The following is a 40,824-nucleotide window of genomic DNA, read 5'->3' as shown; positions in this document are numbered from 1 at the left end:
GGCGGCGGGGGGGGGGGCGGCCCCCCCCGGGGGGGGGGGGGGGCGGGGGGCGGCCCCCGGGGGGGGGGGGGGGGGGGGGGGGGGGGGGGCGGCCCCCCCCCCGGGCCCCCCCCCCCCCCCCCCCCCCCCCCCCCCCCCCCCCGGCCGGTAGGCGGTTGACACCGCCACACCTTCACCACGAAACTCTCCCGAAACACCGCAAGGTGCGTACTGTAAACGTTTACGGGAGCGGTTGATGCGCAAACCCCGCTGGCTCGCCGTGCTCGCCGTCCTGGCGTCACTGACCTTCCTGGCCGCTCCGGGCGAGACGGAGGTACGGGCGGGCGGCACGCTGGCCACCGGCTCCGCCCCGTCGCGGGCACTGGGCGAGAACATCGCCTTCAACGTCTACCTGCCCACCGGCTACGACCGCGGCACAGACCGCCACCCCGTGCTCTACCTGCTCCACGGCCGGGGCGACACCATGCAGGCGTGGACCCGGGTCAAGACCCTGCTCGATGACATGATCCGCACCAGGCGCATCCCGCCCGTCATCGCCGTCATGCCGGACGCCCCCTGGAGCGAGCGTGGCAGCTGGTACGCCGACTCGCGCTACACCGGCGCCGACCTGCCGGGAAAGCCGGTCGAGACGGCCCTGACCAGGGACCTGGTGGCGTACGTGGACGCGACGTACCGTACGGCGCCCATCAGGGAGGCCCGCCTGGTCGGCGGGTACTCGATGGGCGGCGCGGGAGCGCTGCGGTTCGCGCTCGCGCACCAGGACCTGTTCAGCGCCGCCGCCGTGCTCAGCCCGGCCGTCTACACGCCGCTGCCGCCGTCCGACTCCTCCGCCCGCGACTACGGGGCGTTCGGCAAGGACGGCGAGAAGTTCTCCGACGAGGTCTACCGGGAGCTCAACTACCCGGCCCTGCTGCCGAAGCTGGACCCCGACCTGCCGGTGCGGCTGTTCGTGGCGGTCGGCGACGACGAGTACGCCAACCCGGACCCCGCCGACGCCCGACACGACCTGGACTTCGAGTCCGCCGCCCTCTACAACGCCGCCCGGCGCTCGCCCGCGCTCTCCGCGCAGCTGCGCGTCCTGGACGGCGGCCACGACTGGACGGTGTGGGAGCCCGCCTTCGAGCAGGCCATGGCCGAGCTCGGCCATGGCCTCAGCGTCACGCCGCCGACCGGCCTGCCCGCCCCGCTGTACGGAACGGCCGGCCCCGACTGGGCCGGGGGAGTGGCGGCCCACGCGGACGGCTCCCTGACCATCGGGTACGCGGCCGGTGGGAACGCGGTCCTCACCCGCATCGGCGGCTGGACCAAGCAGCTCGGCACCGCGGCCGACGAGCGGTTGTACGGCGTGGCGGCCCTGCCGGACGGCGGCGTGCTGGCGGCCGGCTACACCAAGGGCGACCTGGACGGGCGGCACGCGGGCAACACCACGGACGACGCCTTCGTGGCCAGCCTCGACGCCGCCGGGGCCGTCCGCTGGCTCACGCAGTTCGGTGCGCCGGGCGTGGCCGACCGCCTCTACGGCCTGGCCGCCGCGCCCGACGGCGGCGCGTACGTCGTGGGCTACACCAAGGGCGCGCTGGACGGCGCCAACGCCGGCGACAAGGACGCCATCCTCGCCCGCCTCGCTCCTGGCGGCGAGGTGTCCTGGATCCGCCAGTACGGCGGCGCGGGCGAGGACAAGGCCTACGGCGTCGCCGCGGACGCCTCGAACGTCTACGTCACCGGCGGCGCCGGTGACGCTCTACCGGGCACGACCACGCCCGGCGGCTGGCTGGCCGCGTTCGCGACGGACGGCACCAGGAAGTGGGCCGCCACTGCGGGCGGCACCGCGAGCGACCGGCTGAACGCGGTGGCCGTCACCACGACGGGCCTGGCCGTGGCCACGGGGGGCGTCGGCGGGGACGCATACACCGCCGCCTACACCAGCCAGGGCAAGCAGCGCTGGCAGCACACCCTCGCCACCCCTCTTGCCGAGGCCGGCGCCGCCGTGGTCCCGCTCGCGGGCGGCGAGGTCGCGGTCGCCGGCTACACCCGGGGCCGGGTGAGCGTACAGGCGGGCGGCGCCGACGTCCTGACGCTGCGCCTGGACGGCAGGGGCCGGCAGCGCGGCGCGGCCCAGCTCGGCACCGCCAGGGACGACGGCGTGGACGCCTTCGCCGAGCCCAACCTGTACGCGACCGCCACCCCGTCGGGCGAGGCGGCGATCACGGGCCTGACCTACGGCGTCCCCAAGGGCGGCGACGCACCGGGCAACGGCGACGTCTTCCTCGTCAGAACGTCACCAGCGGATCCCCGATGAAGTCGGCGATGAAGTTGACGAAGAAGAAGCCGAAGAACAGGAAGTTGAGCACGAGGATGACGTAGTGCCACGGGCGCGGGCGGGCCGGGCGCGGCAGCTTGCTGTTCAGGTACATGAGCAGGAACGGGTAGATCAGCGCGCCCAGGTTCGACATGTTGGCCGACCACTCCACCAGGCCGACCGGCAGCGACTGGAAGATGATGATCGAGATGAGGACCAGCAGCAGGATCATGAACGGGTAGTAGAACCGGCGCGGGTCCCCCGCGATCAGGGCGCGCAGACGCGGGCTGGTGGCGTTCGCCGCGTCGGTCGTCACCCGTACCATCGCCTCGAAGATGCCGAGCTGGGTGGAGAAGAGGATCAGCACGCCGATCACGAGCGCGGCGTAGAAGCTCACCCGCCCGTACTGGTCGCCGAGCGCGCTGGCCACGAACGTCGGCACGTTCGCCCGGGTGGGCTTCTCCCCGGCCATCGTGACGGCCTGCGCCATGAGGATCGTGGGTAACAGCATGCCGAGGATGGCTCCGACGAAGAACACGCCCCACATGTCGGTCAGCAGCAGCCGGTACCACCTGCGCCACAGCCCCCGGTTGAGCTCGTCGTCGGGGAACGTCACGCCGCTGGCCAGGATCTCGCGCCGCTCGCCGCGCAGGCCGGAGATGTAGCCGACGCGGTAGCCCATGCCGTAACCCTTGTCGCGGTAGTGGCCCATGACATACCAGTTCAGGCCCGAGGCGAGCGCGGTGAACCCGGCCAGGGCGCCGAGCTGCGTCGCCGTGATCCCGGCGGGCGGGGCGGCCGGGGTGAGGAAGCCGCGGATGCCCTCCCACCACTGGCTGAACGGCACCACGAGCAGGTCGACGGCCAGGAGGGCGAGGAGGATGGTGCCGACCATCAGCCAGTTCGCCAGCTCGAGCGCGCGGCTGACGCGCTTGGCCCCCGCGGTGATCAGGAACACCAGCACCAGCAGGCCGATGGCCCACCAGCGCGGCTCGAGGTCGTCGGCCGCGGGTGGGACGCCGTGGACCAGCGCGTACACACCCTGACCCGCCGACGCGGCCCATCCGCCCGCGATGAACGCGAAGATCACGATGAGCACGGACAACGGCACCCAGAGCGGCCACCCCGGCGGCACCCGCCCCCAGCCGACCACCGGCGTCTCGCCGGTGGCGAGGACGTACCGTGAGCACTCGACGTTGTAGAACGTCTGCAGCAGCGCCGACACGACGATGACCCAGCCGACGCCGACGAATCCGTACTGGCCCACGTTCAGGGGGCCGAGCAGCCATTCACCGCTGCCGATGGAGATGCCGAGCGCGATCAGGCTCGGGCCTATGGCGTACTTGAACAGTTCCTTGGTGCCGATCTTGGAGACCTTGAAGACCTCTTCCGGCGTGGGTAGGTCGGTGACTTCGAGATCCGGTCGGCTTACTCCGAGTGGGTGCGACATCTCACTGCCTCCTGCCGCCAGAGTGATCCTCTACTTGGTCGTCTACAAGACCCAAATGCATACAGAATGCGGAATGCCGAACCACGGGAGCCATCGGGGTCGTGGGGTTACCGGTCGCCGACCTCTGACCCACAAGCCCTGGTTCCTGGCCCCTAAGCCCTGGATTCTGCTTTGAACCCCGGGCCTTGCGGTCAGGCGTACTGCAGATCGGCCCGGACGATACGTCCGTCGGAGACCGTGAAGTCGTAGTGCGCCCGCCACCCGCCGGATCCCGCGGGGGCCCAGTGGACCAGGAGCTTCTGCCCGTTCGACCGCCGCTCGGCGATGGACACCACCTTCAGGGTGCCGCCGATCACCTCGGCCCGCGCCCACTCGCGGATGGCGTCGTGCCCGCGGATGGGACGGGTGACGTCGATGACCACGCCGTCCGAGGCGAAGGCGGCGACCAGGGCGTCCAGATCACGAGCGTTCACGGCGTCCACGTAGGCCCGCACCTCCCGCGCCACCCCCGCATGCCCGCCGGCGGCAGCGCTCGGCAACGCGCCCCGACCGCTGGGGGGACTCCCGGCGCCGCCGTTGTCGGGGTCAGCCTCCGAGCCGCTCGCGGGGCAGGTGGCGGAGCCCGGCGATATGGACTCCTCGGCGGCGGGGCCCTGCGACGTGGATCGGCCGGTGGCGGGGCTGGTGGCGAGGTCGGCCGTGAGGCAGGTGCCGGGAGCGGCGGCGGGGGTGTTGGCGGGGGTGGTCCCGCAGGCGCTTGCCAGTAGTGCGCAGGCGGCGAGTGACGTCGCCACCGTCCACCGCCCGCGCCGAAGTCGCGTCGTCATGGTGGCGATGATGTGGTGCCCGAGCGCCGCAGGTCCAAGACCTGGGGCCATAACCAAAAGCTATCGCCTTTGGGAACGATCTTCCCAAGATCGACATCACCGCTCAACTGGCCGCATGTGTCGTCAGCTGAGGACATACCCGAGCGATCTTGGTTGAGGGCGTCGACAAAGTGACGAGAGGTTCCGGGCGTGCCGTTACGCCGCGTTACGGCGATAACTACTTAGAGTGACAAAGTCACCACGTGATAACGGGGGGAGATCATGAAAGGTAACTTCATAGCAGCCGGAGCCGGTGGTGCGTTGATCGTCGCTGCCGCGCTTGTCGGGCTGGCCGGCCCGGCCAGTGCCGCCCAGGGCGACCTTTGCGTATCCGATGCCTGGAGCACGCTGAAGATCGACAAGACCGGCGTGTACGCCGGTCGTCGCAATGCAGACGCCTGTGACAAGCACGACGGTTCGTTCCGTAAGCAAAAGGACGACGAGAAGCAGCACGACTTCGGCCGGGACGAGAAGGACTTCGACTCGCACGACCAGGAGAAGAAGGACTTCGACTCGTACGAGCAGGACGATTCCTACGAGCAGGATGACTCCTACGAGAGCGACGAGAAGAAGGACGACTTCGACCGGTACGAGAAGGACTACGACCGGGACGAGAAGAAGTTCGACGACGAGAAGTTCGACAAGAAGAAGCACGACGAGAAGTCCTACGACTCCGACGAGTCCGAGCAGTCGTACGACTACGACCGGGACGAGCAGTCGTACGACAACGACTGGTCCGAGAAGAAGGTCGACGACCAGAAGAAGCGCGACAAGAAGTTCGACTACGCCGATTACGACGAGAACGCGTACGACAGCGACCGGTACGAGAAGGACTACGACTCCTACGACCGGGACGAGAAGGCGTACGACAGCGACCGGTACGAGAAGGATTACGACTCCTACGACCGGGACGAGAAGAAGTTCGACGACGAGAAGAAGTTCGACAACGACCGGCAGGAGTGGGACTCCGACTCCTACGACCGGGACGAGCAGTCGTACGACAGCGACCGGTACGAGAAGGACTACGACCGGGACGAGAAGAAGTTCGACGACGAGAAGTTCGACAAGAAGAAGCACGACGAGAAGTCCTACGACTCCGACGAGTCCGAGCAGTCGTACGACTACGACCGCGACGAGCAGAACTACGACGAGTCCTACGAATCCTCTCGTGACGAGAAGCAGCGCAACGACGGGTTCGAGAAGAAGAAGAACGACTACGACGACGAGAAGTACGACTCCTACGACAACGAGAAGAAGTACGACTCTTACGACGACGAGAAGTACGAATCCGACGACGACGAGAAGTCTTACGACTCCTACGACGACGACCGGAACGAGAAGAAGCACGGCAAGAGGCACGACGACAACGACGACGACGACAAGCACCACCACCACTGGGGCTGGCCCTACAAGTGGGACAACGCCCACGGTTGGTGGCCTTGGAACGGTGACTGGGGCTACTACTGGCCTTGGGGCGCTCGCTACTGACGGACAGTTTGATTCGGGCTCTCGGGGACGCGTCGCGGCGCGCCCCGGGACCCCACCCCGCCGCACATTCCCACCCCTGTGAACCGATCTCCGCAGCCGGGTGCCAGATCTTCGCACTCGGCGCTTGATGGGAATGTGCGCCCCTCCTCACACTTGTCCGCGCCACTGCTCGCGCAGTCGGACACGGCAACCCTCCCCCCTGCACGGCCAGGCAAAGGGCGTTGCTCGCGCTGCCGGATGCGGCGCTTTCCAGCCCTTGTACGGTTTGAGCAAATGCATTCAGATGCCGTTTCCTCCGACGCCTGTGTGGCCGGGCGAAGAATGCTGCTCGCGCGGTCGGACGTGACGTCTTCCGCCCTCTGCGCGCTGAGTGAAGTGCAGCCAGGTGCTACGCCCTCCGAAGCCTGTGTTCGACCATGGGAAGGACCCTTCTTCCGCAATCGGGCGTGACTCCTTCTGGCCCTCGTGCGCTCGGGAAGGCGCGGTCGGGTGCCATGTCCTCCGCCCTTGCACGGCCCTGGGAAGGTGCTGCTTGAGTAGCCGCATGTGATTCCTTCCGCCCCCTCTGTGTGCTATGCCCTTCGACGTTTCTGTGGCCGTGGGAAGGTGCTGCTGCCCGTGTATTCGGATGTGACGTCTTCTGGCCCCGTGCGGCGGGCGAAGTGCATTCGGGTGCTAAATCTTCCGATCCCTGGCGCGTCTGGGCAGGGAGGGCTCTGTGCGGGCGGGGCGGAGGGTCGAGCGGAGGAGAGGGCGGGCGCGGGAGGACCTCCTGTGGGGCGGGGAGGGCTCTGTGCGGGCGGGCGGAGGCGTCGTGTGGGCGGGGTGGAGGGTGAGGTTACGTGGTTTGGTGGTGGGCTGTGGCGGCTTGTTCGCCGCGGCGGCCGTACCAGGCGCTCCATGCCGCCACCAGCGTCAGCGTGCCGATCAGCAGGGCTGACGACAGGCCCGCCGTGATGTCCACCGGGAGCAGGTAGATCAGCGGGATCCGCACCACCGACTCGGCCACCAGGGCCGCGGCCCAGGTGAGCGTCATGACCATGTACACGCGCCGGAACTTCGGGTCCGCCTCGTAGAGCACGTCCCAGCGGGCCGCGGTGGCCGCGTCGTCGGCGCCGAAGCGCTTGGCCATTCCGTACGCCGCCGGGTGGCCCGCCACGCAGGTGGCCACCAGGACGACTGCCATCACGCCGGTGGTGACGGACTTGACGGCGAGCATGAAGCGTTCGTCGCCGGTGAGGAAAGCGAGTGCGAGCCCGAGGCCGAAGATCAGGCACATGAAAGCGGCGAAGCCGTCCAGTCGGCGTTCCCGGATTCCGACGTGGGCGGCGCGCACGAAGCCGGTCAGGGAGGCGCCCAGCAGGGCGAGGTGCTCGTTCACGCCGAGGGCGCGTAAGGCGTAGTACGCGGCGACCGGCGGCAGGACGTCCCACAGGGCGACCTTGATCAGAGAACGGTTCACGTGCGGCTCCTTTCGTCGGAGCGCCGGCGGATGTGTCCGCTCGCCCCCTTAACGCGAAGAATTTCGCTTCAAGGTAAACACGGTGGAAGTCCTAATGCAAGAGGTCTCGCGTTAAGGTGGGTGCATGCAACCCGCACGACGGCCTGGTGGCCGCACCGCGAAGGTCCGCGCGGCCGTCCATGACGCGGTCATCGACCTGTTGCGTGAGGAGGACTGGGACACGCTGAGCATCGCCCGGGTGGCCGAGCGATCAGGGGTTCACCAGGCGACGATCTACCGCCGCTGGGGGACGCTGCCCGCGCTGGTCGACGACGCGGTGACCGAGCAGCTCGCGAAAGGTTCGCCGGTGCCCGACACGGGCTCGCTGCGCGGCGACCTGGAGGCGTACGCGATGCAGGCGGCGGCCGATGTGGCCGGTCCGCTGGGCCACCTGTACGTGCGAGCGGCCCAGGTCAGCACGCGCAGTGAGGACTACCAGACGTTCATGGCGGAGCGGGCTGTGCAGCTCGAGGTCATGCTGACGCGGGCGCGGGAGCGTGGCGAAGATCCGCCTGGGCTGCTGGAGCTCATGGAGGTGGTGCTCGCCCCGATCTACTACCACGCGATCTTCTTCAACCGGCCGATCGGACCCGAGCACGCCAGGACGTACGTGGACCGGTTGCTCAGACTGCGGGCCGGTTAGTTGGGCGACTGCCAAGGCTGTGGGCTGCTTGGGCGTGCGTGACCGGCCGGTCGGCGCAGGCCGCAGGTTGGCGCAGGGTGCCGGCCGGGTGGTGTGTGGGGCGGCTCAGGGTGTGGGCTGGGTGGTCAGCGGTCGACGATCTCGTTCTTGCCGATCACCACAACCCCTCCCCTGGTCAGGGCGAATCGGGTGCGGTCGTAGTCGAGGTCGAAGCCGATCCTGGCGCCGTCGGGGATCACGACGTTCTTGTCGATGATCGCCTTGCGGATGACGGCGCCCCGGCCGACCTTGACGTTCTCCATCAGTACGGAGTCCTCCACCAGCGAGTGCGAGTGGAGCACGACCTTGGGCGACAGGATGGACCGGATCGCCGTGCCGCCGGAGACGATCACGCCGGGCGACACCAGCGAGTCGATGGCCCGCCCCACCCGATCGCCGTCGTTGTGCACGAACTTGGCCGGGGGCAGCGGGTCATGGCCGGTGAAGATCGGCCACTTGTCGTTGTAGAGGTTGAAGACGGGGTGCGCCGAGATGAGGTCCATGTGGGCCTCGTAGTACGCGTCGAGCGTCCCCACGTCGCGCCAGTAGCCGCGGTCGCGCTCGCTGGAGCCCGGCACGATGTTGTTCTTGAAGTCGTAGACGTCGGCCCCGCCCGACTTGACGAGCATCGGGATGATGTTGCCGCCCAGGTCGTGCTTGCTGGTCGGGTCGAGCGCGTCCTCCCGCAGCGCGTCGATCATCGACTGGGTCTTGAACACGTAGTTGCCCATCGACGCGTACACCTCGTCGGGGGAGTCCGCCAGCCCCACCGCGTCCTTCGGCTTCTCCCTGAACGCCACGATCCTGCGCCCCTGCGGATCGGTCTCGATCACGCCGAACTGGTCGGCCAGCGACAGCGGCTGCCTGATCGCCGCCACCGTGACATCGGCACCCGAGTCCTCGTGCTGCTCGACCATCTGCCGCGGATCCATCCGGTAGATGTGGTCGGCCCCGAACACGATCACGTGCTCGGGCATCTCGTCATAGATCAGGTTCAGGTTCTGGAACAGCGCGTCCGCGGACCCCGAGAACCACCGCGGGCCGAGCCGCTGCTGCGCGGGCACGGGCGTCACGTAGTTGCCGAGCATCGCCGACAGCCGCCAGGTGCGCGAGACGTGCCGGTCAAGACTGTGGTTCTTGTACTGGGTCAGTACGACGATCTTCAAGAAGCCGCCGTTCGCCAGGTTGGACAGGACGAAATCGACGAGCCTGTATATCCCCCCGAACGGCACCGCCGGTTTCGCCCGATCCGCCGTGAGCGGCATGAGCCTCTTGCCCTCTCCACCTGCCAGCACAACCGCAAGCACCCTCCGGGACCTCATGCCCAGGACGCTACCCTCAAATGGCCGATCTATCGACGAATCCCGGCATGGAGACCTCCCTTCGTGTCCAGATTTGTTGCGCAATGGACCTCGGGAGATCGTCGAGCCGCTCAGGTTGACCTCTGGCGCGAAACTCGCTGCTTGTGGTGGCCTGCCGGCCGCGGCCCACCATAAGGTCGTCTCATGCGTGTTGATCTGCTCAGCCGGGAGTACCCGCCCGAGGTGTACGGCGGGGCCGGGGTGCACATGGAATACCTGGCCAGGGAGCTGCGGAAGCTGGCCGACGTACGCGTGCGCTGCTTCGGAGCCGACCGCACCGAGCCCGGCGTCTCGGCCTACCGGGTGCCCGAGGGACTGGCGGCCGCCAACGCGGCGCTGCAGGTGCTCGGCGTGGACCTGGAGATGGCCGCCGAGTGCGAGGGCGCGGACGTCGTCCACTCGCACACCTGGTACGCCAACTTCGCCGGGCATGTCGCGAAGATGCTGCACGGCATCCCGCACGTGATCACCACGCACAGCCTGGAGCCGCTGCGGCCGTGGAAGGCCGAGCAGCTCGGCGGCGGCTACACGATCTCGTCGTGGGCCGAGCGCACCGCCCTGGCGAGCGCGGACGCGGTCATCGCGGTGTCGGAGGGGATGCGCCGCGACGTGTTGTCGGCCTACCCCGAGATCCCGCCGGACAGGGTCAGCGTCATCCACAACGGCATCGACACCGCCGAGTACGCCCCCGACCGAGACCTCGACGTGCTGGAGAAGCACGGGGTGGACCCGCACCGCCCGTACGTCGTCTTCGTGGGCCGCATCACCCGGCAGAAGGGCCTGGTCCACCTCCTGCGCGCGGCGCGGTCCTTCGACCGGGACGCCCAGCTCGTGCTGTGCGCGGGCGCGCCGGACACGCCGGAGATCGCGGCGGAGGTCACCGAGCTGGTACGCGGCCTCGACCGCGACGGGGTGTTCTGGATCCAGGAGATGCTGCCCAAGCCCGAGGTCATCCAGCTGCTGACGCACGCGACGGTGTTCGTGTGCCCGTCGGTGTACGAGCCCATGGGGATCGTGAACCTGGAGGCGATGGCCTGCGAGACGGCCGTGGTGGCGACGGCCACCGGCGGCATCCCCGAGGTGGTGGCCGACGGGGAAACGGGCCTGCTCGTCCCGATCTCCCAGGGGCCTGACGGCACGCCGTACGATCCCGACCGGTTCGCCGCCGACCTGGCCGAGCGCGTCAACGCGCTGCTGCGGGACCCGGCGCGGGCCAAGGCGCTCGGGGTGGCGGGGCGGGCCAGGGCCGTCGAGCACTTCTCCTGGGAACGCATCGCCCACCGCACCATGGATCTTTACGCGACCCTGCGGCCCTGAGGCCCCACCGAGGGTTGCGGCCATGGGCTGCTGCGTCACGTCGGCCGGCCGGGGTGAGGGGAGCGGGACGCGCCGCCCCCCCGGACTCACACCAGGCCGCGGCGGCTGGCCTGGGCGCCGGCTTGGAAGCGGGTCTCCGCGTTGAGCTCGTCCAGGAGGTGACGCAGCCGGCGGCGGAGGGTGCGGGGGCTGGTGCCGAGCTGGCGGGCGATGGCGTCGTCCTTGAGCCCGGCCGCGAGCAGCGCCAGGAGCCTGCGGTCCTCCAGGCTGAGCGCACCGGCCGCAGGGCTGAGGGCACCGGCCGCAGGACTGAGCGTCCCCGCGGCAGGGCCGGGCGCACCCGCAGTACGGCCGAGCGCCCCCTGCGCAGGACCGGGCGTTCCCTCCGCAGGGCTGAGCGGTCCGGCCTCAGGGTCGAGGTCGGCGACCGGTGATCCGGGATCGGTCGTCTCCGGCCTCGAATCACCGAGCTCCTGCCACAGCTCCGGCCGTACCGGAAGCGCCTCCCGCCACATCCGCTCGAACAGCTCCACCAACGCCATCACCATGGTGGACCCCGTGATCAGCACGCCGCGCGTCAACGGCGGGTCCATCTGCAGAGGCATGACCGCCCGCCACCGGTCGACGATCGCCATCTTGAACGGCAGCTCCGGCAGGACCCGCGCCTCCTCACCCGCCTTGATGAGGCTGCCCACTTCGTCGAGCGCCCCCGTGTGGTCGAAGGCCTCCGGCACGTAGATGGTCCGGTAGCGGACGCCGCTGCGGAGCAGGCCGGTCTGGAGCGGGTTGTGGTAGTCCAGCACGTACGGCGGCCGGTCGAAGGTCAGCACCTCCTCCTTGGCCTCCTGCTGCAACCGTACGTACCACCGGGCCTGCTCCTCTGGCCCGGCCAGGACCTCCAGCTGACCGCCCTCGTCCGGGCCCTGGCCGACCGTGCGGAAGGCGGCCTCCAGCTCGTCGGCGGTGTCGGTGAGCCGGTCGAGCTCGCCCTGCATGCCGCGCACCAGCGAGCGGATCGCGGCGCCCGGGTTCGTCGCCGTCCAGCGGGGCGAGCGGCCCCACAGGCGGCTGACCATCCCCTTGGCGCGCAGCCGGCTCAGGGACGACTGGATGCGCCCCGCGCTCTCGCCGCTGCGCCTGACCAGCTCCTGCACGGTGATGCCGGGACTGGCCAGCACCCCGCGATAGACCCGCTCGTCGAAGGCGCTGATGCCCACGACCTCCAGCGCCCGCCCCTCCTCAAGCATGCCCACGATCTTGGCCAATTCCGGCAGTTGCCGCAATAGGCCACATCAACCACCTTGTCAGCAAATTTCACTGACAATTAGAAATCGGGATGTGCTTCAGAGAACCGCCCTTCTGGGCGTCGTGGTAACGGCCCTGATCGCCGCCGCCACGCCGGCCCAGGCGGCCCCCACCCCCGCCCCCTCCGCCAAGGCGACCGCCCAGCCGGACAAGCCGTCCGGACCGCCCAAGACGATCACCCTCCTCACCGGCGACAAGGTCACCCTCCGCGAGCTCCCTGACAAGCAGACCCAGCTCGACGTCAAGCCCGGCCCCGGCAGGGAGAAGGTCACGTTCGTGCACCGCCGGGGCAAGGACGGGCTCAGCATCGTCCCCACGGACGCGATGCCCCTTCTGGCCGCCGGCCGCCTCGACCCCCGGCTGTTCAACGTCACCCGGCTCGCCGCGCTCGGCTACGACGACGCCGCCAGCCCGGCGCTCCCGCTGATCACGACGTACCCGGACCAGGCCGGCGCCGCCACGCTGCGCGCCGCGGGCGGGCGCCCGCTGCCCGCGATCAACGGTGTCGCGCAGAGCGAGCCCCGCACCGGCGCGGGCACGCTGTGGAAGGCCCTGACCGGGCAGGCCAGGACGGCCACGGCCGCGCCCGAGAAGATCTGGCTGGACGGCAAGGCCATGCTCTCCCTCGACGTCAGCGTCCCGCACATCGGCGCGCCCCAGGCCTGGGCGGCCGGCCACACCGGCAAGGACGTGCCCGTGGCGGTCCTCGACTCCGGGTACGACCCCGGCCACCCCGACCTCCAGGGCCTGGTCACCAAGACCCAGAACTTCACCGACGAGCCCGACGTCCGCGACCTCAACGGCCACGGCACCCACGTCGCCGCCACCATCGCCGGCTCCGGCGCCGCCTCGGGCGGCAGGTACAAGGGCGTCGCCCCCGGCGCCAAGCTGCTGATCGGCAAGGTCTGCGTGCAGAGCGGCTTCTGCCCCGACTCGGCCATCATCGAGGCCATGACCTGGGCGGCCGAGAACGGCGCCCGCGTCGCCAACCTCAGCCTCGGCGAGGCCGACTCCATCGGCGTGGACCCCGTGGAGCAGGCCGTCAACAGCCTGTCGGAGAAGTACGGCACGCTGTTCGTCATCGCCTCAGGCAACGACGGCCCCCAGACGGTCGGCTCCCCGAGCACCGCGGACCGCGCGCTCTCCGTCGGCGCCTCCTACCGCGACGACGACACGGTCGCCCAGTTCAGCAGCACGGGCCCGCGCGTGGGCGACGGCGCGGTCAAGCCCGACCTGATCGCGCCGGGCGTCGGGATCGTCGCCGCGCGGGCCGCGGGCACGGGCCTGGGCTCGCCGGTCGACGACTCGTACACCGAGCTGAGCGGCACCTCCATGGCCACCCCGCACGTGGCCGGGGCCGCTGCGATCGTCGCCGGACAGCACCCCGACTGGAAGGCCGACCGGATCAAGTCGGCGCTCATGGCCTCCACCGCTCCCGGTGACGAGCTGGGCGCCTACGTCCAGGGCTCCGGCCGCGTGGACGTCGCCCGCGCCGTCACCCAGCAGGTCACGGCCGAGCCCGCCACCCTGAGCCTGGGCGAGATCGAGCTGCCCAGCCCCGCGCCCAAGGAGCAGACGCTCACCTACCGCAACGACGGCGACGCCGCCGTCCGGCTGGACCTCAGCGTGATCGCCAAGGACGGCGAGGGCGCGACGGTGACGCCGTTCAAGCTCGGCGCCCCGGCCGTGGAGGTGCCCGCGCACGGCACCGCCCAGGTCAAGGTGACCGCCCAGCCGGGCCCGATCGGCACGTTCAGCGGCACGGTCATCGCCAGGAACGCCGGCGTCACCGTCCGCACCGGCATCGGCATGCGGGTCGAGCCGGAGAAGCGCTCGCTCAAGCTGACCTTCACCGGCACCGACGGGCGGCCCGCGCAGGCCGCGTTCGCCGGCGTGATCGACCTCGAGGCCAAGGAACAGGTCAACTACGACATTGCCAGCGGCACGCTGGACCTCAGGCTCCAGAAGGGCCACCGCTACACCGTCGTCACCCTCATGATGGACAGCGACGGCACAATGGTGATGGCCGCCGACCCGGAGTTCACGCTCGACGCCGACCGCACCGTCGCCGCCGAGGCCCGCAAGGCGCGCCCGGTGACCGTCCGTACGGAGGAGCCCACCGCGCGGCTGGCCTTCGGCATGCTCGGCATGCTCCAGCTCGCCGAGGGCGTCCAGACCATGGGCGTGGACGTCGACCTGGCCGGCATGCGGGGCGCGGAGCGCGTCGAGGGCATCAAGGCCATCCCGACGGCCCGCACCGTGAGCAAGAACTTCGCCTTCTACCGGTGGACGCAGTGGGCCAGGCCGAAGGCCGACGGCGGCTACGACGACAGCCCGTACTTCTACCACCTGATGAAGGCCGAGCCGCGCATCCCCGCCGACCCCGGCTACCAGCCGCGCCGCCGCGACCTCGCCGAGGTCACCTCCACGTACGCCACGCAGCAGGACGCCAAGTTCGGCGAGCGCTTCGCCCTGCCGGTGCTGTACGGCAAGGAGCTGGCCTGGATGCCGTACGGCCAGGTCTCGCGCTTCTCGCTGCCGTTCCGCAGGACCGAGTACTACACGCCCGCCGACACCGGCTGGTACCCGTCCTTCATCCAGTACCAGACGCCACCGGACGGCTGGGACGACGTCGACCAGTTCTTCTTCGGCGACATCACCTCCTACCGGGCCGGCACGAAGACCACCGACCGCTGGAACACCGGCGTCTTCGCGGCCGCGCTCAACCCCGACGGCGACTACAACTGGCGTGACGAGAACCTGATGCAGTTCTCGGCCGGGCTGTTCGAGGACAGCACGCCGGACCGCGTCTCCTACGGCGACTACATCGCCCCGCAGGCCAAGGTCTACCGCGACGGGAAGGAGATCTACGCCGCCGACTACCTGCCGGGCTCGCTCGACGTGCCCGCCGAGACGAAGGCGAGCGAGTACCGGCTGACCATGACCGCCGACCGCGAGGCGAAGCAGACCAAGGTCTCCACCCGGGTCAGCGCCGAGTGGAAGTTCAGGTCGAAGTCGGCCGAGCCGGGCAAGCGCCAGGTGCTGCCGCTGCTGACCGTGAAGATCGCCCCCGAGCTGGACGATCGCAACCGGGCGGCGGTGGGTCTCATGAGCATCCCGCTGAGCGTCCAGCGCCAGGACGGATCGCCTGACCTGCCGCTGCGCAAGCTCACGGTGGACATCTCCTACGACGACGGCCGCACCTGGCTGCCCACGCTGGTGCACCCGGCGGGCAACGGCACGTGGGCCGCGCAGACGTGGCACCCGGTCAGCGCGCGCGGCGGGTTCGCCTCGCTGCGCGTCAACGCCGCCGACACCGGCGGCAACGGCTTCACCGAGACCGTCATCAGGGCCTACCAGCTCAGGTGACGTGATGGGAGCCCCGTCGCGCCCCGACCGGGCGCGGCGGGGCCCGCGTCACTTGACGCGTTCGAGCACGACGACCGGGATATCGCGGTCGGTCTTCTTCTGGTATTCGTCGTAGTCCGGCCAGGTGCGGGCCATCAGCCGCCAGAGCTCCGGCTTCTCCTCCTTGGAGGCCGTACGCGCGCGAGCCGTGAACTTGTCGGCCTTGACCTGCACCTCCACCTCGGGGTTGGCCAGGATGTTCTTGTACCACTGCGGGTGAACAGGGTCCCCGCCATGGGACGCCACGATCACGTGGTCGTCGCCGTGCTTCTGGTAGATGAGTGGCGTCGTGTAAGACCGGCCCGACTTGCGGCCCTTCGTGGTGAGGAGGAGGACGATCGTGTTGTTCCAGTCGTGTCCCTCCTCGCCGTTGGTCTCCTGATAACGCTGTACGTGTTCCTTGCCGTAGAGCATGATCCACAACTACCCATCGAGGGCGTGACCTCACCGTTACTCGCCGGGGTCTGTACGAGAAGTTAACAACCCTGGCAGGATGCATGTGTGTAAGCGCTTACAGTCCAAAGTGGAAGCGCTTACACAACAGGGAGACGCTCGATGGACGTGACCATCTACGAGGTGGCCCAGCGGGCCGGCGTGTCGATCGCGACCGTGTCCCGGGCGCTGCGCGGCACCGGCCCGGTCGCGGCCAGGACGCGCGAGAAGGTGCTCAAGGCGGTCGAGGAGCTCAACTTCACGCCCAGCCGCCTCGGGGTGAGCCTGGCCGAGGGCCGCCACGCCGCCAACGGCATCGTCTTCCCCGACCTCGCGGGCCCCTACTACACCGAGGTCCTGCTCGGCTACGAGGAGGTCGCCTCCGAGCTGGGGCGCTCCGTCGTCATCCTGTCCACCAAGGGGCGCACGCGGGTCAACGACCTGGTCAAGGACCTCGCCGGGCGGGTCGACGGCATGCTGATCTTCGGTCACACCGTCCCCGAGCCGCTGGTCGCCGAGCTGGTGCGGCTCGGCATGCGGCTGGTGTTCATCTCGCGCGACCCGCTGACCGGCGCCGACACGCTGCGTAGCGAGAACCGGGCCTCGGCGGGAGAGCTGGCCGCCCACCTGGCCGGACACGGCTACGAGCGCTTCGCCTTCCTCGGCGCGCCCATGGCCAGCCAGGACGACGTGGACGAGCGCTGGCAGGGCGTGCGGGCGGTGCTCGGCGGCGCGATCGAGGCCGTGGACACGCGCCACTACACCGTCGAGTGCGGCTTCGAGGCCGCCAGGGACCTGCTCAAAGGCAAGGGCAGGCCCGAGGCGATCATCTGCTCCGACGACGAGGTGGCGCTGGGCGCGCTGCTGGCCGCCGAGGAGCTGGGCCTGAGCGTGCCCGGCGACCTGGCCGTGACCGGCTGGGACGACATCATGGCCGCCCGCCACGCCCGCCCGGCGCTGACCACCGTACGCCAGCCCATGCGCGAGCTCGGCGCCCGCGCCGCCCGCGCGCTCGACGAGCTGATCACCCGCGCCCGCGACCTGCCCCGCCACCAGAGCCTGCCCACCGAGCTGGTGGTCCGCTCCAGCTGCGGCGACCACCCCGAGACGTCACCGAGCCCTGACCGCCGAGCCGGAGATCCGTTCCGGCCGCGGTGACCAACCCCCAGGAGGTAGTCCGTGAACACCACCACCCGGCGCGCCGCGGGAGGCGTGCTGGCCCTCGCGATCCTGGCGGCCGGCTGCGGCCGCAGCGCAGACAGAACTCCTGAGCAGGCACAGAACGTCACGACCGGCAAGATCACGGGGGAGGTCACGGTCTGGGCGATGGGCGAGGAGGGCAAGGCGCTCGGCGCGTTCGTCAAGGACTTCGAGGCCGCCAACCCGGGCGTGAAGGTCAACGTCACGGCCATCGGCTGGGACGTGGCGCACGACAAGATCACCGCGGCCATTGCGGGCAGCGCCACGCCGGACGTGAGCATGGTCGGCTCCACCTGGTCGGGCGAGCTGGCCAAGACCGGCGCGCTGGAGCCGACCCCCGGCAACCTGGTCGACAAGTCCGTGTTCTTCCCCGGCGCCTGGCAGACGGTCGACGTCAACGGCACGGCGTACGGGGTGCCGTGGTACGTCGAGACCCGCGTCCTCTACTACCGCACCGACCAGGCGAAGAAGGCCGGCGTCGAGCCGCCGAAGACGTGGGAGGAGTTCACCGCGTTCGCCAAGGCTCTCAAGGAGAAGGGCGGCGCCAAGAACGGCTTCAACCAGAGCTACACGCAGGGCGCCTCCTGGCAGGAGGTGCTGCCGCTCATCTGGCAGGCGGGCGGCGAGATCGTCAAGGACGGCACGTACACGTTCGACACCCCCGAGGCGCTCACGGCGCTCAAGCAGTACGCGTCGCTGTTCACCCAGAAGCTCGCCCCCAACAACACCCCGGAGGGCGCCTTCCCGCAGAGCTTCATCAAGGGCGAGGTCGGCGGCTTCTTCTCCGGCCCGTGGATGGTCGGCGTTGTGAACAACGACGGCGGCCCCGGCTTCAAGGACAAGTTCGACGTCGCGCCCTACCCCAAGGGGCCGGTCTCGGCGACCAGCTTCCTCGGCGGGTCCGACATGGTGGTCTTCAAGAAGGCCAAGAACCGCGACGCGGCCTGGAAGTTCATCCAGTGGCTGAGCGAGCCGAAGGTCCAGGCCAAGTGGTACACGACGGTGAAGTCGCTGCCCGCGGTCGCGGCGGCCTGGCAGGAGCCGGAGCTGACCGCCGACAAGCAGCTCGCGGTCTTCGGCGAGCAGCTCAAGGACGCCAAGACGCCGCCGCCGTTCCCGACGTGGGAGCAGGTGGCCAGGGTGCTGGAGACCGAGCTGGAGAAGCTGGCCAGGGGCGCGCAGACGCCCGAGCAGACGCTCAAGGCGATCCAGTCGCAGGCCGACACGATCGGCACCGGCCTGTGAACGCGTCGCCGACAGGGGAGAGCCCATGAGCGTGGCGGTCCCCGCCGGCCGGGTGGCGCCGATCAGGCTCAGGGGCACGTTACGCCAGGCCGGCATCGGCTGGATCTTCATCCTGCCGTTCGTGGTGCTGTTCGCGGTCTTCTACCTGGGCCCGCTGCTGGTCGGCATCGGCATGAGCTTCACCGACATGCGCAGCACCGACGTGAGCGACCCGCTCGCCGTCAACGTGGTCGGGGTCGACAACTACCTGCGGCTCATGAACGACGGCGCCATGCGCAAGGCGGCGCTCAACACCGTGGTCTTCGTGGTCACCGCGCTGCCGCTGACCATCGGGCTCGGGCTGGCCGCGGCCGTGCTGCTCAACTCGGGGATCGCCCGGCTGCCGGCCGCGTTCTTCCGGCTCGGCTACTACCTGCCGAACATCACCAGCATCATCGGCATCGCCGTGGCCTGGAAGTTCCTGCTGGAGCCGGAGGCCGGGCTGGTCAACCGGCTGCTGGAGCTGGTGGGCGTCCAGGGCCCCAACTGGCTGCAGAGCACGTCCACCGCCCTGCCGTCGATCATCGTGATGACGGCCTGGCGCAGCTTCGGCTTCAACATGGTCGTGCTGCTGGCCGCGCTACAGAGCATCCCGAGGGAGCTGTACGAGGCCGCCGAGGTGGACGGCGCCGGGCGCTGGGCCCGCTTCCGCGCGGTGACCGTGCCCTCGCTCCGGCCCGTGCTGCTGTTCTGCACCGTCTACAGCTCGGTCGGCTTCATGCAGTTCCTGGAGGAGCCGCTGGTCATGACCAGGGGAGGCCCGCTCGACTCCACGCTGTCGGCCTCGCTGGCCATCTTCGGCCAGTTCGGGGTCGGCAACTACGGCTACGCGGGGGCCGCCTCGTCCGTGCTGTTCGTGGTGATCGTGGCGCTGGCCGTACTGCAACTGAGGCTGGGGAGGCGCAGATGAGCCGGACCCGCCGCCAGCGCGCGGTCGTCTACCTGGGGCTGAGCCTGGGGCTGGCGCTGGTCGCAGGGCCGTTCCTGTGGACGGCGCTCAGCTCGGTCAAGCCGGAGCGGGAGATCAGGCGCGACCCGCCGACGTTCTGGCCCGAGACATTCACGCTGGACAACTTCGCGGAGCTGTTCCAGCGGGTGAACATCGGCAACGCCTTCGCCAACAGCATGCTCATCGCGCTCGCGCTGGTCGCCACCAACCTGCTGTTCTGCTCCATGGTCGGGTACGCCTTCGCCAAGCTGTCCTTCCGCGGCAAGAACCTCGCCTTCGGCCTGGTGCTGGTGCAGCTCGCGATCCCGGCGATCGTGCTCATGGTGCCGCAGTTCGTGCTGATCGCGAAGCTCGGCATGGTCAACACGTTCATCGGGATCATCCTGCCGACCGTGGTGACGCCGCTCGGCGTGTTCATGATGCGGCAGTTCATCGCCGACCTGCCGGACGAGCTGATCCACGCGGCCAGGGTGGACGGCGCGGGGGAGTTCCGGATCTTCTTCACGATCATCCTGCCGCTGTGCGGGCCGCCGCTGGCCACGCTGGGCCTGATCACATTCCTCGGCTCGTGGAACAACTTCCTGTGGCCGGCCGTGGTCGCGCAGAGCGAGAACATGTACACCCTCCCGGTCGCGCTCAACATCCTGAACGGGCACGAGGCCACCCACTACAACCTGCTGGTCGCCGGGTCGGTCGTGGTGATCGCGCCGATCCTGTTCCTGTTCGTCTTCCTGCAGCGCTTCTTCATCCAGGGCATCGCCACCACCGGCCTCAAGTAGAGGAGCCCCCCATGCGCAAGACAGTCCTGTCCGGCGTGTTAGTGCTGGCCCTGACGGTTCCGGCCGCCCCCGCCGACGCCTCAGAGAACAACACCCTGCTGCGCTATGCCAAGGACACCTGGCGGTCGATGGCCGCCATGGTGGAGCCGGCCACCGGCCTGCCCGCCGACAAGGTGACCGGCGACCTCGCGACCAGGGCGAAGGTCACCTCGCCCACCAACATCGGCACGTACCTGTGGAGCACTCTCGCCGCCCGCGACCTGCGCCTGATCAGCGGCGGGGACGCCGCCGCCAGGATCGGCCGGGTGATCAAGGCGCTGGAGGGACTTGAGCGGAACACGCCCACCGGCCAGTTCTACAACTGGTACGATCCCGGCACCCTCCAGTTGATCCACACCTGGCCGGAGACCGGCGATCCGGTGCGCCTGTTCGCCTCCAGCGTGGACAACGGCTGGCTGGCCGCGGCCCTCATGATGGTCCGCAACGCGACCCCGCAATACTCCGCCCGCGCCAACCGTCTGCTGACCTCCATGAACTTCGCCTCCTACTACGACCCCGCCGCCCGCCCCGACGCGGGCACCGGCCTGATCCGCGGGGGCTTCTGGCCCGAGCCGCCCGACGGCTGCTACGTCGCGAGCGACTACGCCGGCACCGGTACGACCGTCTACTCGACCTGCCACCACTACGGCGCGCCCGCCGAGACCCGCATCGGCCAGTACGTGGGCATCGCGCTCGGCCAGCTCCCGCGCGAGAGCTACTTCGGCCCGTACCGCACCTTCCCCGACAACGGCTGCGACTTCGGCTGGCAGGACCAGAAGCCGGTCGGCTCGTGGAAGAAGTACCTGGGCGTGAACGTCTGGGAGGGCACGTACGCCTACCGCGGCATGCGCTACGTCCCCAACTGGGGCGGCTCCATGTTCGAGGCCCTCATGCCGGACCTCGTGGTCCCCGAGGCGAAGTGGGCGCCCAAGAGCTGGGGCCGCAACCACCCGGTGTTCGTGCGCGCCCAGATCGAGCACGGCATGAACGAGGCCAAGTACGGCTACTGGGGCTTCTCGCCGTCCAACGACCCGCACGGCGGCTACCGCGAGTACGGCGTGGACCCGCTCGGCATGGACGAGCCCGGCTACACCACCGACCGCGAGCGCACCAGCACCGACCCCGGCTACGAGGGCTGCCGCCCGGCCAAGCCGGAGCCCACGGCCTACGGCGACGGCGTCGTGACGCCGCACGCCAGCTTCCTGGCGCTGCCGTACGCGAAGGACGCGGCGATCGACAACCTGGACAAGCTCCGCCGGAACTTCGACGCCTACGGCCCCGGCGGCTTCTACGACGCCGTCGCGGTCCGCTCGGGGGCCGTGTCCAAGTGGTACCTGGCACTCGACCAGGGCATGGTGATGGCCGCCCTGGGCAACGTGCTCACCGGCGGCGACCTGCACCGCTACTTCGCGGGCTCGGGCGTGGAGGCCAAGCTGCGCCCGGTAATGGAAATCGAGGAATGGAACGTCACTTCATGAACATGGCTGCCCACCGCGACTGGCAGGAGCGCATCGGCCAGGAGTCCGGTGCGATCACCCCGGCCTCCCGGCCCGAGCTGCCGGCCCCGACGGGCCTGTCGGCGGTCCCGGGAGCGGGCCAGGTGACGCTGACCTGGGACGCCGTGCCCGGGGCCATCGGCTACGTGGTGCACCGGGACGGGGCGCCGGCCACGCCGCCGGACGTGGACGTGCCCGCCGTCCCGTCCTGCCGGTACGTGGACACCGGCCACGGAGCGGCGTCCTACCAGGTGGCCGCCGTCGCCGCCGTGGACCACGCCGGCCCGCTGTCCGAGCCCGTCCAGGCCGCCCCGCTCGAAGGGCCGGCCGGGTTGTCGGTCCACGTGGACGCCGGGTGGGTGACCCGCGAGCTGCCGCGCCCGTGGGCGTACATGGTGGGGTCGGAGCACCTGTCGCACCTGCTGAGCACCGACGAGAGCGGCGGCCGGCCCATCGGCGAGGAGCTGGCCGAGGCGCTGCGCGTCATGCGCGACGAGCTCGGCGTCCAGACGGTCAGGGCCCACGCCATCCTCTGCGACGACCTGGGTGTCTACCGCGAGGTCGACGGTCAGGCGGTCTACGACTTCAGCCGCGTGGACGAGGTCTACGACAAGGTCGTGGCGCTGGGCCTGCGGCCGATCGTGGAGCTCAGCTACATGCCGCGCGACCTGGCCGCCGACCCCTCCAGGACCGTCTTCGGCTACGACGCCGTCGTCTCGCCGCCGAAGGACTTCGAGGCGTGGAGCGACCTGGTCAGGGCGCTCGTGGAGCACCTGGCCGAGCGGTACGGGATCCACGAGCTGATCGACCACTGGGCCTTCGAGGTCTGGAACGAGCCGAACCTGGCCGTCTTCTGGACCGGTACGCCCGAGGAGTACTTCCTGCTCTACGACGTCACCGCCGCGGCCGTGAAGAACGTGCACCCGGACCTGCGCGTCGGCGGGCCCGCCTCGGCGGCCGACGGCTGGGTGGAGGAGCTGCTCGCCCACGTCGAGGAGTCGGGCGCGGCGCTCGACTTCGTCTCCAGCCACACCTACGGCAACGCGCCGCTCGACTGGCGTCCCGTCCTGGCCAGGTACGGCGTGGACGTCCCCGTCTGGTGGACCGAATGGGGGCCCACGCCCACCCACTTCCACGGCATCGGCGACGGGCCGTTCGGGGCGGCGTTCCTGCTGCACGGCATGAAGTCGGCCGCCGGCCGGATCGCCGCGCTGTCGCACTGGGTGGCCTCCGACCACTTCGAGGAGCTGGGCCGGCCGCCGCGGCTGTTCCACGGCGGGTTCGGCCTGCTGACGGTCGGCAACCTGCGCAAGCCCCGCTTCCACGCGCTCACCCTGGCCTCCCGGCTGGGTGACGCGGAGCTGGCCGCCACGCTCGACGGCGACGTGGCCGGCGTCGAGGCGTGGGCGGCCCGGCACGAGGACGGCAGGATCGGCGTGCTGGTCTGGAACGGCACCCTCAACCACGCCCAGGCCGACGGTGCCCCCGAGCTCACCCGTACGGTGTCCCTGACCGTCGACGGGCTCGCCGGCGGGGAGTACACGGTCACCCACCACCGCATCGACCGCGACCACTCCAACGTGCAGGCGGCCTGGCAGGCGATGGGCGGCGGCGACTGGCCGGCGGACGAGGAATGGGACAAACTTCGCGCCGCCAACACCCTGGACGAGCTGACCCCGCCGGCCACGGCCGCCGGGAGCACGGTCACGCTCGAGTTCGATCTGCCCATGCCGGGCGTGTCCTTCATCGAGCTGACACCGTAAAGAGCGATACCGTACGGGGCGATGTGGAGGTCTGAGGGACGGTTCTGTACGGGCGCGCACGCCGGTGAGAGCCTGTGCCCATGACCGAACCGGCTCGGGCGCTGGCCGCCCGCATCGAGCGGTTCGAGCAGGCCGCGGATCCCGGCCTGATCTGGGATCCCGCGGCGCTGGTCGAGGCCGAGCAGGCGATGCGGGCGTGCGCCGGCGACCGGACCGACGCCGTCACCTGGCGCCTGATCGGCATGCTCCACCTGGCCCGTTACCGGCTGGACCAGCGGTTCACGCAGGACGCGGCGGTGGCGGGCACGTACTTCGCCGCCGTGGCCGTGGTCGATCCGGCGCGGCTCCCGGAGCGGCTGCGCGGTTCGAACGTGCCCCCCGGCGACTCGGCCGACACGTGGGCGGGGCTCGTCGAAGAGGTGTTCCAGCACGTGGACCCGGCGGCGTACCCGCACGTGGGGCTGCTGATCCACGCCCTCGTGCGGCGCGCCATGGCGCGTCCCACGCCGGAGGTGGCCGACCGGCTCGGCGAGCTGCTGTTGCGGCAGTCGACGGGCTCGCCCGACCCCGCGTGGGCGACCGGCGCGCTGGCGCTGCTGGGTGACGGGCTGGTGCGGCTGTTCGGGGGCACGGGGGAGCTGGAGGTCGTCGACGACGCCGTGCACGTGCTGTTCAGGGCGGCGCTGGCCGAGCCGGCGCACGTGGACGAGCTGGGCACGGCGCTCGGGCTGGCGGCGTTCGGCGACGAGGAGCTGGCCGGGGCGTACGTGACGGCCGCGCAGGCGCCGCCGGCCGGCCAGGACCGGTCGCAGGCGCTGCTGGCGCTGGTGGAGCTCACGTGGGCGCGCTCGACCGGGTCGTACGCCGACCGCGACCTGCTGGCCTTCATCCGGGTCGGGCAGTGCGCGCTGGACTTCTGGCACGAGAAGTGGGCCCATCCCGGCGTGCTGGCGCCGTACGCGGCCGGGCTGGTCGAGTGGTTCGTCGTCACGGGGGACGAGCGCTCGCTCGAGGCCGGGACGGAGATGCTGGAGGCCCTGCACATCACGCCCGGCGAGTCGGCGCGCGGGCTCGGCGCCGACCCCGTCGTGCGGCTCGGGCTGCTGGGAGACCGCCGCTGGAACCGGTACGGCGTCACCGGCGACTCCGACGACCTGGAGACCGCCATCGAGGTCATGCGCGAGGCGGCCGGCCAGGCTCCGCGCGGGCACCCCGACCGCGCCAGGCTGCTCGCCAACCTGGCGAACGCGCTGCTCAGGCGGGCCGTCGTGACCGGCGGGGACCCCGCGGAGCCGATCACGGCCGCGCGTGCCGCGCTCGCGGCCCACGGGGAGCGGGACCCGGCCAGGCCCAGGGTCCTGATGCTGCTCGGCCAGGCGCTCAAGCTCGACCTCGACGCCGGGCACGCCGACGAGGCGATCGCCGCGTTACGCGAGGCGCTGGCGGCCGGTGAGCGGCTGTCGCCGCGGGCGGAGGCGTACGGGCTCGTCTCGGAGGTGCTGCGCTGGCGGGCCGCGCACTCGGGACGGGTGGAGGACCTGAACGAGGCGGTGGCGTCCGCGCGCCAGGGTCTGGAGGTGGCCGTGAAGTCCGCCCAGGACCCGGCGCCCGCGCAGCGGGTGCTGTGCGGGGCGCTGCTGGCGCGCTTCTCGGCGCAGGGCGACCCGGGGGACCTGGGGGAGGTGCTCGAACTCGCCAGGGAAGGGGACCCGGAGCTGCTGTCGCAGCTCGGCGCGGCCCTCGACGGGACGCCGGTGCCGGACGAGCGGCTCGCGGGGGTCGCGACCGAGCTGGCGCTGGCCACGCGGAACGACGAGGTCACGGTCGAGCTGCTGCGTTACGCCGAGCGGCAGGCCGAATCGCCCGGCGAGTTCCTGCTGGAGTCCGGGCTGCGGCTGGCCTCGCTCGGGCGGCTGCGGGTGGCCTGCGCCGTGCTGGGGCGTTCGGCGGAGGCGTTCGGCTCCGGCTTCGAGGAAGGGGCTCGGACGGCGTACGCGCTGGCCGAGCAGGGGCGCGCGTACCAGGAGCTGGGCGAGCTGGGTTCGGCGCTGGAGTCGTTCGCGCGGTCGGCGGCCGGCTACGGCTCGCTGGGCGAGGTCCGGGCCGAGGCGCTCCAGCTCGGCAGCATGGGCGTCGTGCTGCTCAGAGCCGGCGACCCCGTCCGCGCCCTCGAACACCACCACCGCGCCATCGCCCTGTGCGAGAGCGCCGGGCTGGCGGCGGAGGAGGCGGCCCAGCAGGGGCACGCGGCCGAGGCGTTCCTGGCCGCCGGCGACCCGGACGGCGCCGTGGCCTGCGCGGTCCAGGCCCGTGAGCTCTATCGGGAGCTGGGCGAGACCGTGCCGGCCGCCATGGCGCTCGTCCACGCCGCCCGGGCGGCCGTCGACCAGGACGACCTCACCGCGGCCGCGGAACGCATGGCCGCCTGCGCCATCGAGCTGGAGGCCGCCGGGGCGTGGGAGGACGCGTGCGGGGCGCTCGACGCGCACGCCGTCCTGCTGGTGGAGCGCGGTCACCCAGGGCAGGCCGCCGCCTGCGAGACCCGGCTGGTGGAGATCGTGCGGCGCAGGGGCGAGCGGCGCGAGCCCGCCGACGAGTGGTACCGCATCGCGGGCCGCCGCCGGGGCCGCGGTGACTCCGACGGTGCCCGGACGGCCTTCGGGCTGGCCGAGCGCGAGTACGAGTCGCTCGGCCACTACGACGGGGCCGCCTCGGCGCGCTACAACCTGGGCGCGCTCTCGTACGCGGAAGGGGATCCAGGGCGGGCGCTGGAGGAGTTCGGGGCGGCGGCGGAGGCGTTCGCCAGGCTGCGTGCCCCGGTCAAGGAGGCGTCCGCGCTGACCATGCGCGCCTCCTGCCTGACCGCCCTCGACCGCTACGACGACGCGCCGGCCGATCTGGAGCGGGCGCTGGAGCTGGCCGCCACCGAGGGGGACGCGGGGGCCGTCCTCGTCGCCGTGCTGGGGCGGGTGGCGCTGGACCTGCGGCTCGGCTCGTGGGACGAGGCGGCGGAACGGCTGAACTCGGCCCTGGGGCTGTCGGCCGGGGACCCGCTCAAGGAGGCGGTCGTCCGCGACCGGCTGGCCGCGCTGGCGGCCCGTACCGGGGACCTGGACGCGCAGGTGGAGGCGCTGGAGCTGGCGGTGGCCGGATTCCACGCCGGCGACCAGCCCCGGCTGGCGGCGCTCACCTCGATCAAGCTCGGCTTCGCGCTGGAGGAACGCGGCGAGTTCCGCCGCGCCCGAGCCGCCCTCGAAGCCGGCCTCGCCACCCTCACCCCACCACGCACGCCTTCCGACCGGCCCGCGCCTTTCGACCGGCCCGCATCCTTCGACCCGCCCACACCCCTGGGCTCGGCGTCGTCCGGCGGCTCGGGGGAGCGCGGCGGAGCGTTTGAGCTCATCGCGGTCATGGGCGGGGGCCTGGACGCGGAGCTGCTGTCGCGCCTGGCCCGCATCCAGCTCACGCTCGGCGAGGCGACCCGCGGCCACGCGACCCTGAACCAGGCGATCAGAGCGGCGGACGGCGACCGGGCCGAACGGCTGGAGACCTGGCTCCGCATCGAGGAGGCGGAGGCCGCCGGCGACCTGGAGACCGCCCGAGCCCTCGCCGAGCAGACGCTCGCCGCGAACCCCGTCAACGGCCGCCCCCTCGCCTCCGACTATCACTCGTTCCTGCTGGTCAAGCTCTCCTCCTTCTGCCGGGTGCTGGGGGACCTGGAGGCCGCCCGCGCGTACGCCGCCCGCGGCTACGAGCTGCGCGACGCCCTCGTGATCGACCACCTGCGCAACCTCGGCGCGGCGGCCCGGGACCTGGGCCGCCTGGACGAGGCCGCGGGCCACCTCACCGAGGCGGTCGCCCTGGCCCGCGACTCGGACGCCGCGCTCCCCGCGGACCTCGTCCAGGCGCTCGACCTGCTCGGTCGCGTCCGCGCCGACCAGGCCCGCTGGGCGGAGGCCGCACACGCCTTCGACGAAGGGCTGGAGCTGCTGTCCTCGCCGGTCTGGCGCGCGCTGCGGGCCCCGTTGCTGGCCGGACGGGGCGCGCTCCACCTCAAGCTGGGCGAGCTGGCCGAGGCCGAGGCCCTCTACCGGCAGTCCATCGCGATCGTGGAGGAAGCGGGTTCCCGGACGGACCTCGCCGACAGCTACGCCGACCTGAGCCTGGTCTGCGCGCTGCGGGACTCGACGGACCAGGCCAGGCTCTTCGCCGAGAGAGCCCTGGACATCGAACACGCCCGCGGCCGGACCCGTGGCGTGGTCCTGGCGCTCATCCTGCTCGCCCGACTCGAGGACTCCTCCCGCGCCGAGGTCGACCTGGCGGAGGCCGCGGCCCTGGCCCAGGAGATCGGACATCGGGCAGGGGAGGCGCTCGCCCTCGGCCGGCTCGGCGCGCTGTACGTGGCCACCACCTCGTACGCCCGCGCCCACCGGCACCTGTCGGAGGCGATCGGGCTGCTGGAGGAGCTCGGACACGAGCTGGAGCTGGGGATCGCCCTGCACAACCGCTCCGTCGCCGCCGAGCATCTGGGGGACCTGCCGAGCGCGCTCGCTGACGCCGAACGGGCCTGCGACCTGGGCCACACCTCCGGCCGCGACCGCGCGATCCGGCTCGCGGTCCGCCTGGGCCGCGGCCTGGCCGCCTGGCGGCACCTGGAGCACGCCAAGTCCCACACCCTGACCACCCACCTCGGCCACCGCCACTGGCCAGGGCAGGCGGGGGGTGGTGGTGACCGCTGGTCCGGGATGGCGGGGCCTGGGGCCGGCCGCTGGTCCGAGCCCGTGGGGGGTGGCGATGGCCGCTGGTCCGAGCTGGCGCGTCAGGGTGAGGAGTCCTGGCCCTGGACGGTCGAGGACCGGCCGACCGCCGCCGACCTCAGCCATCGGCGCTGGCCCGTGCCCGACGGCGTGCCCGCCGAGCTCGTGGAGGCGGAGCGGCGCGGACTCGACACCACGCGGACGCTCAGGTCGGCCGCTGGGAACACCCGGGACCCGTCGGAAGCCGCGACGCTGCTCGGACGCGCCCGCACCGCCGAGGCCGAGGTGGAGGCGCTGTGGCGGCGGATGGAACCCCTCGCCCCCGACTACGTCGCCCTGCACCGGGACCCGCCGCTCGACCAGCTCCACCTCGACGCCCTCGTCACCCCAGAAGGCAGCCCAGGCAGCGGGAGCGCCGTGGTCGGCTTCCACGTCGGCGAGGAGAGCGTGACGGTGCTCGCCCACCGCACCGGCTGGTCCGAGCCGCGCGCCTTCCCCACCACCGTCGGCCACGACCTGCTGGCCGACTTCACCGCCACCACCGTCGGCCGCCGTCCCGGGCTGCTGGACATCGAGGCGCGCCGCCACCGCGCGGCCGTCTGGCGCCGCCTGGCCGACCTCCTCCTGTCGGACGTCCTCGACGCGCTCGGCGACGACCTGGACCACCTCTACCTGGTCCCGCACGCCGGGCTGCACCGGGTCCCGCTCCACGCGCTGGCCCCGGACGGCCGCTCGCTCCTCGAACGCGCCCTCGTGACCTACGCCCCCTCCGTTGCCGCCCTGACCCGCCTCACCCGGCGGGGTCCCGCGACGGGCACCCGGTCACTGGTGCTCGGGTACACCCCGGATGCCGAACCCGAGGCCCGCGGCGCGCTCGACGCGGCGGCTCGGGACGCCGGCGCCCTGCTGGACGTCCCGCCCCACACCGGTCCGGCCGTCACCGCGACCCGGCTCCCCGGCACCTGGGACGTGGTGCAGCTGTCGTGCCCGGGCGTGTTCGACCCGGACGACCCGTTCGGCTCGGGCATCGGGCTGGCCGACGGCCTCCTGACCGGCAGGCGGCTCATGAGCATGGCCGTGGACGCCCGGCTCGTCGTCCTCGGCTCCCACGAACGCGACCCCGCGCGGGGCGGCGGCGACGACGTGGCCGCCCTGGCCCACGCGTTCCTCCACGCGGGCGCCAGGTCCGTGCTCCTCCCGCTCTGGCCGGTCTCCGGCGAGGTCACCAGGGCCCTGATGCGCGACGTCCACACCAGGCTGCGCTCCGGCATGGGCCCGGCACGGGCGCTGAGGGAGGCCGTACTGGAGCTGCGCGACCTCTACGGCCCCGCCGAGCCCGGCCTGTGGGCCCCGTACGTCCTGGTGGGCCTGCCCTCCTGACGAGCGGGCGAGCAGCCTCTACGGTGGGACGCAGCAGAACGCGAGGGGGACGATGGACAGCCGGCGGCCGATGCGTGCCGACGCGCGGCGCAACAGGGAGCGGATCCTCCAGACCGCCCGGGAGGCCTTCGCCACCGAAGGCCTGGCCGTGTCGCTCGACGAGATCGCGCGCCGGACCGGGGTCGGCCCCGGCACCGTCCACCGCCACTTCCCGGCCAAGGAGGCGCTGGTCGAAGCGGTGCTCGCCGACCGCCTCGGCGGGCTCGCCGAGCAGGCCCGCCAGGCCGTCCAGGCGGATCAGGGCGGGTCGGCGTTCTTCCCGTTCCTGCTCGGCCTGATCGGTGAGGCCCGCGCCAAGCAGGACCTCGCCGACGCGCTCGCCAGGGCGGAGGTCGATCTGTCGGAGCTCACCCAGCGACTCGCGCTGGACCTGCGCCGGGCCTTCGCCGAGTTGCTCGCGCGGGCCCAGGAGGCCGGCACCGTCCGGGCGGACGTGGACGCCGAGGATGTGCAGGCCGTCGTCCTCGCGGCGATCACCGCCGAGCGGCATCGGGCCGACCCCGAACGGCCGGGGCGGATCGCCGCTGTGGTGCTCGACTGCCTGCTGGTCGCGTAGGACCGGCTCAGCCGCCCAGCCATTTCGAGTCCGGCATGAGCGTGGCCGCGACCAGGTAGCCGAAGAAGCCGATGGCCAGGCCCACCGCGTACGCTCCGAAGACCTCGGGGGTGCCCACCAGCGCGGTCACCGCCCCGCCACCCACCGCAGCCAGCACCGCCGCGAGGTCGGACAGGCCCGCCGCGCCCTGCCTGCGGCGCAGCGTCCCGTACGTGATCCAGCCGATCACCAGCCCGAAGCAGATCGCGCCGAGCACGGCCATGCGAGGACCTCCTCGTGGTCAGCCGCCACCGTGTCGCGCGGCGGCGGCCCGTGGGTCTGATAGCCGTTCACGATCGCACGAGGCGCGCCCGCCTGGCTAGAGGTAGCTCCTGGTCGCGCTCACCAGATCGGGGGTGGCGTCGCGGGTGTCGAAGTAGAGGGCGGAGTCGGGGGTGCGCTCGCGGACGTCCTGGTCGCGGATCGCGAACACGGCCGGGACCACCCCCACGTCCCCGTAGCGGCCGGTGACGGCCTCGCCGATCGCCCCGCGTACGTCGCCGACCACGTCACGCGAGGTGTGGCCGGGACCGGAGGCGGCGAGATAGCCCAGCATGCCCGCGAAGCGCAGCTCCGCCTCGGCCGCCGGGCGCTGCTCGGGCAGCACGGGACGGTCCAGCCAGAACACCTTGCCCGCGAGGAACGCCTCGTAGTCGTCGCCCTCGTGGCGGAGCACGCGCGCCGTCTCGGCGAGCAGCTCCCCGAACTCGGCCAGCTCCGACTCGGGCGGCAGATCCGTGGTGACGAACAGGGGCACGATCAGCGCGTCGAGCATTGGACAATCCCTCCGTGAGGAGGCTCATCGTAGGACCCGCGACCGACAATCCCGGGTCACGCCACTCTCCGTGGCGGTCTAGCGTTCGGTCCACTCGTCCTGTAACGCCGAGTGCACGATCGAGTCGCGCCACCCGTTCGGCGTGTGCACGTGGTGCCGGATGCGGCCTTCCTCGACCATCCCGGCGGTCAGCATGGCGAGCTGGGCGGGTAAGTTCGCCGGGGAACGGGCGCCCCAGACGCGGTGCAGCCCGAGCTGCTTGAAGCCGAACGACAGTAACAAGCGCACGAGGTCCGTGCCGACCCCGCGTCCCCACTGGTCGGGGTGGAGGCCGAAGCCGATCTCGGCGCTGTGCGGGTGGTCGGCCTCGATGTGCAGGCGGGCCACCCCGATCACGTCGCGGCGGGCCGTGTCGATCACGGCCAGCACGTACAGGCGGCGTGGCTCGGCCGCGGCCGCCTCCTGGGCCTGGGCGACGAGCCCCGCCACCTCGGCCAGGCTGCGGGGCGCGAACGGCATGTGCTGCGTGGCCGTGGTGTCGCCGTAGACCGCGTGCAGCGCTGTCACGTCGGCCTCCGCGACGTCACGGAGGCCGAGCCGTTCGCCGTTGTACACCACCCGCCGCATTTGCAGACGGTAACGCGATTCCCGTGATCTCTACAAGCCCATGTCAAGTGGCGAGTTGACTCCCGTAAGCCCGCGCCACAAGCTCGGCGACGGCGCTGTGCGCGCCGAGCGGCTCCGCGTGCCCGGCGTTGATCGAGGCGGCGGCCTGCTCGACGATCCCCGTGGGGGCCTCGTGGCCGATCATGCAGGGCGCGATGGCCAGGCGCTCGGCGCCCGCCGCGCGCAGCCGCTGGGCCGCCATCGCGATGCCCGGCTCGCTGTCGAGCGAGGCCGAGACGACCGGCAGCGTGAGCCTGGAGGCCAGGAGCACCGCCGTGGCCTGCACCGCGTGCACCGCGCGCTCCCCGCCCACCGTGGCCATGATGACGGCGTCCACGGGGCTGGAGACGTTCAGCAGCCGTACGCGGTCGGCCCTGGCCAGGCCGCGCTCGGCGAGCCTGATGTGCAGGGCCTCGGCCAGCAGCGGGTGCGGGCCGAGCGCCTCGGTGACGACGGCGCCGCTGCCGCCGGCCGCGACCGCCTTGCCGATCTCAGCCAGGACGACCGGATCGTCCCAGGTGAGCAGCGGCACGATGACGGCGTCGCGGCCGGAGGGCAGGGAGTCCGCCAGGTCGGTGACGCTCGTCAGCCGCACCTCGATCTGCGGGTGGTCGAGGCGTACCACGGCCGCGATCTCTTCGGCCACGCCGGCCGCCGCGCCGGGGGTGGCGAGCACGAGCATGGGGGCGTCCGGCGGCAGGGACGTGGGCACGGGACGGCGGTGGCGACCGCCGCCCGGCCGGGGGGAACGTTCACGTACAGGCAGGCTCACAGCCGCGCAGTTTATGCGTATTAGGTGGAGGTTGCTCTGTGAATAGGTGGCGATTCCGTCACAACCCAGACGCTGCGCGCAAAAAGAGTCAACCACATCTTGACTACCGCGACGGAACCACGACCGACTGGGGATTCCCGGGGGCGTACACCGTGATGCCCTGCGGCAGCGATTTGAGCTTCTCGATCTCCGCGCACGCCGGGCACTTGTCGTAACCGTCCTGTCTTGCCCGGTTCGCGTCCGCCTCCGCCTTGGCCTGGGCGACCTTCGCCTGCGCCTCGGAGACGGCCGCCGAGGCGGCCAGCGAGCGGTCCACGGCCTGCTGCACCTCGCCCGGCAGCGTCACCTTGGCCAGCGTGAAGCGCAGCCCGGTGAGGAAGTCGCCGCCGAGCGTGGCCGGCAGGTCGCGGGCCAGCGAGGCGTCGACCGCGTTCTGGACCTTGACGATGTTGGCGTTGCTGTCCCGCGGCTTGAGCGTGGAGCTCTCCAGCAGCGAGCAGGACGGCACGAGCTCGGCGCAGCGCATGGCTCCGATCTGGCCGCGCAGCGCGTTGTCGATCACGGGGCGGACCGCCTGGCCGAAGAACGCCGACCAGCCCTCGTCGCCGTCCCACGCGTAGAGCGAGCGGTCGTCCTGGGCGCGGAAGGTGCGGGTGCCGTACTTGTCGTCGAACGTCTTCAGCGTCTGATGGTCCAGGTTGAGCGTGAAGTAGAGGGTGCCTTCGATGCCGAGGTTCACCCCGTCGCTGCTGGGCACCGTCACCACGTCCACACCGAGCGTCGTGGCCCGCTTGGGGTCGGCGGTGATCGTGTAGAAGCGCTGCTGCGCCGGGTAGAGGTGGGTGGACGACCACATGCCGGTCCAGGTCAGGCCGGAGCCGGGGTTGATCACCTGGCGTACCTGGTTGTCGTCGAGCGGGCCGCCGTCGCGGACGACGGCCACCTCGCCGCCGCCCGTGCTCTCCAAGCCCCCCAGGCCCCCGATGAGCAGGGGGACGGCGATGAGCGCGGCGACGACGATCAGGGCGATTCTCATCAGTACCCCTTCCGCGCGGGCGGCGTTGGCAGCCGCCGCCCGCGGCTTCTCGCGGCGTTTTCCGGCTGAGCTCACGGGTTCCGGCTCAGGCGAAGGGTCCCACCTGGCCGGGCAGGGAGGCGTTGGCCTTGGGGCCGGGGTCGGGCTGCGCGGCCAGGTCGAGGTCGCGGGTCTCCGGGGCGATGGCCAGGCCCAGGGCCGTGACCGCCAGGGCGACCACCACGTAGATCGACACCGCGACCGTGGTCTGGTACGTGTCGAACAGGCTGAGGGCGATGATCGGGGCCAGGGCGCCGCCGACGATGCCCGCCACCTGATAGCCCATGGAGGCGCCGCTGTAGCGCAGCCGCGTGCTGAACAGCTCGGCGATGAAGGCCGCCTGCGGCCCGTACATGGCGGCGTGGGTGACCAGCGCGACCACGGCGGCCAGCGCGATCAGCGGGAACGATCTGGTGTCGAGCAGCGGGAAGAACGCGAACGCCCACACCGCCGCGCCCACCACGCCCGCGAAGTACACCGGACGCCGCCCGAACCGGTCCGACAGCGCGCCGGCCAGCGGGATCAGCACGAGCTGCAGCGCCGACCCGATCAGCACCGCGTTGAGCGCGTACGAACGCGGCAGCTTCAGCACCGTGGTGAGGTAGACGATGATGTACGCGGTGAACGTGTAGAAGGCCACGTCCACCCCGATCCGCGCGGTGAAGGCGGACAGCAGGGCCCGCGGGTGCGTCCGCAGCACCTCCAGCAGCGGCATCTCCGCCTTGGCGCCCTGCTCCTTGACCTGGGCGAACAGCGGCGACTCGGTCACCCGCAGCCGCACCCACAGGCCCACGAACACCAGCACGCCCGACAGCAGGAACGGCACCCGCCAGCCCCACGACAGGAACGCCGCGTCGGACAGCGTGAACGACAGGAGCGTCAGCAGCCCGGTGGCCAGCACGTATCCGGCGGGCACGCCGACCTGCGGCCAGCTCGCGTTGAAGCCGCGCCGCCGCCCGTCGCCGTGCTCCAGCGACATGATCACCGCGCCGCCCCACTCGCCGCCGAGCCCCAGGCCCTGCACGAACCGGAGCACCGCCAGCAGGATCGGCGCGAGCACGCCCGCGCTCGCGTAGCCGGGCAGCACGCCGATGAGGAACGTCGAGACGCCCATCACCAGGAGCGTCACCACCAGCACGGTCTTGCGCCCCGCCCGGTCGCCGAAGTGGCCGAACACGACGCCGCCGAGCGGCCGGGCGACGAACGCCACGGCGTTGGTGGTCAGCGACGCCAGCGTCGCGTTGAACGGGTCGAGAGCGGGGAAGAACAGCTTGGGGAAGACCAGGGTCGCCGCCGTGGTGTAGAGGAAGAAGTCGTACCACTCCAGCGACGTTCCGATCAGGCTGGCGAGGATCACCCGCCGGGTCTGTTGCGCGGAGCCTGTCATTCGATCGCTCCTTGTTCGTCTAGGGGGTCCTCTTCAACATAAGAATCGTTGAACAATTCGACAAGAGGTTTGCTCCATGATTCGCTGTCAAATGTGGATAACGTGGTTGCCGATCTCGCTCAGGACCGCCCCCGGCTGGGCCGCAGCAGCACCGCGGAACGGGTGGCCGACATCCTGCGCGACCGCATCAGCGAGGGCTTCTTCCGTCCTGGGCAGCGGCTGTCGGAGGAGTCGATCTCGGAAGGGCTCGGCGTGTCGCGCAACACGCTGCGCGAGGCGTTCCGGCTGCTCGGCCACGAGCGGCTGCTCGACCACAAGCTCAACAGGGGCGTGTTCGTCCGGCTCCCGTCCGCCGAGGACGTCGCCGACCTCTACCGCGTGCGCCGCGTGCTCGAAGGGGCGGCCGTACGGCGCGGCCCGGCCCCCGAGGCGCTGGCCGTGATCAAGGAGGCCGTGCTCGACGCCGAGCGCGCCGCCGAGCAGGACGACTGGCAGGGCGTCGGCACCGCCAACATCCGCTTCCACCAGGCGCTCGTCTCGCTGAACGAGAGCCCCAGGATCGACGAGGCCATGCGCCAGCTCCTGGCCGAGCTGCGGCTGGTCTTCCACGTGATGGAGAACCCGCGGGCCTTCCACGAGCCGTTCGTCGACCGCAACCGGACCCTGCTCGGGCTTCTCGAGTCGGGGCGGCCCGAGAAGGCCGCCGCGTACCTCGACGACTATCTCGACCACGCCGAACGGCTGCTCATCGAGGCGTACACGCCGTAACGTCTGTGGCATGGACCGGATCTTCACCCTTGACGAGGCCCGCGAGTTGCTTCCCGGCGTCATGCGTGACGCGCACGAGGTGATCGCCGCCCGCGCCGACCTGGCCGAGATCGACTTCGACCGGCGGGCCACGGGGAGCTCCCCGCTCGGCGGCCTGCCCGAGATCAAGGGGCTGCAGGCCCGCATCGAGGAGATCCTCAGCGGGTGGAACGAGCGGGGGATCGAGGTCAAGGGCATCGCGCCGGTGCTGGTCGACTTTCCCGCCGTGATCGACGGGGTGTCGGTGCGGCTGTGCTGGATCGAGGGCGAGCCGGAGCTGGCCTGGTACCACCGTACGGAGCTCGGCTTCGCGGGCCGCCGCCCGCTGGACCCCGGGAGGGAGTGAGCCGCAGCCGTGGCCGATCTGTGACCAACCGGTCACGTCAAGCGGGTGTCTAACGGGGTGAGCGAAAGGATCACACCGATGAGGCACCCCTCAGCGACCGCGGCCCTGCTGGCGTCGGCGGTCATCGGCGGACTGGGGCTCTCGCCCGGCGCCGCCCACGCCCAGTCGAAGTCCCCGGAGGCCCGCGCCGCCTGGGTCAAGACCTGCACCCACAAGAAGGACGACCTCGACTACCCCTGCGATCACTGGCAGCTGATCATGCGCGACGGCCGCAAGGTCGCCGTGCCCGGCGCGGCCACCTCGCAGATCGACGCCAAGGGCAACGAGGTCCACGACACCGTCACGTTCGCCATCAGCGCCGACGGCCGCGTGATGGCGTACGAGCGCAAGAGCGACCACCGCCTGGTCGTCCAGCCGATCGCGGGCGGCCCGGCCAGGACGCTGCCCAAGGCCGCGGTCCCCAAGGGCGTCGGCACCTCCGACATCGGCGTCTACCTGTCGCCCAAGGGCGACACGGTCGTGATCGACTACGGCGACGAGCCCGTCCGCCTGCCCGCCAAGGTCATCACGGTCGCGACCGGCAAGATCACGACGCTGCCCCTCGGAGAGGGCATGGGCGGGTTCAGCGGCGACGGCGACGAGGTGCTGACCAAGCGCTACCTGAGCGACAACACGCTCCGTCTGACCGCGCGCCGGCTCGGCGGCGCCTCGGTCAAGGCGACCCCGCCCCAACTCGTCGCGAACGCCCCCACACTCGCCATGGCCCCCGACGGCCGGACGGTGGCCGTGTTCACCTCGGGCAACGCCGACACGAAGAAGCCGCCGAGGGTGCGGACCTACGACCTGGCGACCGGGCAGCTGTCCGGCGGCGCCGACCTGCCGCTCTCGCCCGGCGTGCCGCCGGATCTCGCCTGGTGGGCCCCGGACGGCCTGCTCCACGCGGTGGTGGAGAGCGGTGACGTCGGGGAGACGGCGGTGATACGGGAGCTCACCGTCGATCCCGACTCCGGGGCGGTCAACCAGACCGGCCGATACACGATCAGCAAGACCAGGTACGCCTACGTGAAGGCGGGGGAGTGAACGACATGAAAGCCAAGATCTTCGCGGTCCTCGCGGCCGCCGTCGTCGCGGTGCCGGGGGGCGTCGCGTACGCGGAGCCGCACGCGCAGGCACATCGGGGGCACGACAGCGTCCGGTACGCCGCCATCAAGAGCTGCGGCAAGGACGGGGACGCCAAGCCGTGCGGCGACTGGCGGCTCGTCATGCACGACGGCAGCCAGAGCATGCTGCACGACGCCCAGACGGTCGCGCTCGACGTCAAGGGCAAGAAGCTCGTGTACGCCTCGGCGCCCATCGCGGTCAGCGGCAACGGCCAGCGGATCGCGTACCTCACCAAGACCGGCAAACTGGCCGTGCGCACGCTCGGGGGCAGCGTCAAGCTGTTCGCCAAGGACGCGCTGCCCCGGGTGGACCAGAACAACATCACCCTGCGCCTGTCCGACGACGGCGCCCGGCTGGCCGCCGTCATCTCCGGCGAGAAGGTCCAGAGCACGCGCGTGTTCGACACCGCCACCGGCGGCCGGCTCGGCTCCGTGCCGGGCAACCTGACCGTGCTGGGCTTCAGCGGCGACGGGGACGAGGTGCTCACCAGCGCCGACGGCGACGAGGGCGTCACCGACCTGGCCGTCTACAGCGACACCGGCGAGCAGCTCGTACGCGGCACGCCGCCGCAGGTCGTGTCGTCCAACTCGCCGCAGGCGCTGTCCGCCGACGGCCGCACGGTCGCGGCCCTCGTGGCGGGGAACAAGCCGCAGCTCGTCCTGTACGACATGCAGAGCGACCAGGTCGTCGGCCGCAAGAAGCTCAACCTGCCGGCCGGGGACGTCGACATGGTCGACTGGACCGGGGACACCCAGGTGACCGTCCACCTGGTCCAGTACCAGGAGAGCGGCAACAAGATGACCATCGTCCAGATCGACACCGAGACGGGCGCGGTCAAGGTCCGGGACCGGTATCGGATGCTGAAGGGCATGTTCGTCTTCGCGGCGTGCGGCGGCTGACGCGGCGCGGGGCCCGGGGAGGCGGCGGGGATTCCCCGGGCCCGCACTGGCATAACCTTCTCGAGGTGGAGGTTCACTCGACCAAGGCGATGGCCGCCAGGGCCGTCGACCTGTGCGTGGCGCTGCTGCACGAACGGCCGTCCGTCGAGTCGGTGTCGCGGGTTCTGCGCGACCACGGGGAGACCGGGGACCTCGACCTCGGCGAGGCCGACGTGACGGCGATGCGGTCGGCTGCGGCGCGGCTGCGCGAGGTCCTGGGCGCGGCCACCGTCGGCGAGGCGGCCGACCTGCTCAACCGGATGCTCGCCGGATCGGCCCGAGCGCCCAGACTCACCAGCCACGGGGGCACGACGAGCTGGCACGTGCACGTCGACAGCGGGGACGACGCGCCGTGGGGGGAGTGGTTCCTGGCGTCGTCGGCGATGGCGCTGGCGGTGCTGCTGGCCGACCAACAGCGCATTCCGGGCGGGCTGTGCGCCTCGCGGGGGTGCGGGCGGCCGTACCTGGATCTCGGGGGCGGCAGCCCGCGGCGCTACTGCAGCACCCGCTGCGCCACCCGCGAACGCGTCGCCGCCCACCGCTCCCGCACCTCACCGCCCGCCTCGGGCTGAGCGCGACGCTTCTCCCGGGGATCCCTTGTCGCGGCGCCCGGCCGTGAGTACGGCCACGGCGACGGCCTGCAGCACAGCCCCCGCCACCAGGGCCGAGCTCGCCGAGTACGCCGCCAGCGGTCCGGCCAGCGCTGACCCGATCGCGAACGAGGTGATCTTCAGGCTGGCCCCCGTGGTGAACACCTGGCTGCGCAGGCGGGCCGGCGCCTCGCGGTGCCGTACCGAGAACAACGCGGTGAGCTGCGGCCCCTCGCCCGCTCCCGCCACCGCCGCGGCGACCACCGCCGCCCAGAACGTCCCGGCCCCGGCCGCCAGCGCCATCCCCGCGCCGAGCACCGCCGTTCCCCAGGCCAGGACGCGGTCCCACCGCCGCACCCGGCCCCACGCGGCGATCACCGCGTTCGCGGCCAGCCCGGACGCGGCGGTGACGGCCAGCAGCAGCGCGCCGTGGCCGCTCTCACCGGTGAGCTCGGCGCCGAGGACGGGAGCGGACACGACCAGCATGGCCAGGCCGCAGCACGAGACCGCGGACCCGGCCGTCGCCCGGCGCAACGTCGCGTTCCGCCAGATGACGGCGAACCCCTCGACCAGCTCCACCCGAATCGCCCGCCCGCGACCGGCCGCGCCACCGTCGGCGGGCGAGCCGGGTGCGGCGGGGTGAGCGTGAACGGCGGCGGGTGCGGCCGAACGGGCCCGTACGGGAGGCAGGCTCCAGGCGGCCGGCAGTGCGGCGATGAGCAGTCCGGCGCACACCAGGACCGTCGCGGTGCCTCCGCCCGCGCTCGCCACCAGCCCCACCACGGCGGGACCGGCCAGCCCGGCCACGTTGTAGCTCATGGAGTCGAGCGCGTTGGCCCTGCTCAGGCGTTCGGGACCGGCCACCCGGGGCAGCTGCGCCGTCCAGCCGCCGGTCAGCGCGGGCCCCAGCAGCCCGGCCACGACCGCCACACCGATCAGGGCCGCGTCGGGCACCCGGCCCAGCCCGTACAGGACCAGCAGGAGCCCGGTCGCGTACCCGAGGAGGCAGCACGCGAGCAGCCGCCCAGGCCGCCGCGCCCGGTCGAGCAGCACCCCGAGCAGCGGCCCTCCGAACGCGGCCGAGACGGTCAGCCCCGCCAGCAGCCAGGACGCCGTCAGGGGAGACCCGGTGACGGCCAGCCCGGCGACCAGGAGCGCGGGCCCGGACATCTCGTCCCCGGTGCGCGCGGCCACCGCACCGGCCATGTAACGGTATAACACGGCAAAGACGTTACAGAACGGCGAGTGCGAGCCGGCCCGGCCCGTGCGCCGCGCGGACCGGGCCTGTGGCCGGGGTCAGGCCGAGCTGGTGATGACCGCGAAGCGGGCGCCGTAGGGGTCGGCGAGGAAGGCCATGCGCCCGACTTCCTCCACGTCCGTCGCGGGAGCCCGCAGCGTGCCGCCGAGCTGCTGCGCCAGCGCGGCCGTGGCGTCGCAGTCGGGCACCTCGAAGTACGGCAGCCAGTGCGGGCTGTCACCGGGCTGGAGCTGGACGATCCCGGCCATCGCCGAGGCCTCACCGCCGTCGGCGGGTGAGATGACGGGGTAGGAGATGTCGCCCATCGGCAGGTCCTCGACGCGCCAGCCGAAGACCGACCGGTAGAAGGCCCGGATGCCGGCGGGGTCGGGGGTGTAGAGCTCGATCCAGCCGAGCGAGTCAGGCTTGGTGACCATGCCGAGCCCCTTCGTCCGGCCCGGCTGCCACACCGCGAACGCGGCCCCCGTGGGATCGGCGAAGACCGCCATGCGGCCCTGGCCCTCGACGTCGCTCGGCGGGAAGAGCACCGTGCCGCCCGCCTGCTCGATCGTCTTGGCGATCACGTCGACGTCGGGCACCTGGAAGTACGTCAGCCACGCCGGGGTCCAGCCCTCCTGCGTCACCTCGCTGATCCCGGC

Annotated in this window: 32 protein-coding genes (1 of these 32 only partly in view); 18 read left to right on the top strand and 14 right to left on the bottom strand. The window is 71.6% G+C overall.

What is annotated here, in order from left to right:
- Positions 1-235 precede the first annotated feature (235 nt).
- Entirely contained in the window at positions 236-2,299 is a 2,064-nt protein-coding gene (locus tag ACIHFD_RS43430; RefSeq protein ID WP_397371893.1) for an alpha/beta hydrolase-fold protein, read from the top strand.
- On the opposite strand, the gene ACIHFD_RS43425 is transcribed toward ACIHFD_RS43430, so the two are convergent.
- Positions 2,271-3,749: an Nramp family divalent metal transporter gene (locus tag ACIHFD_RS43425; RefSeq protein ID WP_397371892.1), complete on the bottom strand. Its 1,479-nt coding sequence runs from the start codon at positions 3,747-3,749 to the stop codon at positions 2,271-2,273. The two genes, ACIHFD_RS43430 and ACIHFD_RS43425, sit on opposite strands and share 29 nt — an antisense overlap.
- A 191-nt stretch (positions 3,750-3,940) precedes the next feature.
- On the bottom strand, positions 3,941-4,576 hold the full coding sequence (locus ACIHFD_RS43420; RefSeq protein ID WP_397371891.1) for a nuclear transport factor 2 family protein: 636 nt from the start codon (positions 4,574-4,576) through the stop codon (positions 3,941-3,943).
- A gap of 261 nt (positions 4,577-4,837) precedes the next feature.
- On the opposite strand from ACIHFD_RS43420, the gene ACIHFD_RS43415 reads away from it, so the two are divergent.
- The gene (locus ACIHFD_RS43415) at positions 4,838-6,103 is read left to right on the top strand and encodes a hypothetical protein (protein ID WP_397371890.1); all 1,266 of its coding nucleotides are present in this window, start codon (positions 4,838-4,840) and stop codon (positions 6,101-6,103) included.
- An 838-nt stretch (positions 6,104-6,941) separates the two neighbouring features.
- Here ACIHFD_RS43415 and ACIHFD_RS43410 read toward each other — a convergent pair.
- Positions 6,942-7,565: a VC0807 family protein gene (locus ACIHFD_RS43410; RefSeq protein WP_397371889.1), complete on the bottom strand. Its 624-nt coding sequence runs from the start codon at positions 7,563-7,565 to the stop codon at positions 6,942-6,944.
- 124 nt (positions 7,566-7,689) lie between these two features.
- Between ACIHFD_RS43410 and ACIHFD_RS43405 the strand changes: the two genes are divergently transcribed.
- On the top strand, positions 7,690-8,247 hold the full coding sequence (locus tag ACIHFD_RS43405) for a TetR/AcrR family transcriptional regulator C-terminal ligand-binding domain-containing protein (RefSeq protein WP_355198166.1): 558 nt from the start codon (positions 7,690-7,692) through the stop codon (positions 8,245-8,247).
- Positions 8,248-8,372: 125 nt separating this feature from the next.
- Here the strand turns inward: ACIHFD_RS43405 and glgC are convergent, their stop codons facing one another.
- Positions 8,373-9,608 carry a glucose-1-phosphate adenylyltransferase gene (gene glgC / locus ACIHFD_RS43400; protein ID WP_364260351.1) on the bottom strand — a complete coding sequence of 412 codons (1,236 nt, stop codon included), beginning with the start codon at positions 9,606-9,608 and terminating at the stop codon, positions 8,373-8,375.
- Between the two features lie 183 nt (positions 9,609-9,791).
- On the opposite strand from glgC, the gene glgA reads away from it, so the two are divergent.
- Positions 9,792-10,964, top strand: a complete 1,173-nt coding sequence (gene glgA / locus ACIHFD_RS43395) for a glycogen synthase (RefSeq protein ID WP_397371888.1) — start codon at positions 9,792-9,794, stop codon at positions 10,962-10,964.
- 86 nt (positions 10,965-11,050) lie between these two features.
- Here glgA and ACIHFD_RS43390 read toward each other — a convergent pair whose 3' ends face one another.
- A complete protein-coding gene (locus tag ACIHFD_RS43390) occupies positions 11,051-12,211 on the bottom strand; it encodes a TrmB family transcriptional regulator (protein ID WP_397371887.1) in 1,161 nt (386 codons plus the stop codon).
- Positions 12,212-12,302: 91 nt separating this feature from the next.
- Here ACIHFD_RS43390 and ACIHFD_RS43385 point away from each other — a divergent pair, with 91 nt between their 5' ends.
- A complete protein-coding gene (locus ACIHFD_RS43385; protein ID WP_397371886.1) occupies positions 12,303-15,638 on the top strand; it encodes a S8 family serine peptidase in 3,336 nt (1,111 codons plus the stop codon).
- 48 nt (positions 15,639-15,686) lie between these two features.
- Here the strand turns inward: ACIHFD_RS43385 and ACIHFD_RS43380 are convergent, their stop codons facing one another.
- Positions 15,687-16,091, bottom strand: coding sequence for a nitroreductase family deazaflavin-dependent oxidoreductase (locus ACIHFD_RS43380; RefSeq protein WP_397371885.1), 405 nt, complete (start codon positions 16,089-16,091; stop codon positions 15,687-15,689).
- A 141-nt stretch (positions 16,092-16,232) separates the two neighbouring features.
- Here ACIHFD_RS43380 and ACIHFD_RS43375 point away from each other — a divergent pair, with 141 nt between their 5' ends.
- The 8 genes from ACIHFD_RS43375 to ACIHFD_RS43340 all read left to right on the top strand — a co-directional run bounded on the left by ACIHFD_RS43375 (position 16,233) and on the right by ACIHFD_RS43340 (position 30,372).
- Positions 16,233-17,267 carry a LacI family DNA-binding transcriptional regulator gene (locus ACIHFD_RS43375; protein WP_350727006.1) on the top strand — a complete coding sequence of 345 codons (1,035 nt, stop codon included), beginning with the start codon at positions 16,233-16,235 and terminating at the stop codon, positions 17,265-17,267.
- Between the two features lie 21 nt (positions 17,268-17,288).
- Positions 17,289-18,554 (top strand): sugar ABC transporter substrate-binding protein, encoded by a 1,266-nt coding sequence (locus ACIHFD_RS43370; protein WP_397371884.1) that lies wholly within the window; start codon positions 17,289-17,291, stop codon positions 18,552-18,554.
- A 25-nt stretch (positions 18,555-18,579) separates the two neighbouring features.
- Complete coding sequence (locus ACIHFD_RS43365; protein WP_397371883.1) at positions 18,580-19,503, top strand: carbohydrate ABC transporter permease; 924 nt, start codon at positions 18,580-18,582, stop codon at positions 19,501-19,503.
- Positions 19,500-20,321 (top strand): carbohydrate ABC transporter permease, encoded by an 822-nt coding sequence (locus ACIHFD_RS43360; protein WP_350727009.1) that lies wholly within the window; start codon positions 19,500-19,502, stop codon positions 20,319-20,321. Before ACIHFD_RS43365 ends, ACIHFD_RS43360 begins: the two co-directional genes overlap by 4 nt.
- Positions 20,322-20,332: 11 nt before the next feature.
- On the top strand, positions 20,333-21,838 hold the full coding sequence (locus ACIHFD_RS43355; protein WP_397371882.1) for a glucoamylase family protein: 1,506 nt from the start codon (positions 20,333-20,335) through the stop codon (positions 21,836-21,838).
- Complete coding sequence (locus ACIHFD_RS43350) at positions 21,835-23,619, top strand: hypothetical protein (RefSeq protein WP_397371881.1); 1,785 nt, start codon at positions 21,835-21,837, stop codon at positions 23,617-23,619. The genes ACIHFD_RS43355 and ACIHFD_RS43350 overlap by 4 nt, the downstream gene beginning before the upstream one ends.
- An 80-nt stretch (positions 23,620-23,699) precedes the next feature.
- Entirely contained in the window at positions 23,700-29,756 is a 6,057-nt protein-coding gene (locus ACIHFD_RS43345) for a CHAT domain-containing protein (RefSeq protein WP_397371880.1), read from the top strand.
- A 52-nt stretch (positions 29,757-29,808) separates the two neighbouring features.
- Positions 29,809-30,372: a TetR/AcrR family transcriptional regulator gene (locus ACIHFD_RS43340; protein WP_397371879.1), complete on the top strand. Its 564-nt coding sequence runs from the start codon at positions 29,809-29,811 to the stop codon at positions 30,370-30,372.
- A 7-nt stretch (positions 30,373-30,379) separates the two neighbouring features.
- Here the strand turns inward: ACIHFD_RS43340 and ACIHFD_RS43335 are convergent, their stop codons facing one another.
- From ACIHFD_RS43335 to ACIHFD_RS43310, 6 genes are all read right to left on the bottom strand, one after another.
- A complete protein-coding gene (locus ACIHFD_RS43335) occupies positions 30,380-30,634 on the bottom strand; it encodes a hypothetical protein (RefSeq protein ID WP_397371878.1) in 255 nt (84 codons plus the stop codon).
- 96 nt (positions 30,635-30,730) lie between these two features.
- The gene (locus ACIHFD_RS43330; RefSeq protein WP_397371877.1) at positions 30,731-31,186 is read right to left on the bottom strand and encodes a hypothetical protein; all 456 of its coding nucleotides are present in this window, start codon (positions 31,184-31,186) and stop codon (positions 30,731-30,733) included.
- Positions 31,187-31,264: 78 nt separating this feature from the next.
- A complete protein-coding gene (locus ACIHFD_RS43325) occupies positions 31,265-31,813 on the bottom strand; it encodes a GNAT family N-acetyltransferase (protein WP_397371876.1) in 549 nt (182 codons plus the stop codon).
- Positions 31,814-31,856: 43 nt separating this feature from the next.
- Positions 31,857-32,564, bottom strand: a complete 708-nt coding sequence (locus ACIHFD_RS43320) for a hypothetical protein (RefSeq protein ID WP_350727017.1) — start codon at positions 32,562-32,564, stop codon at positions 31,857-31,859.
- A 163-nt stretch (positions 32,565-32,727) separates the two neighbouring features.
- Positions 32,728-33,660 carry an SPFH domain-containing protein gene (locus tag ACIHFD_RS43315; RefSeq protein ID WP_397371875.1) on the bottom strand — a complete coding sequence of 311 codons (933 nt, stop codon included), beginning with the start codon at positions 33,658-33,660 and terminating at the stop codon, positions 32,728-32,730.
- Positions 33,661-33,745: 85 nt separating this feature from the next.
- Positions 33,746-35,086: an MFS transporter gene (locus tag ACIHFD_RS43310; RefSeq protein ID WP_397371874.1), complete on the bottom strand. Its 1,341-nt coding sequence runs from the start codon at positions 35,084-35,086 to the stop codon at positions 33,746-33,748.
- 93 nt (positions 35,087-35,179) lie between these two features.
- On the opposite strand from ACIHFD_RS43310, the gene ACIHFD_RS43305 reads away from it, so the two are divergent.
- The 5 genes from ACIHFD_RS43305 to ACIHFD_RS43285 all read left to right on the top strand — a co-directional run bounded on the left by ACIHFD_RS43305 (position 35,180) and on the right by ACIHFD_RS43285 (position 38,910).
- Positions 35,180-35,854 (top strand): GntR family transcriptional regulator, encoded by a 675-nt coding sequence (locus ACIHFD_RS43305; RefSeq protein WP_350727020.1) that lies wholly within the window; start codon positions 35,180-35,182, stop codon positions 35,852-35,854.
- Between the two features lie 10 nt (positions 35,855-35,864).
- Positions 35,865-36,239 (top strand): DUF2203 domain-containing protein, encoded by a 375-nt coding sequence (locus ACIHFD_RS43300; RefSeq protein ID WP_397371873.1) that lies wholly within the window; start codon positions 35,865-35,867, stop codon positions 36,237-36,239.
- Between the two features lie 78 nt (positions 36,240-36,317).
- Complete coding sequence (locus tag ACIHFD_RS43295; RefSeq protein ID WP_397371872.1) at positions 36,318-37,319, top strand: hypothetical protein; 1,002 nt, start codon at positions 36,318-36,320, stop codon at positions 37,317-37,319.
- A gap of 5 nt (positions 37,320-37,324) precedes the next feature.
- On the top strand, positions 37,325-38,299 hold the full coding sequence (locus tag ACIHFD_RS43290; protein WP_397371871.1) for a hypothetical protein: 975 nt from the start codon (positions 37,325-37,327) through the stop codon (positions 38,297-38,299).
- 65 nt (positions 38,300-38,364) lie between these two features.
- Entirely contained in the window at positions 38,365-38,910 is a 546-nt protein-coding gene (locus ACIHFD_RS43285) for a CGNR zinc finger domain-containing protein (RefSeq protein ID WP_397371870.1), read from the top strand.
- On the opposite strand, the gene ACIHFD_RS43280 is transcribed toward ACIHFD_RS43285, so the two are convergent.
- Both ACIHFD_RS43280 and ACIHFD_RS43275 read right to left on the bottom strand, forming a co-directional pair.
- Entirely contained in the window at positions 38,890-40,149 is a 1,260-nt protein-coding gene (locus tag ACIHFD_RS43280) for an MFS transporter (RefSeq protein ID WP_397371869.1), read from the bottom strand. The two genes, ACIHFD_RS43285 and ACIHFD_RS43280, sit on opposite strands and share 21 nt — an antisense overlap.
- A gap of 75 nt (positions 40,150-40,224) precedes the next feature.
- Positions 40,225-40,824: the 3' portion of a VOC family protein gene (locus ACIHFD_RS43275; protein ID WP_397371868.1), read on the bottom strand. Its footprint extends 168 nt past the window's final position; 600 of the gene's 768 nt are visible here — the last part of the coding sequence; its start codon lies beyond the right edge, outside the window; it ends in the stop codon at positions 40,225-40,227.

The sequence above is a fragment of the Nonomuraea sp. NPDC051941 genome, assembly GCF_044593615.1.
This window is presented reverse-complemented; position numbering and strand designations above follow the sequence as displayed.

What these genes read in the sequence shown, in the direction of transcription:
- ACIHFD_RS43425 (WP_397371892.1), bottom strand. Translation starts at nt 3,749, where the DNA reads ATGTCGCACCCACTCGGAGTAAGCCGACCGGATCTCGAAGTCACCGAC.
- ACIHFD_RS43295 (WP_397371872.1), top strand. Translation starts at nt 36,318, where the DNA reads ATGAGGCACCCCTCAGCGACCGCGGCCCTGCTGGCGTCGGCGGTCATC.
- ACIHFD_RS43415 (WP_397371890.1), top strand. Translation starts at nt 4,838, where the DNA reads ATGAAAGGTAACTTCATAGCAGCCGGAGCCGGTGGTGCGTTGATCGTC.
- ACIHFD_RS43290 (WP_397371871.1), top strand. Translation starts at nt 37,325, where the DNA reads ATGAAAGCCAAGATCTTCGCGGTCCTCGCGGCCGCCGTCGTCGCGGTG.
- ACIHFD_RS43315 (WP_397371875.1), bottom strand. Translation starts at nt 33,660, where the DNA reads ATGAGAATCGCCCTGATCGTCGTCGCCGCGCTCATCGCCGTCCCCCTG.
- glgC (WP_364260351.1), bottom strand. Translation starts at nt 9,608, where the DNA reads ATGAGGTCCCGGAGGGTGCTTGCGGTTGTGCTGGCAGGTGGAGAGGGC.
- ACIHFD_RS43365 (WP_397371883.1), top strand. Translation starts at nt 18,580, where the DNA reads ATGAGCGTGGCGGTCCCCGCCGGCCGGGTGGCGCCGATCAGGCTCAGG.
- ACIHFD_RS43360 (WP_350727009.1), top strand. Translation starts at nt 19,500, where the DNA reads ATGAGCCGGACCCGCCGCCAGCGCGCGGTCGTCTACCTGGGGCTGAGC.
- ACIHFD_RS43355 (WP_397371882.1), top strand. Translation starts at nt 20,333, where the DNA reads ATGCGCAAGACAGTCCTGTCCGGCGTGTTAGTGCTGGCCCTGACGGTT.
- ACIHFD_RS43345 (WP_397371880.1), top strand. Translation starts at nt 23,700, where the DNA reads ATGACCGAACCGGCTCGGGCGCTGGCCGCCCGCATCGAGCGGTTCGAG.
- ACIHFD_RS43350 (WP_397371881.1), top strand. Translation starts at nt 21,835, where the DNA reads ATGAACATGGCTGCCCACCGCGACTGGCAGGAGCGCATCGGCCAGGAG.
- ACIHFD_RS43325 (WP_397371876.1), bottom strand. Translation starts at nt 31,813, where the DNA reads ATGCGGCGGGTGGTGTACAACGGCGAACGGCTCGGCCTCCGTGACGTC.
- ACIHFD_RS43340 (WP_397371879.1), top strand. Translation starts at nt 29,809, where the DNA reads ATGGACAGCCGGCGGCCGATGCGTGCCGACGCGCGGCGCAACAGGGAG.
- ACIHFD_RS43300 (WP_397371873.1), top strand. Translation starts at nt 35,865, where the DNA reads ATGGACCGGATCTTCACCCTTGACGAGGCCCGCGAGTTGCTTCCCGGC.
- ACIHFD_RS43390 (WP_397371887.1), bottom strand. Translation starts at nt 12,211, where the DNA reads ATGCTTGAGGAGGGGCGGGCGCTGGAGGTCGTGGGCATCAGCGCCTTC.
- ACIHFD_RS43335 (WP_397371878.1), bottom strand. Translation starts at nt 30,634, where the DNA reads ATGGCCGTGCTCGGCGCGATCTGCTTCGGGCTGGTGATCGGCTGGATC.
- ACIHFD_RS43420 (WP_397371891.1), bottom strand. Translation starts at nt 4,576, where the DNA reads ATGACGACGCGACTTCGGCGCGGGCGGTGGACGGTGGCGACGTCACTC.
- ACIHFD_RS43375 (WP_350727006.1), top strand. Translation starts at nt 16,233, where the DNA reads ATGGACGTGACCATCTACGAGGTGGCCCAGCGGGCCGGCGTGTCGATC.
- glgA (WP_397371888.1), top strand. Translation starts at nt 9,792, where the DNA reads ATGCGTGTTGATCTGCTCAGCCGGGAGTACCCGCCCGAGGTGTACGGC.
- ACIHFD_RS43430 (WP_397371893.1), top strand. Translation starts at nt 236, where the DNA reads ATGCGCAAACCCCGCTGGCTCGCCGTGCTCGCCGTCCTGGCGTCACTG.
- ACIHFD_RS43405 (WP_355198166.1), top strand. Translation starts at nt 7,690, where the DNA reads ATGCAACCCGCACGACGGCCTGGTGGCCGCACCGCGAAGGTCCGCGCG.
- ACIHFD_RS43330 (WP_397371877.1), bottom strand. Translation starts at nt 31,186, where the DNA reads ATGCTCGACGCGCTGATCGTGCCCCTGTTCGTCACCACGGATCTGCCG.
- ACIHFD_RS43310 (WP_397371874.1), bottom strand. Translation starts at nt 35,086, where the DNA reads ATGACAGGCTCCGCGCAACAGACCCGGCGGGTGATCCTCGCCAGCCTG.
- ACIHFD_RS43380 (WP_397371885.1), bottom strand. Translation starts at nt 16,091, where the DNA reads ATGCTCTACGGCAAGGAACACGTACAGCGTTATCAGGAGACCAACGGC.